Annotated in this window: 53 protein-coding genes, 1 tRNA gene and 3 pseudogenes (2 of these 57 running past the window's edge); 18 read left to right on the top strand and 39 right to left on the bottom strand. The window is 40.5% G+C overall.

The genetic code is table 11. The annotated features are described in order from the left end of the window. The 6 genes from AC2D3N_RS09625 to AC2D3N_RS09600 form a co-directional block, all read right to left on the bottom strand. A protein-coding gene (locus AC2D3N_RS09625) for a PAS domain-containing sensor histidine kinase (RefSeq protein WP_484693477.1) crosses the window boundary here: on the bottom strand, positions 1 to 822 show its 5' portion. The gene continues 1,008 nt to the left of window position 1, outside the view; the window shows 822 of its 1,830 coding nt (coding positions 1-822); it begins with the start codon at positions 820 to 822; the stop codon falls past the left edge of the window. A gap of 462 nt (positions 823 to 1,284) precedes the next feature. Beyond that, positions 1,285 to 1,818, bottom strand: coding sequence for an NADPH-dependent FMN reductase (gene ssuE, locus AC2D3N_RS09620; RefSeq protein WP_079677064.1), 534 nt, complete (start codon positions 1,816 to 1,818; stop codon positions 1,285 to 1,287). Positions 1,819 to 1,863: 45 nt separating this feature from the next. Further along, positions 1,864 to 2,649 (bottom strand): ATP-binding cassette domain-containing protein, encoded by a 786-nt coding sequence (locus AC2D3N_RS09615; RefSeq protein ID WP_079677065.1) that lies wholly within the window; start codon positions 2,647 to 2,649, stop codon positions 1,864 to 1,866. Positions 2,650 to 2,671: 22 nt separating this feature from the next. Next, positions 2,672 to 3,451 carry an aliphatic sulfonate ABC transporter permease SsuC gene (gene ssuC / locus AC2D3N_RS09610; protein ID WP_484693476.1) on the bottom strand — a complete coding sequence of 260 codons (780 nt, stop codon included), beginning with the start codon at positions 3,449 to 3,451 and terminating at the stop codon, positions 2,672 to 2,674. 3 nt (positions 3,452 to 3,454) lie between these two features. Next, on the bottom strand, positions 3,455 to 4,612 hold the full coding sequence (ssuD, locus tag AC2D3N_RS09605) for an FMNH2-dependent alkanesulfonate monooxygenase (RefSeq protein WP_484693475.1): 1,158 nt from the start codon (positions 4,610 to 4,612) through the stop codon (positions 3,455 to 3,457). An 85-nt stretch (positions 4,613 to 4,697) separates the two neighbouring features. Continuing rightward, complete coding sequence (locus AC2D3N_RS09600; protein WP_484693474.1) at positions 4,698 to 5,771, bottom strand: sulfonate ABC transporter substrate-binding protein; 1,074 nt, start codon at positions 5,769 to 5,771, stop codon at positions 4,698 to 4,700. 254 nt (positions 5,772 to 6,025) lie between these two features. On the opposite strand from AC2D3N_RS09600, the gene argS reads away from it, so the two are divergent. Continuing rightward, the gene (gene argS, locus AC2D3N_RS09595) at positions 6,026 to 7,783 is read left to right on the top strand and encodes an arginine--tRNA ligase (protein WP_484693473.1); all 1,758 of its coding nucleotides are present in this window, start codon (positions 6,026 to 6,028) and stop codon (positions 7,781 to 7,783) included. 181 nt (positions 7,784 to 7,964) lie between these two features. On the opposite strand, the gene AC2D3N_RS09590 is transcribed toward argS, so the two are convergent. From AC2D3N_RS09590 to AC2D3N_RS09575, 4 genes are all read right to left on the bottom strand, one after another. Beyond that, positions 7,965 to 9,008: a DMT family transporter gene (locus AC2D3N_RS09590; protein WP_484693472.1), complete on the bottom strand. Its 1,044-nt coding sequence runs from the start codon at positions 9,006 to 9,008 to the stop codon at positions 7,965 to 7,967. 129 nt (positions 9,009 to 9,137) lie between these two features. Continuing rightward, positions 9,138 to 9,806 (bottom strand): MarC family protein, encoded by a 669-nt coding sequence (locus tag AC2D3N_RS09585; protein ID WP_484693471.1) that lies wholly within the window; start codon positions 9,804 to 9,806, stop codon positions 9,138 to 9,140. Between the two features lie 44 nt (positions 9,807 to 9,850). Next, positions 9,851 to 10,357, bottom strand: coding sequence for a cupin domain-containing protein (locus AC2D3N_RS09580; protein ID WP_079677072.1), 507 nt, complete (start codon positions 10,355 to 10,357; stop codon positions 9,851 to 9,853). Between the two features lie 99 nt (positions 10,358 to 10,456). Next, positions 10,457 to 11,044, bottom strand: coding sequence for a phycobiliprotein lyase (locus tag AC2D3N_RS09575; protein ID WP_484693470.1), 588 nt, complete (start codon positions 11,042 to 11,044; stop codon positions 10,457 to 10,459). A gap of 223 nt (positions 11,045 to 11,267) precedes the next feature. Between AC2D3N_RS09575 and AC2D3N_RS09570 the strand changes: the two genes are divergently transcribed. Continuing rightward, positions 11,268 to 11,435 carry an NblA/ycf18 family protein gene (locus tag AC2D3N_RS09570; protein ID WP_484693469.1) on the top strand — a complete coding sequence of 56 codons (168 nt, stop codon included), beginning with the start codon at positions 11,268 to 11,270 and terminating at the stop codon, positions 11,433 to 11,435. Between the two features lie 255 nt (positions 11,436 to 11,690). Here the strand turns inward: AC2D3N_RS09570 and pstB are convergent, their stop codons facing one another. From pstB to pstS, 4 genes are all read right to left on the bottom strand, one after another. After that, positions 11,691 to 12,509, bottom strand: coding sequence for a phosphate ABC transporter ATP-binding protein PstB (gene pstB / locus AC2D3N_RS09565; protein WP_079677075.1), 819 nt, complete (start codon positions 12,507 to 12,509; stop codon positions 11,691 to 11,693). A gap of 160 nt (positions 12,510 to 12,669) precedes the next feature. Next, a complete protein-coding gene (gene pstA, locus AC2D3N_RS09560; RefSeq protein ID WP_079677076.1) occupies positions 12,670 to 13,569 on the bottom strand; it encodes a phosphate ABC transporter permease PstA in 900 nt (299 codons plus the stop codon). A 69-nt stretch (positions 13,570 to 13,638) separates the two neighbouring features. Then, entirely contained in the window at positions 13,639 to 14,595 is a 957-nt protein-coding gene (gene pstC / locus AC2D3N_RS09555; RefSeq protein ID WP_484693468.1) for a phosphate ABC transporter permease subunit PstC, read from the bottom strand. A 247-nt stretch (positions 14,596 to 14,842) separates the two neighbouring features. After that, the gene (gene pstS, locus AC2D3N_RS09550) at positions 14,843 to 16,036 is read right to left on the bottom strand and encodes a phosphate ABC transporter substrate-binding protein PstS (protein ID WP_484693467.1); all 1,194 of its coding nucleotides are present in this window, start codon (positions 16,034 to 16,036) and stop codon (positions 14,843 to 14,845) included. Positions 16,037 to 16,193: 157 nt separating this feature from the next. Between pstS and bioB the strand changes: the two genes are divergently transcribed. The 4 genes from bioB (at position 16,194) to AC2D3N_RS09530 (ending at position 20,787) form a co-directional block, all read left to right on the top strand. Then, positions 16,194 to 17,312, top strand: a complete 1,119-nt coding sequence (gene bioB / locus AC2D3N_RS09545) for a biotin synthase BioB (RefSeq protein WP_484693466.1) — start codon at positions 16,194 to 16,196, stop codon at positions 17,310 to 17,312. A gap of 19 nt (positions 17,313 to 17,331) precedes the next feature. Beyond that, positions 17,332 to 17,916: a biotin transporter BioY gene (locus AC2D3N_RS09540; protein ID WP_484693465.1), complete on the top strand. Its 585-nt coding sequence runs from the start codon at positions 17,332 to 17,334 to the stop codon at positions 17,914 to 17,916. A gap of 80 nt (positions 17,917 to 17,996) precedes the next feature. Then, entirely contained in the window at positions 17,997 to 18,467 is a 471-nt protein-coding gene (gene lspA / locus AC2D3N_RS09535; RefSeq protein ID WP_079677081.1) for a signal peptidase II, read from the top strand. A gap of 49 nt (positions 18,468 to 18,516) precedes the next feature. Next, a complete protein-coding gene (locus tag AC2D3N_RS09530; RefSeq protein WP_484693464.1) occupies positions 18,517 to 20,787 on the top strand; it encodes a transglycosylase domain-containing protein in 2,271 nt (756 codons plus the stop codon). Between the two features lie 54 nt (positions 20,788 to 20,841). On the opposite strand, the gene AC2D3N_RS09525 is transcribed toward AC2D3N_RS09530, so the two are convergent. Continuing rightward, positions 20,842 to 21,468, bottom strand: coding sequence for a Uma2 family endonuclease (locus tag AC2D3N_RS09525; RefSeq protein WP_484693463.1), 627 nt, complete (start codon positions 21,466 to 21,468; stop codon positions 20,842 to 20,844). 143 nt (positions 21,469 to 21,611) lie between these two features. Here AC2D3N_RS09525 and AC2D3N_RS09520 point away from each other — a divergent pair, with 143 nt between their 5' ends. Continuing rightward, positions 21,612 to 23,636, top strand: a complete 2,025-nt coding sequence (locus tag AC2D3N_RS09520) for a protein kinase domain-containing protein (RefSeq protein ID WP_484693462.1) — start codon at positions 21,612 to 21,614, stop codon at positions 23,634 to 23,636. Between the two features lie 107 nt (positions 23,637 to 23,743). Here the strand turns inward: AC2D3N_RS09520 and AC2D3N_RS09515 are convergent, their stop codons facing one another. The 5 genes and pseudogenes from AC2D3N_RS09515 to AC2D3N_RS09495 form a co-directional block, all read right to left on the bottom strand. After that, on the bottom strand, positions 23,744 to 24,034 hold the full coding sequence (locus tag AC2D3N_RS09515) for a nucleotidyltransferase family protein (protein WP_083620904.1): 291 nt from the start codon (positions 24,032 to 24,034) through the stop codon (positions 23,744 to 23,746). A gap of 200 nt (positions 24,035 to 24,234) precedes the next feature. Continuing rightward, the gene (locus tag AC2D3N_RS09510) at positions 24,235 to 24,582 is read right to left on the bottom strand and encodes a DUF5615 family PIN-like protein (protein ID WP_484693461.1); all 348 of its coding nucleotides are present in this window, start codon (positions 24,580 to 24,582) and stop codon (positions 24,235 to 24,237) included. Beyond that, positions 24,579 to 24,896: a DUF433 domain-containing protein gene (locus tag AC2D3N_RS09505; protein ID WP_484693460.1), complete on the bottom strand. Its 318-nt coding sequence runs from the start codon at positions 24,894 to 24,896 to the stop codon at positions 24,579 to 24,581. The genes AC2D3N_RS09510 and AC2D3N_RS09505 overlap by 4 nt, the downstream gene beginning before the upstream one ends. Before the next feature lie 194 nt (positions 24,897 to 25,090). Next, positions 25,091 to 26,074, bottom strand: a pseudogene (gene rpoD / locus AC2D3N_RS09500) (RNA polymerase sigma factor RpoD); the annotation flags it as partial. A gap of 2,853 nt (positions 26,075 to 28,927) precedes the next feature. After that, positions 28,928 to 30,124: pseudogene (locus tag AC2D3N_RS09495) on the bottom strand (WD40 repeat domain-containing protein); the annotation flags it as partial. 146 nt (positions 30,125 to 30,270) lie between these two features. Between AC2D3N_RS09495 and AC2D3N_RS09490 the strand changes: the two are divergent. After that, complete coding sequence (locus AC2D3N_RS09490) at positions 30,271 to 31,179, top strand: hypothetical protein (protein WP_484693459.1); 909 nt, start codon at positions 30,271 to 30,273, stop codon at positions 31,177 to 31,179. On the opposite strand, the gene AC2D3N_RS09485 is transcribed toward AC2D3N_RS09490, so the two are convergent. The 3 genes and pseudogenes from AC2D3N_RS09485 to AC2D3N_RS09475 all read right to left on the bottom strand — a co-directional run bounded on the left by AC2D3N_RS09485 (position 31,176) and on the right by AC2D3N_RS09475 (position 36,286). Further along, positions 31,176 to 32,369 (bottom strand): DNA-methyltransferase, encoded by a 1,194-nt coding sequence (locus AC2D3N_RS09485; protein ID WP_484693458.1) that lies wholly within the window; start codon positions 32,367 to 32,369, stop codon positions 31,176 to 31,178. The genes AC2D3N_RS09490 and AC2D3N_RS09485 overlap by 4 nt on opposite strands. Before the next feature lie 24 nt (positions 32,370 to 32,393). Continuing rightward, positions 32,394 to 33,164, bottom strand: a pseudogene (locus AC2D3N_RS09480) (ApaLI family restriction endonuclease). A gap of 257 nt (positions 33,165 to 33,421) precedes the next feature. Continuing rightward, positions 33,422 to 36,286 (bottom strand): glycerol-3-phosphate acyltransferase, encoded by a 2,865-nt coding sequence (locus AC2D3N_RS09475; protein WP_484693457.1) that lies wholly within the window; start codon positions 36,284 to 36,286, stop codon positions 33,422 to 33,424. 152 nt (positions 36,287 to 36,438) lie between these two features. Between AC2D3N_RS09475 and psb35 the strand changes: the two genes are divergently transcribed. Continuing rightward, entirely contained in the window at positions 36,439 to 36,612 is a 174-nt protein-coding gene (psb35, locus tag AC2D3N_RS09470) for a photosystem II assembly protein Psb35 (RefSeq protein WP_200816687.1), read from the top strand. A 188-nt stretch (positions 36,613 to 36,800) separates the two neighbouring features. Here psb35 and AC2D3N_RS09465 read toward each other — a convergent pair whose 3' ends face one another. The 7 genes from AC2D3N_RS09465 to AC2D3N_RS09435 form a co-directional block, all read right to left on the bottom strand. Continuing rightward, positions 36,801 to 37,559, bottom strand: a complete 759-nt coding sequence (locus tag AC2D3N_RS09465; protein WP_079677093.1) for an LmeA family phospholipid-binding protein — start codon at positions 37,557 to 37,559, stop codon at positions 36,801 to 36,803. Between the two features lie 38 nt (positions 37,560 to 37,597). Further along, positions 37,598 to 37,813, bottom strand: coding sequence for a hypothetical protein (locus AC2D3N_RS09460; RefSeq protein WP_484693456.1), 216 nt, complete (start codon positions 37,811 to 37,813; stop codon positions 37,598 to 37,600). Next, positions 37,803 to 38,090: a hypothetical protein gene (locus AC2D3N_RS09455; RefSeq protein WP_484693455.1), complete on the bottom strand. Its 288-nt coding sequence runs from the start codon at positions 38,088 to 38,090 to the stop codon at positions 37,803 to 37,805. The genes AC2D3N_RS09460 and AC2D3N_RS09455 overlap by 11 nt, the downstream gene beginning before the upstream one ends. 29 nt (positions 38,091 to 38,119) lie before the next feature. Then, on the bottom strand, positions 38,120 to 38,410 hold the full coding sequence (locus tag AC2D3N_RS09450) for a type II toxin-antitoxin system RelE/ParE family toxin (protein ID WP_484693454.1): 291 nt from the start codon (positions 38,408 to 38,410) through the stop codon (positions 38,120 to 38,122). Continuing rightward, a complete protein-coding gene (locus AC2D3N_RS09445) occupies positions 38,407 to 38,637 on the bottom strand; it encodes an addiction module protein (RefSeq protein ID WP_484693453.1) in 231 nt (76 codons plus the stop codon). The genes AC2D3N_RS09450 and AC2D3N_RS09445 overlap by 4 nt, the downstream gene beginning before the upstream one ends. Positions 38,638 to 38,708: 71 nt before the next feature. Continuing rightward, entirely contained in the window at positions 38,709 to 39,323 is a 615-nt protein-coding gene (locus tag AC2D3N_RS09440) for a pentapeptide repeat-containing protein (protein WP_484693452.1), read from the bottom strand. A 34-nt stretch (positions 39,324 to 39,357) separates the two neighbouring features. Then, positions 39,358 to 40,761, bottom strand: coding sequence for an HD domain-containing phosphohydrolase (locus tag AC2D3N_RS09435; protein WP_079677097.1), 1,404 nt, complete (start codon positions 40,759 to 40,761; stop codon positions 39,358 to 39,360). Positions 40,762 to 41,114: 353 nt separating this feature from the next. On the opposite strand from AC2D3N_RS09435, the gene AC2D3N_RS09430 reads away from it, so the two are divergent. Next, complete coding sequence (locus AC2D3N_RS09430) at positions 41,115 to 41,897, top strand: calcium-binding protein (RefSeq protein WP_079677098.1); 783 nt, start codon at positions 41,115 to 41,117, stop codon at positions 41,895 to 41,897. Between the two features lie 10 nt (positions 41,898 to 41,907). On the opposite strand, the gene AC2D3N_RS09425 is transcribed toward AC2D3N_RS09430, so the two are convergent. From AC2D3N_RS09425 to AC2D3N_RS09405, 5 genes are all read right to left on the bottom strand, one after another. After that, positions 41,908 to 42,918 carry a sensor histidine kinase gene (locus tag AC2D3N_RS09425; RefSeq protein ID WP_144017651.1) on the bottom strand — a complete coding sequence of 337 codons (1,011 nt, stop codon included), beginning with the start codon at positions 42,916 to 42,918 and terminating at the stop codon, positions 41,908 to 41,910. A 331-nt stretch (positions 42,919 to 43,249) separates the two neighbouring features. Then, positions 43,250 to 44,329, bottom strand: coding sequence for a class II fructose-bisphosphate aldolase (gene fba, locus AC2D3N_RS09420; protein ID WP_079677099.1), 1,080 nt, complete (start codon positions 44,327 to 44,329; stop codon positions 43,250 to 43,252). 201 nt (positions 44,330 to 44,530) lie between these two features. After that, a tRNA-Lys gene (locus AC2D3N_RS09415) sits at positions 44,531 to 44,602 on the bottom strand. A 70-nt stretch (positions 44,603 to 44,672) separates the two neighbouring features. Continuing rightward, positions 44,673 to 45,566 carry an aldose epimerase family protein gene (locus tag AC2D3N_RS09410; protein WP_484693451.1) on the bottom strand — a complete coding sequence of 298 codons (894 nt, stop codon included), beginning with the start codon at positions 45,564 to 45,566 and terminating at the stop codon, positions 44,673 to 44,675. Positions 45,567 to 45,633: 67 nt separating this feature from the next. Beyond that, complete coding sequence (locus AC2D3N_RS09405; protein WP_484693450.1) at positions 45,634 to 47,664, bottom strand: CapA family protein; 2,031 nt, start codon at positions 47,662 to 47,664, stop codon at positions 45,634 to 45,636. 502 nt (positions 47,665 to 48,166) lie between these two features. Between AC2D3N_RS09405 and AC2D3N_RS09400 the strand changes: the two genes are divergently transcribed. The 5 genes from AC2D3N_RS09400 (at position 48,167) to AC2D3N_RS09380 (ending at position 52,597) form a co-directional block, all read left to right on the top strand. Beyond that, the gene (locus AC2D3N_RS09400) at positions 48,167 to 49,150 is read left to right on the top strand and encodes an IS630 family transposase (RefSeq protein WP_484693745.1); all 984 of its coding nucleotides are present in this window, start codon (positions 48,167 to 48,169) and stop codon (positions 49,148 to 49,150) included. Between the two features lie 354 nt (positions 49,151 to 49,504). Continuing rightward, positions 49,505 to 49,816, top strand: coding sequence for a DUF6679 family protein (locus AC2D3N_RS09395; RefSeq protein WP_079679223.1), 312 nt, complete (start codon positions 49,505 to 49,507; stop codon positions 49,814 to 49,816). A gap of 176 nt (positions 49,817 to 49,992) precedes the next feature. Further along, positions 49,993 to 50,460 (top strand): CBS domain-containing protein, encoded by a 468-nt coding sequence (locus AC2D3N_RS09390; RefSeq protein WP_484693449.1) that lies wholly within the window; start codon positions 49,993 to 49,995, stop codon positions 50,458 to 50,460. A gap of 181 nt (positions 50,461 to 50,641) precedes the next feature. Continuing rightward, on the top strand, positions 50,642 to 51,298 hold the full coding sequence (gene nblB / locus AC2D3N_RS09385; protein ID WP_484693448.1) for a phycobilisome degradation protein NblB: 657 nt from the start codon (positions 50,642 to 50,644) through the stop codon (positions 51,296 to 51,298). A 237-nt stretch (positions 51,299 to 51,535) separates the two neighbouring features. Next, positions 51,536 to 52,597: an NAD(P)/FAD-dependent oxidoreductase gene (locus AC2D3N_RS09380; protein WP_484693447.1), complete on the top strand. Its 1,062-nt coding sequence runs from the start codon at positions 51,536 to 51,538 to the stop codon at positions 52,595 to 52,597. A 51-nt stretch (positions 52,598 to 52,648) separates the two neighbouring features. On the opposite strand, the gene AC2D3N_RS09375 is transcribed toward AC2D3N_RS09380, so the two are convergent. Together AC2D3N_RS09375 and alr are read right to left on the bottom strand one after the other, a co-directional pair. After that, the gene (locus AC2D3N_RS09375) at positions 52,649 to 53,569 is read right to left on the bottom strand and encodes a cation diffusion facilitator family transporter (protein WP_484693446.1); all 921 of its coding nucleotides are present in this window, start codon (positions 53,567 to 53,569) and stop codon (positions 52,649 to 52,651) included. 18 nt (positions 53,570 to 53,587) lie between these two features. Then, positions 53,588 to 54,793, bottom strand: a complete 1,206-nt coding sequence (gene alr, locus AC2D3N_RS09370) for an alanine racemase (protein ID WP_484693445.1) — start codon at positions 54,791 to 54,793, stop codon at positions 53,588 to 53,590. 73 nt (positions 54,794 to 54,866) lie between these two features. Here alr and AC2D3N_RS09365 point away from each other — a divergent pair, with 73 nt between their 5' ends. Continuing rightward, positions 54,867 to 55,364 (top strand): HNH endonuclease, encoded by a 498-nt coding sequence (locus AC2D3N_RS09365; RefSeq protein WP_079679230.1) that lies wholly within the window; start codon positions 54,867 to 54,869, stop codon positions 55,362 to 55,364. 210 nt (positions 55,365 to 55,574) lie between these two features. Here AC2D3N_RS09365 and AC2D3N_RS09360 read toward each other — a convergent pair whose 3' ends face one another. Next, the gene (locus AC2D3N_RS09360) at positions 55,575 to 56,093 is read right to left on the bottom strand and encodes a DUF3172 domain-containing protein (RefSeq protein ID WP_079677587.1); all 519 of its coding nucleotides are present in this window, start codon (positions 56,091 to 56,093) and stop codon (positions 55,575 to 55,577) included. A 279-nt stretch (positions 56,094 to 56,372) separates the two neighbouring features. Between AC2D3N_RS09360 and clpS the strand changes: the two genes are divergently transcribed. Together clpS and AC2D3N_RS09350 are read left to right on the top strand one after the other, a co-directional pair. After that, a complete protein-coding gene (clpS, locus tag AC2D3N_RS09355) occupies positions 56,373 to 56,654 on the top strand; it encodes an ATP-dependent Clp protease adapter ClpS (RefSeq protein ID WP_042154579.1) in 282 nt (93 codons plus the stop codon). A 26-nt stretch (positions 56,655 to 56,680) separates the two neighbouring features. After that, on the top strand, positions 56,681 to 57,550 hold the full coding sequence (locus AC2D3N_RS09350) for a CPBP family intramembrane glutamic endopeptidase (protein WP_484693444.1): 870 nt from the start codon (positions 56,681 to 56,683) through the stop codon (positions 57,548 to 57,550). 69 nt (positions 57,551 to 57,619) lie between these two features. Here AC2D3N_RS09350 and AC2D3N_RS09345 read toward each other — a convergent pair whose 3' ends face one another. Next, positions 57,620 to 57,671 carry the 3' end of a pentapeptide repeat-containing protein gene (locus AC2D3N_RS09345; RefSeq protein WP_484693443.1) on the bottom strand. 950 nt of this gene lie beyond the right edge of the window, so 52 of the gene's 1,002 nt are visible here — the last part of the coding sequence; the start codon falls outside the window, past its right edge — the gene reads right to left on this strand; it ends in the stop codon at positions 57,620 to 57,622.

Here is a 57,671-nt window from a genome sequence, read left to right as displayed (position 1 = left end):
TGAATAGCCATAGATACGGGCTAGGGCTGGATTTGCACTAATAAAACGTCCAGCAGGAGTAGATTGAAATAACCCCTCTAGGGAATTTTCAAAAATGCTGCGATATTTTGCTTCTGTTAGTGCAAGTTGTTCATAAGCCTGTTCTAATTTCTGTCGCGAGTTAAACCAAGTTCGTTGTAAATGTTCATACAGATAAACCGATAGGTTACAAATTAAACAAGTCCAGAATAAAAATAATAATAACATTAGGGAATCATAGTTAGGAGGAATAACTTCATAGCCGAGTAATTTATTGATTCCAAAGTAATATCCTAAGATAATTAATTGTGATGTTAAATGCCAAATTAAACGCACTGGAATTAATGTGGCTTGACTGACAAAGGTTAATACCCAAGCAAATAAATCAGGCTTGACATTATTATGGACGGTTTGAATAATTTGTTTACTGAGTTCCAGGGAAATTCCTAATCCTAAAAACAGCCATTTTAAATGGTAATATCCCCAGGATGTTTTTAATAATTTCAAACAAGTTAATAAACCTAAAGAGGCAAATATTTGTAAATATAAATTTTGATCAAAAAAAGGCTCTTTCCAAAAAAATAAGCGTAAAAAATTAATAAAAATAGCACTAAAATAAATACATATTCCCACAGAAAATACAAGCTGTAACCGCACCAGCAAAAAATGATGTCGCCACCGTTCATAGGACAAATGGTTAAGATTATTTTCATATTCAGGGACAACATTAACAGATCTTAAATAATTCAAAAAACGTTGAATAACCTGTAAATAGATCAGTTGATTCCTAAGTGCTTTAAACATTGATAAATTTCGGGGTTAATGCTACATTGTCCATTTAACCCTCTTTTGCCACTTTTAGGGAAAACCCCGATTTTCCGTAGGCTAAAAAGTCGTAACTGTTTTCAAATACCCCAAAATGAAAAAAAATGGCATATATATAGCAAGAGGCAATAGGGAATGGGCAATGGGCAATAGGTAAATACTTACTATAAGTAGCTTTTAGCTTTCAAGAATGTCCTAATAGATGTGGCGACTGCTATAGCAACCGCGTCTGGTGGTTGGGACAAGATTTATAGGTGTCATTCGGTACCCCACCCCCGCTTTCGCGAGGTCATACTTTCGTGAGGGCAAATTGGCAGGGGATCGGGTACCAAATCCATGTCAATTTGCCCTAAAGCTTATGGCTACTGCCATAAAATAAATTGTAGTTCCCATGTTGCGACACATCAACAGTGGAATTATCAAAAGAAATAGAAAAATGTGTTAAATAATCTTTATGGCTTGTTCTAAATCTTGAATTGATTTTTGTAAACGTTGTTGAATTTCTTCATCGAATAAAAAGCTGTTATCCTCTTGACGTTGAATTTGTTTATCAACTACATAAACCCCATTTAATAAATATTCCGCGCCTAATTCTGATAAAACCGGTTTTAGGGTATAATCAATACTTAATAAATGGGCAATTGTTCCCCCAGTTGCGATCGGTAAAATCACTTTACCCGATAGAAACTTAGGCGGTAATAAATCTAAAAAAGATTTTAATACCCCAGTATAGGCTGCTTTATAAACTGGTGTAGCAATAATTAACCCCGATGCGGCTTGAATTAATGCTTTTGCAGGTTCTAAAGCGGGACTATTATAGCGTCCAAAGATTAAATCTTCCGAAGGCAGATCCCGAACCGAAATTATATCGATTTCAAATCCATTTTCAGCCAATAAATTCAAGGCATATTCGACAATTCCATAAGTCCGAGAGGGATGGGAAGGACTACCTACAATCGCCACAATTTTTGTCATTTGAAAAACTCCTATTTGTGAATTAAAAAAGTAAATTGATTCAGTTTAGCGATATCTTTGTGAACCTGATTCTGCCAATTGGAATTGATTTTTAACAGAAGAATGACTCTTTAAAACCTGTGCTAAAATTTGTTCAACTAATCTTCCAAAAGTAGGATCACCGCGATGGCGAGGACGAGAAAGGGGAATATCTACATCCATCGTGACTTGTCCTGCTTCTAATAACAAAACTCGATCCGCTAAAACCACAGATTCTTCCACATCATGGGTAATTAATAAAGTCGTAAACTGCTTTTCTAACCACAATTGTTCAATCAAAGATTGCATTTCAATTCGAGTTAAAGCATCTAACGCCCCCAAAGGTTCATCGAGAAGCAGTAAACGGGGCTGACTGACCAACGCCCTGGCTAACGCCACCCGTTGCCGTTGTCCCCCCGATAACACCGCGATCCAGTCCTGGGATCGATCCCCTAACCCCACCTGTGCCAGCATCTCTAAGGCTTTAGGCTTCCAGTCCCCCCGCAGTCCTAAACCGACATTTTCCAATACCCGCCGCCACAGTAATAGACGGGAATCTTGGAACATGACTCTGGCGGAGGGATTTAGTTGATGTAGGGGTTCTCCATCGACCAATACCCCCCCAGAAGTGGGACGATCTAACCCCGAAATTAATCGTAATAAGGTACTTTTTCCGCAGCCACTACGCCCGACAATGGCAACAAATTCTCCGGGTTTAATATCTAAGTCTAAATGGGATAAAACAGAGGTTTGACCAAAGGATTTACTTAATCCTAAAAGTTTCAGATCTGCCCCTCTAATTTCTGTGTTCATAATGTATATTCTCCTCGTATTTCTATTGATAACTCGGATGCCATTGCAATAATTTGGCTTCTAATCCACAGGCGATCGCATCGGCTAATTTTCCGAGTAAGGCGTACATTAAAATACTTAAAACCACAACATCGGTACGCATAAATTCCCGGGCATTCATCGCCATATAACCAATGCCAGAATTAGCGGCAATGGTTTCAGCCACAATTAAGGTTAACCACATAATTCCTAATCCATAGCGCACCCCAACTAAAATTGAAGGTAAAGCCCCGGGCAGAATTACTTGCCAAAATAAACCCCAAGAGCTTAATCCATAGACTTTTCCCATTTCAATTAATCCCGCATCTACGGTTTTAATCCCGTAAAAAGTATTAATATAAAGGGGAAAAAACACCCCAAAAGAAACTAAAAAAAGTTTAGCTTCTTCCCCAATACCAAACCAAAGAATCACTAAAGGAATTAAGGCTAGGTGGGGAATATTCCTGATCATTTGTAAAGAAGTATCGAGAATTTTTTCAGCCCGGAGGGAAATACCATTCAGCAGGCCCAAACCGACCCCAATAATCCCACCAACAATAAAGCCAGCGATCGCCCGTTGGGTACTAATCAAAATATGTTTGAATAGTTCACCACTTAAGGTTAATTTAATCGCGGCTTGTACCACATCCGTCGGGGCAGGTAAAACCCGATTTGATAACCAACCTATTTGAGATAAAAATTGCCAAATCAACAAGAATCCCACGGGTACAAGCCAAGGAATAATCGGATGATTCAAAGATTTTTTTAACCCTTTTGTAGCCATAATTTAGGAAGCCGTAGGAGTGGGAATTTTTTGTGAACTAGGATGGCGATCATTAGCAATAATTTCCCCAAAAGGACTCATCATATTAGTCTCTAAAGAAGGCGCTTGATAATCCAAAGGCAGATGGGGAAATAATAATTCTGCAACCCGATAGGCTTCTTCTAAATGGGGATAACCGGAGAAAATAAAGGTTTCAATTCCCAATGCTTGATATTCCAACATCCGTTTAACCACGGTATCGGCATCCCCGACTAAAGCCGTACCCGCTCCGCCCCGGACTAACCCCACACCCGCCCACAAATTCGGGCTAATTTCCAGGGCGGTTTTTGAGCCCCCATGGAGTTCGCTCATCCGTCGTTGTCCCTCGGAGTCGGTGCGAGATAGGGCTTTTTGGGCATCTGCGATCGCCTGATCATCGACATATTCAATTAATTCATTCGCCGCATCCCAGGCTTGATTTAAGGTACGGCGGACAATCACATGGAGACGAATGCCAAACTTGAGGGTACGACCTTGAGCTTCAGCCAATTGACGCATCTGGGCAATTTTTGCCGCCACCTGGGCTGGGGGTTCTCCCCAGGTTAAATACACATCAATTTGTTTGGCTGCGACCTGCATGGCTGCCGGGGATGAACCCCCAAACCACAAAGGCGGATGGGGGTTTTGCACGGGCGGAAATAGCAATTTTGCCCCCTGAATATCCAGATATTTCCCCTTAAAATCAACGGTTTTCCCCGCCATTACCCCGCGCCAAACCTGGAGAAATTCATCGGTTAACTCATAACGATCATCATGGGACAAATACAGGCCTTCCCCCGCCATTTCCACGGGATCGCCTCCGGTGACGACATTCACCAGTAACCGCCCTCCCGATAGGCGATCAAAAGTAGCGGCCATTCTCGCTACGGTGCTAGGGGTGGTCATCCCGGGACGCAGGGCGACTAAGAATTTCATCCGTTGGGTGACGGAAATTAGGGACGACGCCGCAATCCAAGCATCTTCACAGGAGCGTCCCGTGGGTATCAGCGCCCCGGTGTAGCCCAGGTGATCAACGGCTTGGGCAATTTGTTGTAAATAGTCCAGATTAACGGCCCGTCCGCCATAGCTGGTTCCTAAATAACGTCCGTCTCCATGGGTGGGAAAAAACCAAAGAATTTGCATTTTTTTATTCCTAAAATTGTCGATTTCGAGAAACAGTAATTAAGAATTAAGACCTGTTAACTGATAAGTGATAACTGTTAACTGATTAGGACAGATTTTTAACCACCGATTGAATACTGATTTCTTTAGGAATGAGTTTTAATCGGTAAAAGGTATCGGCAATTTTTTGTTGACCAGAAATTGTTTCTGGAGTTAAGGGATCAACACCATAATTGCGTCTTTTTTCGGCTAATAACAGGGAATCAATATCAATTCCGGTTTCTTTAGATAGAAACTCTGCTACTTTTTGGGGGTTAGTTTGTGCCCATTGGCTGGTGGTTTTCAGTTCTTCTAATATGGCGGTAACAACCTGGGGATTTTGATCAACAAACTGTTGAGATGCCAAGAAAAAGCCTCGGTTTTCCACTAATCCTGTACCATCGGTTAAAATTCTTGCCCCAATAGCAGTTTCAGCAACGGCTGCATAAGGATCCCAAATCACCCAAGCATCAACGCTTCCTTGTTCAAAGGCTGCCCGAGCATCGGCTGGAGGTAGAAAAACCGGAGTAATATCGGTATATTGCAACCCGGCATTTTCTAAGGCTGCTACCAGTAAATAATGCACATTTGAACCTTTATTTAAGGCAACTTTTTTCCCTTTTAAATCCGCCACACTTTGAATAGGTGAATCCTTGGGAATTAAAATGGCTTCGGCTTTAGGCCCTAATGGTTCATAGCCAACATAAACTAAGGGAGCATTCGCTGCTTGAGCAAAAATTGGCGGGGTTTCTCCGGTATAACCAAAGTCAATTTGTCCGACATTTAAGCCTTCTAAAATTGCTGGGCCAGCCGAAAATTCCGACCATTGAACTGTTATCCCTTGGGGTTGTAAACGCTTTTCTAAAGCTCCTTGGGATTTTAAGGTGTTGAGGAGGGTGGCGGATTTTTGATAGCCAATTCTAACTACTGCACTGGAGGGTGTGGCCGTGTTAGCTGCTACAGGGGTTGGAGTTGAGGTACTGGCAGAATTTCCGCTACTGCAAGCGGCTAAAGCAAAACTTAAGCACAAACTCCCAGCGAATAAACCCATAAAACGTAGAATAGAACGGCGTTTCACGGCTTTTGAGAGAAGTTGCAGCCAAGAAGGGATGTTTAACCGTGCAGACCATTTAGTGATCAAGATTCTTACCTCTGTACAGAATTTATCATAAATTGATAGGGAAAGTGTATTATACTTTCAATTGAATTTCAATACATTTGTAAATTAATTTATTTTCAGATTGATTTAGCCACCACTGCCCGACCCCAGATGGCCACTGGAATCGGTTTAGAATCAGGCCCAACGCTGGCATATTCCCTGAATGAACTTAATTCAAGGTACAATCAAATCAAAAGCACATCTTTAAATAAAGCCTAAAACCGAAAGCGTTAATCATGACATCTACAGTAGAAATTCTCAAGATTAAATTTAATCAAGCATTAGTAGCGGCATTTGGTGAAGATTTTGCCACAATTGATCCGATGGTGGTGGCGTCAACTAATCCCAAATTTGGGGATTATCAATGTAATCTGGCAATGTCTTTAACTAAATCCTTAAAAAGTAATCCCAGAGCGATCGCCACTCAAATTATAGACAATTTAATTATTGATGAAATTTGTGAAACTCCTGAAATTGCTGGCCCTGGTTTTATTAATTTACGTTTAAAAACCGACTATTTACAAATACAGTTACAAAAAATGTTAGGGAATGAACGGTTAAACATTCCTAAAGTTAACCCTAACCAAAAAATGATTGTAGATTTTTCTAGTCCGAATATTGCCAAAGAAATGCACGTCGGACATCTGCGGTCTACCATTATTGGAGATAGTATTGCCAGGGTTTTAGAATTTCAAGGACATGAAGTTTTACGTCTCAACCATGTGGGGGACTGGGGAACTCAATTTGGAATGTTAATTACCTATTTAAGAGAAGTTTCTCCCGAGGCGTTAACTACAGCAGATGCCTTAGATTTAGGGGATTTAGTAGAGTTTTATCGTCAAGCTAAAGTTAGATTTGATCAGGATGAAACCTTTAAAGAAACCTCGCGCCAAGAAGTTGTACGGCTACAAGCCGGGGCAGAAGATAGCCGTCGGGCGTGGCAATTATTATGTGAACAATCTCGGCGGGAATTTCAGTTAATTTATGATGATTTAGGAATTAAATTAACTGAAAGAGGAGAATCTTTTTATAATCAATTTTTACCCAAAATTCTTGAAGAATTAGACAAAATTGGATTATTAGTTGAAAATCAAGGAGCAAAATGTGTCTTTTTAGAAGGGTTTACTAACAAAGAAGGAGAACCCTTACCCTTAATTGTACAGAAATCCGATGGTGGTTATAATTATGCTACAACGGATTTAGCGGCGTTAAGACATCGGATTGAAACTGAGACAGCGACTCGAATTATTTACGTTACCGACGCTGGACAAACCAATCATTTTATGCAGGTTTGGCAAGTTGCAAAACGGGCAGGTTGGATACCAGAAAATGTCGAATTAGTTCATGTTGCTTTTGGAATTGTTAAAGGAGAAGATGGCAAAAAATTAAAAACTCGTTCTGGGGAAACCGTGCGTTTAAGGGAGTTATTAGATGAAGCGGTCAGTCATGCTAAAAAGGATTTAGAAACCCGCATCAAAGCAGAAGGACGCACGGAAAACCAAGAGTTTATTGATCATGTGGCGGAAGTCGTGGGTTTGAGTGCGGTTAAATACGCAGATTTAAGCCAAAATCGCACCAGTGATTATATTTTTAGTTTTGATAAAATGTTATCATTACAAGGAAATACGGCTCCCTATATGCTTTATGCCTATGTCAGAATTCAAGGTATTAGTCGTAAGGGCAATATTGATTGGCAAAAGTTAGAAACGGATATTCAAGTGGTTTTAGAAGCAGAGGAAGAAATAGTTTTAGCGAAACATTTGTTGCAATTACAGGCTATTTTAGAGGAAGTTGCTCAAGATTTATTACCTAACCGTTTATGTCAATATTTGTTTGAATTAAGCCAAAAATTCAATCAATTTTACGAACAGTGCGCCGTTGTCAAAGCGGAAGAACCTCAACGCACTTCCCGTTTAGCATTATGTGATTTAACCGCAAAAACCTTAAAATTAGGGTTATCTCTATTAGGAATTTCTGTCTTAGAACGAATGTAATCTGAAATGCTTAAATGTTTGCTACATCCCCCTGTAGAGACGTTGCATGCAACGTCTCTACAGGGGGGGTTAGAGGGATAATCTGTAGCATCCATCTATAATTGGATTTCATATAACCTGAATACACCGAAAACACCGAAACCCAAAATCATTTGAAACTTTCGGTGTTTTTCTAGGATTTTCAGTAATTTTTGTCAGACTCTGGATAGGAAATTGAATTCACCAATACAGGTATTGTTTCTAAACTATTTTTCTCGATATTGACTGCATGGTTATGGAGAGAAAAATCCAAATAGATTTCATCACTCAAAATCAAGGGTTCAATACCAGTAATTAGGATGTTTTCTTGACTGCTAATTTCACCATCGAGTCCCGTAGAATTGGTTTGTTGTTGACTAATGAACATGGCTCCTAAAATCAGCGCACCCCCAACCCAACCCCGTGTTCCTAAAGTTTCACCGAGTAACCAAAAGGAAAATAGGGAGGCAAATACAGGTTCAAAGGTATAGATAACGGCGGTTTCAGAGGCGGAAACCCAATGTTGAGCGATCGCCGGGAGCCAAGTGGTTACGGCCGTTACCAAAGCCAGGTACAATAGGGGTAAATAATTGCTGCAAATGCCCTCCCACTGTCCCATCAGGTCGGGTATGGCCCATAAAGTCCCCAACACCGTCATCACTACAAGCTGAATGGCGGTTAGGGGTAGAGGCGCGTGGTTGCAGGTAACAGCCTCCAACAGCAGAATATAACTGGTATAGAGTAGAACATCTAACAACATCCAGAAGTCCCCAGCAGTTAGCATTCCGCCCTCCCAGGACATCACCCCCACCCCGACCAAAGCAAGTCCGGCGGCTAAAAACATTCCTCGTCGCACTCGTTGACCGAATAATTGCCCCAATAATGGGACTAAAATTACATTTAAACTGGCAATAAAAGCGGCCCGGTTTGCTGAGAGAGTTTCTAAAGCGATCGCTTGAATTGCTAAAGAGGCAAATAATATAATTCCTAATAGAAAGCCATCTCGAACTAACTTAAAATTTAAAGTCCGTAAATGTAGGGAAAAAGCGATCGCTGCTAAAGCAGATCGAATGGCAATTAATACACCGGGGGATAAATTATCAATCGTTTCTTTAACTAAGGGAAATGTTGTTCCCCAAAGCAGGGTAACAGCTACCAGTAAAATAATACCCTGGATATGTTGTACTTTTGGTTGTGAAAGAGTCATTATAGATATTTAGATTCTAAAACTATTTTAGAACAAATAGACTATTTTTGAGTAAGATTTTTGCTCTCCTACATAAATTATTACATAATTCCCTGGACGGGTTAGCTTCATCCTATAAACCAAATCGGATCAATGGGTAATAAATAAAGTTTTTACCCAGTTTTCTAATCCACTTAATATTAATTGTACTCCCAAAGCTAAAATAAATAAACCCAAAAGACGAGTAAAGGCAATAATGCCATTTTCTCCCAAAAGATTGAGTAAATGATTGGATAGGATTAAACAGCCATAAACTGTAATTCCAATTATAATAATAGCAACAATAATAGCGCCTAAATGTAATAAAGTTTCTGTCGAAAATGCTTCTCTAGCTTGGGCTGCTAATCCTAATGTGACTGTGATCGCCCCTGGCCCTGCTAATAAAGGAACAGTTAAGGGAATAAAGGAAATATCCTTATGTTCTTCTAGTTGAGTAGTTAAGGCTTCTTCTTCGGTAGCAGTTAATTTTGGTTCAGCCTTTAACGCTTCCCATCCAGCCTCAAAAATTATAATTCCGCCTGCAACTTTTACCCCGGACATCCCTAACCCAAAAAATCCCATAATACTTTCCCCAATTAATAGAAAAAATACTAAAACTACCACAAAACTAAGAGTAGTTTTAAGCGCACATTTTTGTTTTAATTCTATAGAATAGCCCGATGCTAATATTAAAAATATTGGCACAGCCCCCAAGGGATCAACAATGGGAAACAAGGAGGCAAAACTGGCTAAAACAAAAGTCAAGAAATCTGCTATCATATTTGTCATTTATTCGGCTGGAATCCGGCATTTTTTCCGGGATATTAAAGCTCAGAAGTTAGTTTTAAAATTAGATCTTCTGACTCTGGAAATCTCGACAGTAGGTGAGTCCGATTTGCTAATTCAAAGTCGGCAAAGTCAAACCCGGGTGCAACAGTACAACCGACAAAACTATAGGGACTTTCCGTATTAGGATAACCCCCAAACCACCATCCCGCCGGAACCACAAACTGTACTTGTTCTCCCGCTAAAATATTAGACCCCAGAATAATATTTTGTACTCCATAGTCTTCGTGGATTAAGATCAGAGTCATGGAACCCCCTAAATAAAAATGCCACATTTCATCGGATTGAATTCGATGTAAACAGGATTTTGTTCCCTGGGGTAATAAAAAATAAATTCCTGTACAATAGTTGCGATCGCCCTTAAATTTTTCGGATAAAACCTGCTGGGAAATTACACCCTGAGAACGATAGGTTTCTCGAAAATATCCTCCTTCTGGGTGAGGAATAAGCTGATATTTTTCAATTAATTCTTCTACACTAATCATAAATTTAATTAAATTTTAGGGTGCGTAAGTCCCAACCCACGCACCAAGGATAAATAACGATTAGGTGAGTTAGCAGTTTGCACCCACCCAACACAGAAATTACCAACCGAAAGCTGAATAGAATTGACTTTCCTCCGAGGGAGATTCCAATATGGTTTCCGCATCGGGATTAACCCGAATTTCCGTACAAAAGGTGGAGGTATTGAACCCACCAAACCGCTTAACCGCACTGGTTCGCATCCGAACATCCGAACCCATAAACCAGAAGCGTTCAATCGCACTCATGGTTTCATATTCAGTAACTAAAATTAAAGCATCGTCCTCATCCATCTCAAATTGACCCGCCACGGGCATAATTTCTGCATAACCCCGTTCTCGCAACATTTGACCTTTACGGGGATTTTCCGGGTCAGGAACAATGGCAAATACCGTTTCTCCCTTATGGTTTTCATCGTCCTTATCCCAGGCCATTTCCCCCGCCCAGGTGACATAAGCACCCCCGGCGGATAAACTGGGGTCAACATTGTGCATCTGACAAATTTCGATCACTCTGGGATCATCCGCATCTAAGCTGGTGACTTGAATATCTGAAAATCCTTTCTCAGCTTGTCTAAAGGCTAAATGGTGGGTTGTTCGTTGCGATCGCCATGTTCCAGCACTTTTCCGAAAAAATTCTATTGCATCCATCACGCTTAAAATTCCTTGACTGACTATGATTTATGGGTTTGACCTCTATCATAAGTCGATTCTGAGTCCATTTTGAATTTCTGTAACAGAGATTAGTTTCAAAATGTGCATTATGGACAGATTGTCAAGGAATTGTTACGATAATTTACATTCAGTGTGATATAGATAAACTTAGTCAGTCCGAATCCATCGTGATTTGTACAACTCAGTAGGAGGAGTGAACATGGAAACGTCTGCAAACCTCAGTCTTGAACAACAATTCAAATTACAAATTCTACGCGAACAAGTCAAAAACTTAAATTTAGAAGAAGCCCAAGACTACCTACTCGAAGTATTACGCCAAAGTATGGTTAAAGATAATCTCCTGCGTCAATGGATTAAAAACCCATAAATCAGTCATCAGTTATCAATTATCAGTTAACAGTTGAGAGTTGAGAATTAATAGTTAACAGTTAATAGTCATTATTTCCCGATGATCTATTTAGATGCGTGAGCAGCTTAGTGATTAGTGGGGAGTTTTGATTTCTTAGCCAACCACTATGAATCAATAGCCATAAACTATAAACTCCCAACTGATGACTCTCAACTGACGACTATAAACTGTTAACTCTCAACTGTTGATTGATGACTGATAACTGATAACTGATTAACCAAATCGACCACTAACATATTGTTGAGTGGATTCTTCTTTAGGGTTTTGAAAAATACTTTGGGTATCATCATACTCCACCAAATAGCCAAAACGTTTACCCCCTTCAATTGCTTTAGCATTAAAAAATGCCGTCATATCTGCAACCCGTGTTGCTTGTTGCATATTGTGGGTGACAATAATAATGGTGTACTTTTGTTTGAGTTCGTGGAGTAATTCTTCGACCGATAAAGTCGAAATCGGGTCAAGGGAAGCACAGGGTTCATCCATTAACACAACATCGGGATTAATTGCGATCGCCCGGGCAATACAAAGCCGTTGTTGTTGACCTCCAGACAGGGCAAAACCGCTTTGACCCAGTTTATCTTTAACCTCATCCCATAATACCGCTTGACGCAGGGATTTCTCGACAATTTCATCTAATTCGGCTTTATTTTTAGCTAATTTATTTACCCGTACCCCGTAGGCAATGTTATCATAAATCGACTTAGGGAAAGGGTTGGGTTTTTGAAAGACCATCCCGATGCGGCGACGAACTTCTACGGGATCAACATTAGGTGCATACAAATTTTGATTATGATAGAAAATATTCCCCTTGAGTTTGAATCCTTGAACTAAATCATTTAAACGATTAAAACAGCGCAGAATTGTACTTTTACCGCAACCAGAAGGCCCAATAAAAGCCGTAACTCTATTTTTGGGAATTTCCAAACAAACCCCCCGAACTGCCTTAAAATCACCGTAATAGATATCAATATTTTCCGTTTGGATTACCGTTTCCATCTGCGTAGAGTGACAGTCATAAACACCAGACATAAAAATTAACTCCTGAAAGTATACAATATCAAAAAAATCAACATCAAAATAGAGTATTTTATTTAGTTAATACTAAATTATGATGACCGTTAGATACAGCTAAAAGTCAGACAGAACCAACTAACCCATAGACAAGAATTCACCGGTTAAAAGCTCAGACTTAAAACTGTTTTTGCCGAGTCGCCAAACGAGCAATTATGCTAGTTAATAAAACTAAAACCACAATTACTAAGGACGCAGCCCAGGCAAATTCCTGTAAAACTTGATCAAATCCTCTAGCAAATTCAAAAACCAAATAGGCCAGGGATGGGAGAGTTTGAGAAAAAAGACCTCCGGGCCAATTATTGGTATAAACAACCGTAAATAATAGCGGTGCCGTTTCTCCAGCGGCTCGGGCGACGGCTAAGGTAACTCCGGTTAAAATTGCAGGTAAGCAGGCTGGAAGTACCACTTGCAAAACCGTTTGATAATTAGAAGCGCCCACCCCCACCGAAGCCCAGCGAATCTCCTGGGGAACAATTTGTAACGCTTCATCGGTAGTACGGATAATCGTCGGTAACATCAAAACCGAGAGGGCAATTGCCCCCGCCAGAACTGAAAACGAACCCATTTTCAAGACAATAAAACTGTAAGCAAACACCCCCGCAATAATAGAAGGAACACCACTTAAAACATTAGTGGTAAATCGAATCCAACGCACAACTTGACCATTTCCTCCAAATTCAGAGAGGAAAATAGCCGCTAAAATCCCAAAGGGAACCGCAATTAAAGTCGCAGTCGAAACCACTTGAATCGTGCCTAGAATCGCACTGGCAATGCCTCCAGAGATTTGTCCCGCAGCCGGGGGAAGTTTGGTGAATAAATCTAAATTTAAACGGGCAGACCCCTTGAGGAAAATATAATACAAAACCGCCACCAACGGGATCAAGGTAATCACAATACAAGCGGATGCAATCCCGGTCATTAACAATTCAAAAATATGCCTGGAACTTTTATTGTTGCGAATTAAACTAAAGTCATTAACTTCAGAATAATTTGGATCTTTTGTCGGATTTGACATACAGAAAAAATACTAAATTTTTCAAGATTATCAGATTTTTAAAACCGGATTAATTACTCCTGATTCAGATTATTGATATTTCGCTTTAACTTGATTAACAATCCACTCCGCCGCAATATTCACCAATAAGGTGAGGGCGAACAAAACTAATCCTGCATACATTAAAGCTGAAACCTGTAAACCCGAAGCTTCTGGGAATTGATTTGCCATCAAAGAGGCAATCGTATTCGCCGGAGCAAATATGGAAGTTTTCAGATTATTCGAGTTACCAATAATCATTGTAGCTGCCATGGTTTCTCCCATGGCCCGTCCTAATCCCAACATCACTCCTCCGACAATCCCAGAAAAAGCCGCAGGAATTAAAACCCGAAAGATAGTCACCCAGCGGGTTGCTCCCAAACCCAAAGAAGCTTGACGTAAATCAGGCGGTAAACTGGCTAAGGAATCCCTGGAAATTGCTGTGATAATCGGCAGAGTCATCACGGCTAAAACCACCCCGGCTGGAAACAATCCTGGCCCAGCCGGGGGGGTACTAAATAAAGGAATCCAGCCGAAATTTTTATACATGAACATCCCAAAGGGTCTTAAAAAAGGAATTAAAACAAAAATTCCCCAAAGACCATAAACCACACTGGGAATTGCGGCTAATAATTCGACCAGAAAGGTTAAAGCGGTGCGAATCGAAGGGGGAATAAAATCTTCACTCAAGAAAATTGCCGTTCCCACACCCAAAGGCACTGCCAATAATAGGGCGATTAACGAACTCATTAACGTCCCCGAAATCATGGGAAAGACGCCATATTGATTCGTCACAGGGTTCCAATCACTACCAAATAAAAACCCTAACCCAAACTGTTGAATAGCGGGAATTGCTTGTTGAGCAATGGGAAAACCCAGTAATAATAAGACGACAATAACCCCCCAGGCAAAAATTTGTGTTAGCCAAATAAACCCTTGATCAAGTTTTTTTTCTATTGGGGAACGAGATTGGGGAAGTCCTTGTACATTTTGACGGGGTATAGTCATATATCAAAGATTATACACGATTAATCACAATAATTGAAATTTAAGGTTACTTAATTTTAACCTTGATTACCATTGTAAAAGATGAAAATTAGCATCTTTATTTTGGGGGAAAAGAAGCAATTTAAAGTTTAACCGCAACCGGTTAAAATCTCTCAAATGCTGTCTTTTCCTTTGGTTTTTTAGTTGAGTTCCCTACAGGTTCTCTCGCAACTTACAAGTTGCAAGTTCAGCTAAAGGGATGACCCCGTTACTCCACTTTAATTGTAAAGTCTGGGCTGATTTGATCCGCTTTTGCTGCCACTTTTTTTACAACCGCCGCAGGTAAGGGAATATAACCTAGTTGGGCACTGGTTTTTTGGCCTTCAGTTAGTCCATATTGAATCATGGCTTCAACAGACTTAGCGATTTCTGGTTTATCGTACTTTTGATAAGCCATAATCCAAGAGTAGGTGACAATCGGATAGGATTGGGCACCTTCAGGATTAGTAATAAAAGCGCGTAAATTTTCGGGTAATTCTACGGATTCAAGGGTTTTTGCCGCCGATTCATCGGTAGCTTTGACAAAACTGCCCGCTTTATTTTGCAAAGAGGCTGTTTTTAAGTTAGCATTTTTGGCAAAACCATATTCAACATAACCAATCCCACCAGGAGTTTGACCGATTTGGGCTGTAACCCCCTCATTGCCCTTACCACCAATACCTACGGGCCACTGAACGGTTTTACCCTCGCCCACACTATTTTTCCAGTCCTCACTCATCGCACTTAAATTTTTAGTGAAAACTCCCGTGGTTCCGCTACCATCGGAACGATAGATGACCTGAATGGGTAAGTCAGGGAAGGTGACACCCGGATTATCTGTGGCTAGGGCTGGATCATTCCAATTAGTAATTTTACCTAAAAAGATATCAATTAGGTTTTGTTGAGATAATTTGACTTCTGCTACATCGGGGATGTTATAGGCTAAAACAATACTTCCGGCGGTCATGGGTAATAGTAGAACGCCGTTGGGAACTTTAGCAATTTCTTCATCGGTCATGGCGACATCGCTGGCACCAAATTGAACTAACCCTTGTACAAAACGTTCTACCCCAGCACCACTACCGACGGATTGATAATCAATTTGTAGATTTTTGGTGCTGCTACTAATATCACTGGCCCAGCGTTGATATAAGGGAGCCGGGAATGAAGCCCCCGCACCGATTAATGCTACGGGTTGTTCCAAACTAATTAATTGGGCTGCTGCTGTATTCGGGGTTGTGGTAGTGCCCGTTGTGTTATTAGTTGCTGTAGATGTCCCCTCAGTCCCGGTCGCCGGAGTGGGAGCCGTAGTAGTTGTGGTATTACTCCCACCACAAGCGGCTAAACTCAAACTCAGAGCTAAGGCTGAAAATCTAGCTACAAACCGACTAGAAGGATTAATCGCATTCAGACGAAACAGCATAAAAAATCAATATTTTGTTAGGGTCGATACCGTAGAGAATACCGTCTCTGTAACAAGTTAAGGTTAAGGGAAGGTTAACGGTTGCAGAAAGTACGAAACAGTCTTATGTGTGCTTTGGTGATAAAATAACTCAGTTTGGATAATTGAAAATTCCGACATGATCAATGTAGTTCCAGTACGACCCGCCCTTAATAGTTTGTCTTCGGTTAGCAATTCCCCATTGGAAGTTCCTGAAGATTGGGAAACCCAAGAAGACCTACAAGTCTGGCTGAATAAATTAGTTGAAAGGATTATATCTGGCGATCGCATTAGTCGAGAAGCAGCCTTAGCTCTAGGCCAGATTGAAGACCAAGAAAAAATTTTATTACTCTGTCAAGCCGCCGATCAAGTTCGTCAAGCCTGCTGTGGTAATACCGTTGATCTCTGTAGTATTGTTAACATTAAATCGGGTAATTGTTCAGAAAACTGTGGTTTTTGTTCTCAATCTGTTCATCATCCGGGGGAAGCATCTCCGATTTATGGATTAAAGTCTAGTGATGAAATTTTAGACCATGCTAAAGCCGCAGAAACTGCCGGAGCCGCCAGATTTTGTTTAGTTTCTCAGGGACGAGGCATTAAATATAATAGCCCGAAATCCTCGGAATTTGAACAGGTTTTAGCCACGGTTAAACGAATTATTCAAGAAACAAAAGTTAAACCCTGTTGTGCTTTAGGGGAATTAACCTTAGAACAAGCTCAGGCTTTAGCCGATGCGGGAGTTACTCGCTATAACCATAATTTAGAAGCCTCAAAAGCCTTTTATCCGCAAGTGGTAACCACCCATACCTGGGAAGATCGGGTACAAACTGTTAAAAACCTGAAAGCGGCGGGAATTCAAGCCTGTACAGGGGGGATTATTGGCATGGGAGAAACCTGGGAAGATCGGATAGATTTGGCTTTCTCCTTAGCTGAATTAGAGGTGGAGTCCGTCCCAATTAATTTATTAAACCCGCGATCGGGAACGCCTTTATCAGAACAATCTAAACTCGATCCTTATGAAGCATTAAAAGCGATCGCCATTTTTCGTTTAATTCTTCCGACTCAAATTCTCCGTTATGCTGGAGGACGGGAAGCAATCATGGGAGAACTGCAAGGAAAGGGGTTAAGATCGGGAATTAATGCCATGTTAATTGGTAATTATTTAACTACTTTGGGTCAACCTCCCGAACAGGATCAGGCGATGTTAAAATCCTTGGGACTCGAAGGGGGTGAAGCTCAAGTTCCTCTTTTTTCCTAATGGTTAATATTTCTCTATTGTGACAGCAACCTCCGAGTTTTTTTGGGCAATTATTGGTGTTTTATTAACGATTGGTGGCACTTTTTTAGAAGCGTTTGTCACCGATCCCTCTTGGATTTGGCAACAAGAAAATGTTGAAGTTCACTCTTTGGGTGTTACCTATCAAATTGGGGCGGTTTTGTTAGTTGGTTGTTTGGGAGGGAAAAATGCCGCCGCCATGTCTCAAATTGCTTATCTGGCTTTGGGATTAACTATATTACCAGTTTTTTCAGAAGGGGGGGGACTGGATTATGTAAGACAACCCACTTTTGGCTATTTATTAGGGTTTATTCCCGGGGGATGGGTCTGTGGATTTTTAGCTTTTAAAGCCTTACCTAAATTAGAATTATTAGCCTTTAGTTGTTTATGTGGATTACTTACCGTTCACAGTGTAGGGTTAATTTATTTAAGTTTAAGTCACGTTTTTAATGGCGTTGCTACCCAAGGAATTATTCTTGGAGATGCGTTTGAAAAATATTCCCTCCAACCTTTCCCTGGACAATTAGCTGTCAGTTGTGCGGTAGCTGTTTTATCTTATCTTTTAAGGGGATTACTATTTTATTAAAGTAGTTTGTTGACCGTTGATTGGTAGGGTCATGATAACCCCGCCCCATTCCCCATTCCCCATTCCCCATTCCCTGATTTATGCGATTTAAGAAAAATTCTGATTTTTGGATAGTTGCTCTGGTGAGTTTAATTGCGGATCACCTGACTAAATTGTGGGTGGTACAAAATTTTGAACTAGGAGAAACTTTACCTCTGTGGCGTGATGTGTTCCATCTAACCTATGTTACAAATACAGGAGCAGCCTTTAGTTTATTTAGTAATGGGGGTATCTTGTGGTTGCGTTGGCTATCATTATTGGTCAGTCTAGGATTAATGGCAATGGCTTGGTTTGGCCCTCGTCTCCACCGTTGGGAACAAGTGGGATATGGTTTAATATTGGGGGGTGCATTAGGGAATGGAATTGATCGGTTTATTTCCGGTCACGTCGTTGATTTCCTAGATTTTCGACTAATTAATTTTCCCGTATTCAATTTGGCAGATATTTCGATTAACATTGGAATCTGGTGTTTAATTATTGCCATGTTTACCCAATTAAAACCTGAGTCCTGAAACGAAACGGTACAATAGATACAGACCCATGCAAGTCTGAGTGCTGAAAATGTCCACCCCCTTGCCCCCTCAGAAACCCCAAACTCTCCTGAACACAATCACACAGGTTGTCCAGACACTTCACGCTAAAGTTAATTTTTCGCGGCTGATCCTCAAACCGAATGCTAAAGTCCCGGAACTGATAGTACATCAGGCTGATACTAACAAAGCAGAAGTTTATCCCCTATTAGGCGATCGCTATGTGGTGGGACGTTCTTCCCGAACCTGTGATATCGTAGTCCGAAACCCCCTAGTCAGCACAATTCATGTCAGTGTTGTCCGAGATCCCAAACGGACGGGGTTATTTTCGGGTCGTACCGGGTTTATGATTCAGGATGAAGACTCCACCAATGGCTTATATTGGGGACGACGACGGGTTAAAGAATTGCCGTTGCACCATGGGGATAGTTTAACCTTGGGGCCACCGGAACTGGCTTCTGTGGTTCGGGTCGAATATCGAAATCCGCCTCCTTGGTACCTTCAAACCCTCCGTTATGGATTTTATGGAATCTGTGGGTTGACTGCTGCGGTGGGGATAGTGGTGTTATTCCAGTGGCAGAAATTTGAAGTTGATCCCCTACCGAAAACCGTAACTGGGCCAGTAATTATTCATGCCGCCGATGGTCGCCCCCTCCGACAAGCAAATACCATCGCCCATTTAGAAGCGGATAAGTTATCGGATTTTGGCCCCTATTTACCTAAAGCCGTTGTTGCTTCTGAGGATGCTCGGTTTTATTGGCATTTGGGCATTGATCCATTAGGAACATTACGCGCATTATTAACCAATGTCCGGGATGGGGAAATTCGAGAAGGAGGCAGTACCCTTTCCCAACAGTTAGCCCGGAGTTTATATCGGGATTATGTAGGTACGGAAGATTCTGCTGGACGGAAATTTAGGGAAGCGGTTGTGGCCCTGAAATTAGAAGCGGTTTATGGTAAAAATCAGATTCTAAAAACCTATTTGAATCGGGTTTATTTAGGAATTAATTTATATGGTTTTGAGGATGCGGCTAAGTTCTATTTTAACAAATCTGCCAAGGATTTAAACCTGTCAGAAGCAGCTACTTTAGTAGGAATTTTACCCGCCCCCAATAGTTTTAATCCGATTCAAAATTATCAATTAGCAGTACAATACCGCGATCGCGTGATTAGTCGGATGTTAGAACTGGGCATGGTTAGTGAAGATGAAGCCGATCGCGCTCGCCGTTCTCGGATTGAAATTAATCCTAAAGCTCGGGAGTTTTTAGAAAGTACCATTGCTCCCTATTTTTACGATTATATTTTTGCTGAATTACAGGAATTATTAGGAGAACAATTGGCACGGGAAGGCAATTTTATTGTAGAAACAGCATTAAATCCTTCGATGCAAACGATCGCCGAATCTTCTCTCAAAAGTTCAATTCAGACCACAGGAGCAACTAATGGGTTTTCCCAAGGAGGTCTGGTAACATTAGATTCTAATACTGGGGAAATTTTAGCAATGACGGGGGGTGCAGATTATAAAGAAAGTCAGTTTAACCGTGTTACCCAAGCTCAACGTCAGCCGGGATCAACGTTTAAATTGTTTACCTATTTAGCGGCGCTCGCTCAAGGTATTCCGCCGGGTCAAATCTATTCCTGTGAACCCTTAACTTGGAAAGGACAAAGTTATCAAGGGTGTGAACGCAGTGGGGGTGATATTGATATGTATAGAGGGTTAGCGTTATCAGAAAATGTGATCGCCCTGAGAATTGCTCAAGATGTTGGATTAGACCAAGTTATTGACATGGCAAAACGCTTAGGAATTAAGTCAAAACTTGATCCAGTTCCGGGCTTAGTAATCGGTCAAAGTGAGGTGAATCTGTTAGAAATTACTGGAGCTTATAACACCGTTGCCAATGATGGTTTTCGTAATTCTCCCCATGCAATTAAACGAATTTTAGATAGTAGTGATTGTACGGATTTTAATGATATTAATACCTGTCGGGTGATTTATGCTTATGATCGAGACAATCCCAAGATCCCATCGGTTTTATCTGCTTCTGTGGCGGAAACAATGACAACTTTATTGCAAGGAGCAATTCGTCGGGGAACGGCTAAAAGTGCCTATATCGGATTAGGAGAAGCGGGTAAAACCGGAACAACAAATGATAATGTTGATTTGTGGTTTATTGGTTATCTTCCTGATTCTAAATTAACCACGGGAGTTTGGTTAGGGAATGATGATAATTCTCCTACCAATGGAAGTAGTGCAAATGCGGCTCAATTATGGCGAGATTATATGAGTCAAATTGCTAGATAATTTTTTAGAAATTAAGAGAAAGAGAGACGCGCCGTGGCTCGTCTCTACGGGGAATTATGATTGAAAGATTTGTGTTGGGGTTAAATTTAATTCGGGGAATATAGCCGATTCCATTCTATCATTTTCTCTAAATAAATTTACCATATATTCCCCATCGATCATTTGATAAACTGAAATCGTAGGTTGTTTGGGATTTCCAATATATCGCCGACCGCCTAACCCTAAATAATCAATAATCCAATATTCTTTAATTCCTAATTTTTCATATTCTGATAATTTCATTAAATAATCATCTTGCCAATTGGTACTGACCACTTCTATAACTAAAGGTAAACTTTCACCTTGAGTAATAGTTGATCGCTTTTTCCACATTGGTTCATTTTCTAGCGCATTTTTATCAATAATAGTCAGATCGGGATTAAAACCAGATTGATCAGAATCAATGGCTTTGATAATACACTGTCGAGCGACAAAATAGTTCAGTCCCAAGGATTCTATCTGAATGCCTAATTTAAGGGTAAGAAAACTAGCGACTTGTTCATGAGTTCCTGTAGGCTGCATTTCTTTAATAACTCCTTGATGTAATTCATACCGTCCGTAACCATCGGGAACCCAGTCCAAAAATTCCTCCAAGGTGATTAATTTAACTTCCGATTCTGATTCTAATACAGTTTGCATCATATCTTTTAATGGTTTTGATCAAAAATAATACACATATGACTATAGTATAACAATTCTTAGAAACCCTGTTTCTAAGATCAACCCGGTTTCTTCCGGTTATCTTAGGGTAAAATAAACTTAGGCTCGTTTGAGTTAGATCATCTATGAGTTATTGCCTAAATCCCCACTGTCCTCAACCCCAGAATACCCCAGAGGCTAAATTCTGTTTAACCTGTGGGGCGAAATTGTTATTAAGAGAACGGTATCGCGCCGTTAAAGTGATTGGTCATGGGGGGTTTGGTAAAACATTTTTAGCCGTAGATGAAGATAAACCCTCCCGTCCGGCTTGTGTGATTAAACAATTTCGCCCCCAAATGCAGGGCAATTCTCAAAAAGCTATTGAGTTATTTCATCGAGAAGCAGAACGTTTAGATGAGTTAGGAAAACACCCTCAAATTCCTGAATTATTAGCCCATTTTGAACAAGAGAATCATCAATATTTAGTCCAAGAATTTATTAATGGGCCGAATTTGGAAGAAGAACTTTTGCATCAAGGAGTATTTAATCAAGCTCAAATTTGCCAACTCTTAGATGATTTATTACCAGTTTTACAATTTATTCATCATCATCGGGTAATTCACCGAGATATTAAACCCGCGAATATTATTCTGAGAGAGGGATCTTTATCGGCACAATTGCCCTTAGTTCGTCCTGAATTTTTACAACAATTGCGGGGAGAATCTTCGCCTCAAAATGCCCCTGGGGGTTCTCAACCTCAAGGTCAGTTAGTATTAGTAGATTTTGGAGCGGCAAAGGTCGTTACTGATACTGAAGTTCCAATTATGGGAACAGTAATTGGTAGTCCCGAATATGTCGCCCCAGAACAAACCAGAGGACAGGCAATTTATAGCAGTGATATTTATAGTTTAGGGGTAACTTGTATTTATTTAATGACGCACATTTCCCCCTTTGATTTATATGATATTCATGAGGATCGGTGGATTTGGCGAGATTATTTAAAACAAAATTCTGTGAGTTCGGAATTAGGAAAAATATTAGATAAAATGTTAGCCGTATTACCCAGTCAACGTTATGATTCTGCTTTAAAAGTCCTCAAAGATCTACATCCGAGTGGCATACCTGTCGCGATCGCCCGCCATTTACAAACCCCATCCCCCCCAACTCCTCCACCACCAACCGTTAGAACTCCCATCCCCTCCCAGACCTTACCCCCCCGCACGATCCAACAACCCACACCCCCGCAACAGCAGCGTGTTCAACCCTTGCACCCGCCCTCTTGGAAGTGTGTGCATACCCTCAGTGGTCATCGCAACGCGATTACGGGAGTGGCTTTCAGTCCCGATGGCCAGACCTTGGCGAGTGGGAGTCAGGATCAAACCATTGAAATTTGGCGGCTGGACTCGGGGAAACGGTGGTATACCTTGGTGGGTCACAGTAATTGGATCACGACCATTGCTTTTAGTCCCGATAGCAAGACTTTGGCGAGTGGGAGTCGGGATCAAACCATTGAAATTTGGGATATGACCAAGGGGAAACGGTGGTATACCCTCACGGGTCATCAAGACGGGGTGGAAGCGGTGGCGTTTAGTCCCAATGGTCAATTTTTAGCCAGTGGAAGTCGAGATAAAAGTATTGAAATTTGGAATATGAATAAGGGAAAACGGGGGTTTACCTTAACAGGTCATCAGGATCGAGTTTATAGTGTGGCGTTTAGTTTGGATAGTCAAAAATTAGCGAGTGGGAGTCGAGATCAAACGGTAAAAATTTGGGATTTGAACACAGCAAAGGAAGTCCAAAGTTTAACGGGTCATGGGGACTGGGTTAGAAGTGTGGCGTTTAGTTTAAACGGTCAATTATTGGCTTCGGCGTCTAAAAATGGCATGATTAAAATATGGCAAAATCAACAGGAAAAATGGGTATTATTAAGAACATTAAGGGCAGATGATCAAGAGATATTTAATATTATTTTTAGCCCAGATAATCGGTTTTTAGTGAGTGGAGGAGGGCAGGGAATAATTGATATTTGGGATGTACAAAAAGGGATATTATTAGAAACCATTAAAGCCCATGATAGTGATGTTTTTACGGTGGCGTTTAGTGGCGATGGTCAATGGTTAGCAACGGGAAGTTATGACCGGACGGTGAAGTTGTGGAAACAATCAACTTGATAATTAGAGGTGAGCTTAAAATCTATATCAATCCCAAATAGGTCGCAATATTTTATCGTAGGGGTTGGGTCTCCCAACCCTCTTTGCGCTTGGGTTTAGAGACCTTCTCATAAGGAAATTGCCTCTTTTAATACTTGTTCACGAATGCGTTTTTTTAAACCTTTTTCTGTAACAACATCAACTGGACACCCTAATAAGTTTTGTAAGTCCATCAGGAGTCCACCTAAATCAAAAAGACTTCTTCCAGGTTCAAGCTCAACTAAAAAATCTACATCACTATTGGAATCTGCTTCATTTCTAGCCACAGATCCAAAAATTCGGATATTATAGGCTCCATATTGAGCCGCAATCCTTAAAATTTCTTGACGATAACTTTTCAGCAGGTCATCAAGGTTCATGAGTTTATTAGGGATTAATGAGTTAAAAACTGTATGGGTTATTGTATCATAAATTTGATAAATTTTCAAGTGATTACACTGTTTTAAAGATTAGCGATCGCAACCCCAATCAAATTAACACGCACCATCTTACTAAAATTGATATTAATACAAAAATGAGCGATCGCAAATACAATAATATTAAAACAATAATTTTATTGTTAAAAAGGTAAGTATTGAACTTGGTTCACTAAATCTTCTGGTTCACTTGCTTTGGCAATTATTTCTAAGTCCCGCACACATTCTCCAACGGTGACAGACTGTTGATGTGCGTAAATAACCCCACTAAACTTTACCCCCTCTTGCTGACGACGGTTAGCTATTACTAAAAAATCATCATCTTGGGTAAAGATAACACGATCGAGTTCTGTGGCGCGATCAAGTAAAATTGGATCAGGCGTGCCAGTTCGTCCATCTTCTTGTACTGTGAGAACCTCTATACCGCGCAATTTTAAACCATTTGTAATTACTCGGCGAATGTGTTCATCCATGTAAAGTGCTAGGGTCATTGAATGAGTCCCTGGGTGCGAAGTTTTTTAACTAAAGCAGATTCACCAGCTTGTTGACGTAACGTTTCAACATTCTCAAATCGTCGCTGTATATCGGCATCTAGTTCTTCTTTATTATCCCAGTAGTAAGCTAAGGTAGAATAAATTTGACTCATGCTTAAATAGGGATGTTGAAATTTAATTTCTTCGGGACTCCAACCAAAAGCAAGATGACCGGAAACTAATTCAATTACTTTCATGGTTGTTCCGGCAATGTAGGGAACATTGTTTTCATTCAGTTCTATATACTTGTGTTGTGTTGTAGTCAAGTTCATAGAGTTTGCCTCGTTACTGGATTTAATTATAGTATATTTTCGGCAATTTCTTCTGAAGTGCGATCGCGGTCAATAATTGATATTAATATAAGAATGGGCGATCGCAAATACAATTATATTAAAACAATTAATTGGTGTCTGTTGGGGTGTAGCGAGCGAGGACGCTCGCACTGCTTTAGATCCTAAAATCACAACTACCTTATATATTCTTTCAAGATACTATTACGGTTAGGATGACGTAACTTTCTGAGAGCCTTCTCCTCTATTTGACGAATCCGTTCACGGGTGACATTAAAAATCTGACCAATTTCTTCTAATGTCTTCATCCGACCATCATCTAACCCATAACGTAAACGTAAGACATCTCGTTCACGGGGACTGAGGGTATCTAATACATATTCTAAGTCTTCTCGTAATAGATTCATAGACACTTGATCTTCAGGAGTTTCGCCATCAGATTCAATAAAATCTCCTAAGCGGGAATCTTCCTCTTTCCCAATCTGTGTTTCTAAAGAAATCGGAAGTTGAGCCGACTTAGCAATAAACCGTAACTTCTCGATGGTCATTTCCATGCGAGTTGCGATTTCTACTTCCATGGGTTTGCGACCCATTTCTTGAGACAATAATTTGGTAGTTTTTTTAATCCGAGAAATGGTTTCATACAGGTGAACTGGTAGTCTAATTGTCCGAGATTGATCAGCAATAGCTCTAGTAATTGCCTGACGAATCCACCAGGTCGCATAAGTGGAAAATTTGTAGGCTTTTTCGTGATCAAATTTCTCGGCGGCTCGAATTAATCCTAAACTGCCTTCTTGAATTAAATCTTGGAAAGAAAGACCTCGATTCATGTATTGTTTGGCAATAGAAACCACCAGTCGTAAATTAGACTGTACCATCTTATCTTTTGCCCGACGGCCAAGATGCAGACGGTGGCGGAACTCTGGCAACCTCATCTCAACCGCGCTCGCCCATTCCTGCTCATTGGGTTCGCGGTCGTAATGTTCCATCAATTTCTCTCGAATTCGCTCTAGTTCGAGTAAGTCGGCAATTTTACGAGCGAGTTCAATTTCTTCATCCGCGCGTAATAATCGAATCCGGCTTATTTCTTGCAGATAGAGACGAATTGAATCTTCTGTATAGTGTTTTTTCTTGGTCTGAGCTCGACGCCGGGATCTAACCCATTTACCAGATGGCATCTGGTAATAACCATACAAATGACCATACAGTAATTTAAATTCATCCAAATCTCGGAAGATATAAGATCGAATATGCCAACGAGTGAATACTCCTATTGCCATTTTAGAATAGCTTTCAGGGTTTTCCTTGGGTTCGGGAATTGGAGTTGGAGTTGAACTTGGAGTTGAACTTGAAGTTGAACTTGGTGTTGAACTTGAAGTTGAACTTGGTGTTGAACTTGGAGTTGAACTTGGTGTTGAACTTGGTGTTGAACTTGGGGTTGAACTTGGGGTTGAACTTGGTGTCGGATTTTGAGTCGGACTTGGTGTTGGACTTGGAGTCGGACTTGATGTTGGGCGTGGTGTTGGACGTGGTGTTGGACGTGGTGTTGGACGTGGTGTTGGACTTTGAGTCACCCGAACAATTTTAATCTCAGCTAAATCGCTAATATTTTCTGGGATAGCTTCAGCATAAATTTCATAGCTTCCATCAGAGGATGCTGAAGGAACAAAATAACCGTTCTGATTAATTGTTCCCCCTGTTGCATCCCATTCAATATAATTAGGTTCGATAAAATTTTCCTGTTGATCAAATCCAGTAACTTCAAATTGAAAAGGTTGATCAGATTTAATTTCAAGTTGATCAAATCCAGTAACTTGTAATTTAAAATATTGATCAGATTTAATTTTAACTCGTTCTGGCTGAATTCTTAACCTTCTTAAAACAGGAATAACCTGGATATTAACAGAATCACTAATTTGAGCCAAATTAATACAAGATTCCCCCACCCAATTTAATAAACGAACACTTATTTTAATCGCCTGTTTGATCACCAAGGCTTGAAAAGCGATTTCAAAATTAGATAGTTCTGAAGACGAATTTTCCTCAGAAGCGGTGGAGATATTATTAGTTGTTTCAGATTGATCTTGAATCTCTGTTTCCGCAGAATTAGGCAATAATACACTCGAAATTTTCTCACTCAGAGAAAATAACCGTTCTGTCCGAGATATTAATTTTGCATAAATGCCAAAGGTTAATATTTTTGAGCGAATATCATAGGGAGATAATGGAGAAACTTTAGCCGTTACTTTATATGACCCTTTATCATTATCCTTAGCGGTAAATTTACCATTCCGATCAATTCTTCCCCCTTTTGCTTCCCAGACAATATTTCCTGTTTCAATTTCATTTCCATATTGATCAAACCCAACGACATTAAAAGTTATACTTTCATTGGGTTCAAGAAAAATATTCCGATTAGGATTAATCTGAATCCGTCTTAAAACAGGTAATATATTAACAGTTGCACTAACTTGAAGTAACCCAACTTTGGCGGTTACAGTAACTTGTTCTTGTTCATAACCTCCTTTGAAAACTCCCTCTCGGTTAATTCGACCTCCGGCGGTACATTTCCATTCAATATTATTCACCCAAAACCAATCTCCAATCTGATCTAAACCCATAACTTGAAACGTTATCGGTTCATTAGGTTCAGCAAAAATAGTCTGAGGTGAAATGATCAGATTAGTTAAAATAGAAGGAACAATAATTTCAGCCGTTGCGCTAATTGTTTTACCAGGTATTGAAGCGGTGACGGTGAATTGTCCTTTACTATTATTCCCAACAATATAATTTCCATTGTTGTTAATTTTGCCCCCGGTTGCAGTCCAATTGACATTTTTAATTGCAATAGAATTTTCTCTTTGATCTAAACCCTCAACTGTAAATTGATAGGTTTGACCAGGGTACATTTCTATCAATGATGGAGAAATAATCAAAGAGGTTAATCTTGGACGTTCAATAACTTCAACTTGGACAGATTGACTAATTGTTTCAACTTTTGCGGTAATAGTAACCGTTTTTTCAAAGCGACCCGCAACAAATATTCCATTATTAGGAAGTTGTATATTGTCAGCCGTCCAAGTGACTTGTCCGATGGAAATAGGTTGATTATATTGATCAAAACCTTTAACATTAAATTGTTGAGAGTCCCCACAATATAAAGTTTTTCCTGAAGGATTAATTGTTAACGATGTTAGTTTAGGGTTTTCAGGAATTGTAATTAAAATTTGACAATTAACAGAGTTAACTTGTGCTTCTATTTTAAAGTTAGAACCTGATATATTTCCGGCTGTAAATAGTCCGTTTTTAATCGTTCCCCCTGTAGCAGTCCAACGAACTTGTCCGAGGGAAAAAGGTTGATTATATTGATCAAAACCTTTAGCACTAAATTGTTGAGAGTCACCACAATATAAAGTTTGTCCTGAAGGATTAATTTTTAACGATGTTAGTTTAGGTTTTTCAAGAATTATTATTAAAACTTGACAACTAACTGAGTTAACTTGTGCTTGAATTTTAAAGTTAGAACCTGATATATTTCCGGCTTGAAATAGTCCGTTTTTAATTGTTCCCCCTGTAGCCGTCCAAGTGACTTGTCCGATGGGAATAGGTTGATTATATTGATCAAAACCTTGAACATTAAATTGTTGAGATTTACCACAATATAGACTTGTTTCTAAAGGATTAATTTTTAACGATGTTAGTTTAGGTTTTTCAAGAATTGTTATTAAAACTTGACAACTAACTGAGTTAACCTGTGCTTGAATTTTAAAGTTAGAACCTGATATATTTCCGGCTTGGAATATTCCGTCTTCGACCTCTCCTCCTGTAGCAGTCCAAGTTATATTTTCAATTTTAATCGGTTTATTATATTGATCGAAACCTTGAATAGTAAACTCTTGATAGTCACCACAATATAAAGTTTTTCCTGGGGAATTAATTTTTAACGATGTTAGTTTAGGAGACTCACCTTCTAAAACATTTAAAATTTCTCCTGTTTGCAAATCCCAAAGTTTGATCCAATCTCGACTCCCGCTAACAAATAATTTGCCATTAGCACTAACAGCAATAGAACTAATAAATCCAGTATGACCTGTAATTTTACGAGATTGATTGGGGTATTGATTAGGGCTTTGAATAGGGCTTTGAATATAAATACTGCCATTATTGGTTCCTACGACTTGAATATTACCATTAGAAGTAATATCAAAATCACTGATTGTTTGAAATTTTCCTGTAATAGTCTTAACACATTTTAAACTATTGACAAGTAGTTGAAATTTGGATTGATTATTACTCTTTCCAAAAAAGAAACTCAAAACATCGGTTAAAACAGGAATATTAAAATTTTCATTTTTACCTTGAGTTTTGGGATCTTTTTGCCAAATTTTAACAGTTCCATCTCGACTACCTGTAACTAAAGATTGATCATCAGAACTAATGGCGACATTTTGAATCCAATCTGAATGTTCTTCAATAGTTCTTAATAATTGTTTTTTTGTCAAATCCCATAATTTTATCGTTTTATCTGTACTTCCACTGACTAAAAATTTACTGTCTGAACTAATTGCTAAACAAGAAATCCATCCGGTATGATCATTAAAAGTATGGACAAGTTGTTTCTTTTCTAAATTCCAGACTTTAATGGTTTTATCTGCACTTCCACTAATTAAGGTTTGATTATCTGGGGTAATTTTAACCACATTAACCCAACTTGTATGACCTGTAAAAGTATGCAAATTAATTTTAGTTTTTAAACTCCATAACTTAACAGTTTTGTCAATACTACTACTGACTAAATATTGACCATTGGAACTAATTGCAACGGATAAAACCCAATGGGAATGAGCATCAAGGGTATCAACTAATTGTCCTGTCTCTAAATTCCAAATTCTGATGATTTTCCAACCGCCACCGACGATAATTTTATGTTCTGAACTAATAGCTACACAAGAAATTGTATCTTGAGGTATAATATTAGGCGATCGCAAATTAACATTTTCAGTTAAATAAGGATTATCACCATACAGCACCCAATACGCCGATTGTTTAACCTGTTCTGAAGGGTTGGTTAATGCCTGTTGCGCGAGTAAATCTAAACCTTGATCAAATTTCAGACAGTCTGAAAGGGCTGTAAGTCGTTGTTGCAGGTCTGGACTGGTGAATTTACCCCGAAGATTCTCAATAGCTGGCCGTTCAGAGGGTTCGGTCATGGTCTTAACTATTACAGGTTATCTATCCATTTTAAACTCATAACCCCATTAAATAACAAAGGTTTAATTAAGAAAAATGATCACACTTTATCAAGGGCTTTGCTTCTGCTATAGTGAGAATAATTAACTCGGCAAACCGGATCAATATGGAAATTAACCCTAATCCCCTCGAATTTCTATCTGCCAAGGTTCAAGAAACGGTTAACGATACCCAAAATTTGGCTAACCAAATAGCTGCCAATGTTCAGGACAGTGCCAAGGCCGTAACCGCATGGGTAGAATCCGCCCCCGGTTCCATGGTTGGTGCGGGGGTCGTTGTGACTCAAGAAGCCTTTAAAGTGGCCCATAATATCCGGTTTGAAAACCTACCCAGAGGGTTACAATTAAAATTCGCTAGGGCGGGTGTGCGCCAGGGAATGCGAAGTGTTCAAGAAGCCGCCAAGGTGTTTGAATCTATACCCGCCCAAATTCGCGCCCAAGGGCCAGAAGCCATTCGTAACTTCTGTCAGGATAAAGATTGGAGTCACATCAAAGCCCACGTTAATGGCGGGGGAAGCGAAGCCAATAACGGGATTTTTGAATATTTTTGGGTGAATCGTAAGCGCGGTGGGGTGGACATGACCCGCAAGGAATTAGCCGCGGCGAAGAAGGTTTTAGCGGATGCCGCCTTTAAAACAGCAGTTGTCGAAATCGTTGGGGCAACTCTTAAAGGTGCGATTGTGGCAGGAGTTATTGAGTTGGTATTTTCTATTTTAGAAAACTCTTTATTGTACGTTGAAGGCAAAATTACCAAGTCAAAGTTAGTGAAAAAAGTCGCCACCGCCACGGCAAAAGCGGCTATTGCGGGGGGTGTAATTACGGCCATTCTGTTAACACTTTGTATGATATTTCCCTCCATTGCCACGCTTTTAGGTGCCGTCGCCATACCCTTGGGGGTTGCCGGGATTGGTTTTATGGGAATTCGCGCCTGGGAAATCTTTTGTCATGCTGATCGCTTGTTTGGTATTACTGAACAAACACAACAACTTATGGGACTCACTGAAGGGACAATTTAATTGAAGTTAAACCCTTTTTGAACAGTATAAGCCGGGGCTTCTATAATCATGATGTGATCGGGAATATCTATCACGTCAAGATCAAAAAGATCATCTGATGTTTTGACTAAAATGGATTTTAAAGCCCCTTTAATTTGAGATGCTTTATGCAATAAAGCGAGTGTTTTGTGTAAACTTTCTCCCTGACGCTGTACCCGAACAGGAACGGGCTTTCCTTGATAATTCTGTTTTAAAATAGCATCAATTCCTTGATTTCTTTGAACCGGAATAATATCTAAACTAGCAATAATATTAAGTGCATCTTCATTGGCATTAAGATAGGCTTTGCGACCTTTTTGAAGGAGCAAAGATTCGGATTTAATTGGGGTTTTTAATCTATCTTTAGAAATTTGAACAGCATCGGGAGAAATATCAATTCCCCAGGCTGAACGATTTAATAATTTTGCCGCAATAATTGTTGTCCCACTTCCACAAAAAGGGTCTAATATAATATCCCCAGGATTAGAGGCTAACTCAATAATTTGTTCTAGGAGTAAAATCGGTTTTTGAGTTGGATAACCCACACGCTCTTTAGCTTTAGGGTTTAAATAGGGAATCTCCCAAACATCACTTAATGGGACTCCTTTTTTGGGATCAGCAGGAATGATTTCCCCCTGTTCATCCCTAGCATAAATGGCTTTACCATGCTCATCTCTGGTACGTTTCTGTAAGATTTGATCAATATTCGTAGACTCCGAATAATTACAATAAATGGGATTAAAGATAAATTGATTTGTCTTAGAATAAAAGAATATGGTTTGATGGGCTGGTAATAATCCTTTTCTGGAATTTGACCATCGTTTGTAACTCCAAATAATTTCTGATCTAAAATTTTCTTGTCCAAAAATATGATCTAAAATTGCTCTAATGATATAATTAGCATGGGTATCACAATGTACAAAAATTGACCCATCTTCCCTTAAAACCTTATGTAGAACAACTAACCTCTCATGAATAAATTTTGCATAGTCTTGATGACTTTCCCATAAATCATCATAGCTAAATTCAGATTGTCTATCTCTCGTTTTTAAAGAATGGTGTTTTTGGGTAAAAAAAGGAGGATCTAAATAAATCAGATTAACGAAATTTTGCTGCATTCCTTGGACTATCTCAAGACAGTCTCCTTGAATAATATTGTAAGTATTGTTCATAATTTTTCATGGGTTAATCAATTATCATTCATCTGAAGCCGTATTTTGATCCGCAATTCTTTGTAAGATTGCTTTTAAATCTACACCTGTTCTTTCAGTTACATAGTTCCATGCACTCTCTCCATAGTAATATTCACCGCCAATACCCTTATAAAGTGTCTCTAAAGTTTGTTGAATTCTGATAGCTTGTTGCCTATTGGGGTAATAAAACATAATACGAATGGGTTTATAACCTGCGGTTGATATATAGCAATCCTAAATAGGTTGTAACATTTTATTGTAGGGGTTTGGTCTCCAAACCCAGGCGAAAAGAGGGTTTGGAGACCAAACCCCTACGGAATTTTGTCACAAATTATTTAGGATTGCTATAGCTTTGATTCTAGTATGTTCTTTTGTGATATGATCTCCATCTGTTGTTGCATCTCTCCACTTAATTTCAATGGCATTATTTCCTTCTAAACAATCAATTTCAAATGTTTTCGGTCTTGAACCCAGAGTATTAGTAATTTTGACTGCTTTTGAATCAGGGTATTTTTCTAAGAAAGATAATTGAGTAGCCTTCTCTAAAAATGAACCTGCATAATTATATAAAAAACGACCTTTATTTTGATAAGTATCTATTAATCTTCCTTCTTCCTCAGTGATATGCAAAACTCTATAGATTAAAAAATGAGAAGTATCATCAGCTTCCATTTCTTTTAAACTAAAGTTAATTTGTTTCAGTAGAGCTTCGGAAGATTTTTGTGCTAAATTGTGGATTTTTTCTTCCAAACTTGAAGGCGTGAGAGATGCCATAAATTAAATAATATTTTTATAGAAAAGTATAAGTTATATAGCAATTCTAAATGATTTGTGATCAAAACCCGTAGGGGTTGGGTCTCCCAACCCTCTTTGCGCCTGGGTTGGGAGACCCAACCCCTACAATAAAATGTTACAACTTATTTAGAATTACTATATACAATTAACATTACAGTAAAGCACTCTAATTATAGCTTTAAATTGTTCATCATGTCAATATTATATTTAACACTATATTCTCTATTTTTGATTTCCTATTCTTTACTCTCCAAAATCTCAACAGTCCCCTGATAACCATCAACGCGCACCCGTTGACCATCTTTTAAATAAGTAGTCGCTCCTTGAATATTCATCACCGCCGGGATGCCATATTCCCGGGCGATAATTGCACCGTGAGAAAGTTGTCCACCGACTTCAGAAATAATCGCTTTTGCGGTTAAGAGAATCGGCGACCATCCGGCATCGGTGTAGGGAACTACGAGAATTATATCCTCAGTTTTATCGATGATATTCGTTAGACTCCGACAGATTTTAACCGTTCCTTCCACACAGCCAATACTAGCAGGAATCCCTTGTAAAATAGCGGGATTTTTAATAGTTTTTAATCGAGGTTCAGGTAATAAGTTACCATAGACTACAGGGGGAACTGTGCGATCGCTATCTTCCATGAAAATTTGCCTCCGTTGACTGACTTTAGGAATAAAATCAGGCTCAATTTGCTGTTCTATCCAATCTTTAATTTCATCCCATTCTAAATAGAAAATATCCCCCGAAGTTTCTAGGATTCCTTGATTGATTGCTTGGGATTCTATGGCTAATATTGTCCATCGTAAATGAGCTAAAAGTTTACCGTAAATTTCAGCAATTTGGCTTTTCGTTAAAGTGCGTTGATAACATTGAGCTTGTCGCCATCTTTCCCATCGGGTTAAGGTAGAAACCGTCGAATGTTCCATCCGGTAGTTGCTATTTTTAACAATTTTAAAGAGCATTTCTTTTAATATATCTGGTTGTTCTAACCAATTCGGCACAGAAATATCTGTTCCGACCTCGCTTAAATAACCATAGGTTTGTAACCAATCTTTAAATTGTTGATTTAACTGGGGATTTTCTGCTAGAATCTGATAAAAATATTGGTAGCTTATTTGGTCGGGTTCTTCCGAGGTTTCTCTGATGCGATCAGCCAGGGTTTGTAAGGCTTCCATCGAAGCAATTTCTGGGGCAGTATAGGTAGGTATCCAACTATCAGAAACTTTAAATAAAGTTCGTCGAATCGCTAACCCTATAGGGGCTAGAATATTATAATAAGTCGCTGATTTTAACAGGTTTTGAATGGTTTCAGATCGTTCTAAAAGTTGAGTTAAACTTAGGGATTTCATGGATAATTCTGCTTCTAGTTGTTGTAATATGGGTAAAAATAGCTGTTCTAAATCCTGTTGAAAATCCCGATCCAAATGTCGCTCCCGTTGAACTAATCGCCATAAACCAGGTAAGGAGGGTAAGAGTTTCCCAAGGGGGGGTTTTCCCATTTTTTGTCCTCGAACTAAAAATTCTAATCCCTGTTCAGGTAATCCCATCATTGAAAAGATTTCCCCTAATAAGGTAGCGTTAAAATAGGCGTGGGAACCGAATAATGTCGCGGTTTGATTAAAGTCTAATGGTGCTGCTTTTTCCCCTAAAACTAAAGTAAAGATTTCTCCCCAAACCCCACAGGTTAAGGGGCGATTAATTGACCAAGTTAAGGGAGGAATTACCCCGGGAATGACTTCTGCGGCGATGGTTCGCGTCCAGATAGGATGTAAATTGGTAATGGGGCGACTTTGCAAAATCCAGACTTTTGCTCCATCCCAACACCACTCAATATCCTGGGGTAAACCATGATAAAAGGTTTCTATTTCTTGAGCGAGTTTAACTAATTCTAAAATAACGGTTTTGGGTAAAATAGACGGGGGTTCTAAATCCTCAAAGGAGGTATTAATTTCTATTTCTAAATTCACCGGAGTGACTTGACCTCCGACAACGGATTCTGCCCCCCCGGGTAAGGCTTCAATAATGATTTGTGAACCGCCATCTAGGGGGTTACGGGTAAACATAACCCCAGCGACTTCACTGGCTAAATAGGGTTGAATTAATACCGCTATTCCCGTATCAGGAATTTGTTGATTTTGACGATAGGAAATGGCTTCAGAAGTCCAATAGGATTGACGACATTGAATAATTGCCTCGTGTAATTCTGAAGTGGAATAAACCGGGCCAATGGTTTGATATTGTCCTGCTGCTGAAGCGTAGTTACTATCTTCTCCCACCGCAGACGAACGGACAATTAAGGGAAAATTAACCTGGTCAATTTCTTTTTTTAAAGTAATATTTACGTCTTCTAAACGGTTAATAGCAGGTAAAATCCATCCTAAAGTAACTTCAAATCCTGCCCGTTTTAATTCACTTAATCGGGTGGCTTTTTCCCCACATTGTTGAAGATTGAGTTTATCTTCCAGATTTAAAAATTGTTGTTTCATATAATATCCGAGATCATCTTTTTGAGATAAGTTAATTAAAACTAATTGAAAGGCTATTCCTAGGGCTGCGACGAATTCCCAAGCAGATAAGGGGGAATATTCAGGGGTTTGATGCCAAAACCAGACCCAAAACGGCCCACTTAAACACCCTAAACGGGAGGCCCACAACCGGGATGAATATTTAGATAGGGGTAATAATAAATCACTGAATCGCCAGATGAATAATCCGGTAATTCCACTACTGATGGCAACAATAGGAGAATAGACTAATATTCCCCAGGTTGCATTGGTAACTCCGCCTCCTTTAGCAACAAAATATCGTCCTGCTACTAATAAAATTAAATTTACTAATTGCCAAGCGGGATCATTCGGGAATAATATCTTAGCAGCAATTACTGGAATTATTCCCCTGCCTATTTCCAGGAGAACTGCAACAATTCCTGCGGGTTTTCCTCCTTGATAAAAAGCGGCGGAAACACTAATATTACCTGTTCCTAATCTTGATAACTTTTTGCCCGATAGAAGTTGAACAACCCAATCGGTTAGGGGTAATGTTCCTAAAATAAAGCTGCCCACTAATAGTAATCCGATCATCCAAAAAGACATGAGAAATATTCTCCGGTAATTAGCAAGATCTCAAGCATCAGATCCTAGGGTTAATTGGGTTAGGATGTCGTCGATAGAATCTTTAAAGTTTTAGTTAACCAAAAATGAGATAATGGTCAGGGTATCATTATAATTAAGGAAAAATCAACATTATGGCAAGTAGTAATACTCTATGGATTCCGATTGCAGTGCTGATTGTCGGATTTGTGGCGGCGGTGAGTATTGGATCAATTGCTTGGTATAACTCTAAGCGTCCCCCGGGTTGGGAAGATAAAGAAAGACCGGATTATATTCCTAAAGTGAATCAGGAAGATGAGAATAAATAGGGGTTAAGATTAATTTAACCACAAAGACACGAAGATACAGAGAGGTTGTCAATATCCTCGGTGCTTATTGCTTTACTTTCAAGATGAAAGTCGGGAAGAACACTTGCTTTTCCCGACTTTAAACTAAAAGTAATGGTCTTGAACAATTCTCCTCCAGCAATCAAATTTAACGGTAAATTAACAACGTTTTAGCTTTTCTTTCCTTTGGGAAATTGATTGATTTGGGCTGACCCATAAAAAATCAGGGAATTGTTTTGAATTCGCAGTCTATCTACCTTTAATTGGGTTCCATCTAAAGCAAATTTGTCCAGATCTAATAAATCATTTACATGGTTTACTAAAGCTTGACTCAGGTTAATTTCCTCCTGATTTCCCTGATATTGAACATCAACAAATCGGATTTTCTGACGGTCTTCCACCTCCACCTGAGTTGTGAAATCAACTTGGACGGGTGCTTGTGAATTTCCTAGTAGAATTCCCGATTGAATTCTAAGGTTTTTCTCAGGAGTAACCGTCATCAGGGTTTTTGTAAAGGTTAAGGATTCTCCCTGATATTGCAGGCGCTGGAGTTTTTCTACCACAAAGGGGGTGTTAAAAGAGTCAGTCAAGTCTTCCTCCGTTAATACCACCCGCAAACTGGCTTGAGTCGGTTGTCGTAACTTGACTTGGCCTGTGAAAATCGCGCTGAAATCAATGGACACCGCCTGCACATAGAGTTCCATGACGGCAATGCGGAGGCCATTGTACATCAGCATCCCGTTGCCAATAAAATCGAAACCATCGACGCTTCCCTGCAAAAGCTTGGCTACAGGTTCCGCCCGAACGTTGGCTTCAATTTTTTCAGAACGCTTGAATAAAGCTGCGATCGCAGCCCCAACCGCCTTGCTGACAAGGCGATCGCCACTTTGATTCTGAAAAGAAGTGCTTCCAAACAAAGCCTGTACCATTCCTATTGCTCGTTAGCTGACTTGCCTATTATAACTTTTTATAAAGTTTTGTAACAATCAGTAATGCTTATCGCATAGATAAAGGTTGGATGAGAATTACCGATGTAAGCGCGAATCAATAGCTGATATCCTAAAACGCCTAATAGTGACGCAACCCGTTTGAGGTCTTCGACGACATCTTCAGGAATGCGAATTGTCACGCTGGTCATGGGACGATTGCGATCAAGTCGCTTTTTTAATGTTTTAACTTTCATATTCTGTTCGCTCCTGACAAGTTGCTTCTAAAGTGCTGAAGTCACCTATGATTTCCATAGGAATCAACACAGGATTACGGATCTTCAGAATTCTCTCAGATCCTCCAAGACTAAGATTTCGTTCAGCTTTAATAATCCTAAGCTGTGCCATTTTATGATGATATCGTCGAAATTTATCCTTTAACTCTATATCAATAAGAGTTGTTTGAAATTGTGCATCCTCAGCTTTCCGGAATTTGAACTCTATTCCATTGAGAACAATTGGTTGCCTTGCCATGTAAACTCCATATTAGTTTTCTACGACTATTATTTGCGGTTTTTCCAATACCCCGGCTCTCGACTGCAATGCGTCACGGCTAGAATCAAAATGTAGTCTAGCTCGATCGTATAGAGGATGCTATAGGGAAATTTGCGCGTCAAACATCGCCGAACATTTTCATCAAGTACAGCCCACCGAGTCGGAGATTCTTTAATTCGATAAACTGCATCCTCAATAACATTAATAAATGCCTGTGCTACTTCGGAATTTTGTTCTGCATAGTATTGGACGGCTTCAGCATATTCAGCCAGTGCTTCAGGATGAAATACATACTTCATTGGTCAAGCAACATCCTCACTTGAGCTAAGGCTTTATCCCCTGGAATTGCTTGCACAGCACCGCTTTGGATCTCGTTACGTCGTTTATGGGCCTCAGATGTCCAAGCTGCCTGAATCTTTGGATCGGTATCGAATTCTAAACTTTCTGCGAGTTTTTCTGCCAAAAGCGCCCTTGATGCCATAGGGAGAGATAAAAGTTCTTCTGTCAGTTGTTCAATTGACCGCATAGATCCTCCCTAACTGCTTAATTATAATCATCACAATGTAACAAATTTTAGACCCAATTAAATAGAAACCGTCAACAATTCCCTAACTCTGTTCCTTCGAGACAAGCGCCATCTAAAACCACACCTAAAAATAAGGTTTGTTCAAGAATCGCGCAGAGTAAATTAGCCCGTTCTAAATTCGTTCCTCGCAATACCGCACCGGATAAATTTGCTTCTTCTAAATCGGCTTGAGATAAATCTGCACCGGATAAATTAGTATTTCTCAAATCCGCTTGATATAAAATTCCTTGGAATAAATTCACGCCGCGTAAATCAGCACCCCTTAAATCAATGCCACTTAAATCCAAATTTCCACAGGTGGCTCCAGTTAAAAAAGCTCCAGCAAAACTCGCTTCTTTTACCTCCGCATCGAATAGAATTGCCCCCCTTAAATCAGCATTTCTCAAGTCAGCCCCTTGCAAATTTGCTCCCGATAAATCAGCCCCTCTTAAATTAGCTCGGAGTTGCGCTCCTTGTAAATTAGCCCCGGATAAATTAGCTCCCGACAAATTAGAACCCGATAAATTCACCTGTGCCAAATTAGCCCCGGATAGATCAATACCGGATAAATTCATATTAGTCAAATCTTTAATAGCTCCTTGTTTGAGGGCATTAAAATCAACCGATAGAGTGCGAGTCATGGTCATAATTAGGGATAATTGAAACAACTTAAAGTTCAGATTATTTTTGCAGTTTAGATTGAGGATTTAACTCCTCCTCTAACCACACGTTCGGCAATTGACTAGGCTTTTCAGGTAACTGCATTAAGCCGATTTCAGTTAATTTTACAACGGTTTTTAGTGATTCAACTAAAGTTGGATCAAATCTCGTGCCACTCAACTCCTGACATTTTTCTAACGCCTCTGTTAAACTTAAAGCCGGACGTTTACCTCGGGGTTGAATAAAGGCTTGAAAATAAGCCACCACCGCTAAAATTCGGGATTTAATATCAATTTCTTCTCCTTTTAAACCATTGGGTTTGCCCGTGCCGTCCCAATGTTCTAAATAGTGATACACAACCTCCCGAACTTCCGATAATTCTGGCATAGATTCTAATAATCTAGCCCCAATTAATGTCCGTTCTGACCAAAACTTTCTCGTGGCATCATCCATTTCTTCCGGTGTTTGATTAAACACCTCATCTGGTGCCGATGCTAACCCAATTCTATATAATAATCCCGCTAACCGTAACCGTCTCAAGGTCACCGTTGGCAGATCTAAAATTTGACCAATGGTTTCCGATAAAGCCGCGACTTGTAAGGAAGCACAGGGGTTATCGCGATCCCGTTCATCCACCCGTTGTGCCATTCTTAAAAATGCCTGTAATTTATTGGCACTAATATTACGGCTGACTCGTTTTGCTTGCCCTTCTAATTCCCATAATTCTCGGGTTTGACGGTTAACCGTAATTAATTCCTGTTGAGAAGATTGTAGATAACTCACAATCCGAGAAACCACGCTGGTTAAATCAGGAACTTGATGATAAGGTGTCGCTACAATTTGCTGATGTTGTGCCAATAAACTATCCGCTAATTCAGGATTATAGGGTCGAAACCGCTCAATTAAAATTTCAGCAGATTTACGAACCAACTTTTGATCAAATGTCCATAATCCATAAAATTTTCGTTCGCTATCAATCGTAGGTTTACTATGATGGGCATATTCATTTGCCATCAATTCATGGCACAATAGCATTGTCGTATAACCGGGAGCCAAAATAATTAAATTCCACTCCATCACCAAACTATCAGAACGGTCTAAATTAATTAAAGAAACATTCTCTAATTGTCCGGTGCGATGGGTCAAAAATCCACCATCCCCAACGGCACTAATCACAACATGGCGACAAGATTGAACCAGATCAAAATACCGTTCAGCCTCTTGAAGATACCATTTTCCCTCCTGAAATGTGACTAATACTAGAGGTTGTTGATCCGTTGTCGCATCACTATTTTGCAAAATGTGATCTTCGAGGGCATGACACAAGGCAACTAGGGTATTTTTGAAGTAGACACCATAACTAGAGGGCAGTTGACCATCAGGAAGGGAGGCTTTAAGCTGATTGAGCGTGGATTCTGGATTCATTTGCAAACGCGAGTCCCGACTATTCCTTAAATCTTAACTGTTATGGGCAGAATTTCAGGGTCAATCATCAAAAATTTTCATTTTCTCGTCGAGATTGCTCCGAATTCAGGGTAGGATCATTCCCCGTAAGATATTATTGCTTTTGAAACCCTCTGCATTTTTTGTTGAATTTTTCCCTGAACCTAACTAACAAGAACAAAAAGAAATCATACATGATTCATGAGTTTATCCCAAAAATTTCTCAAGCGGAATTGCCTATAGCAATCCTATTTTACTGATTTTATAGTAAAATAATTTATACTATTTAAACCCAGTGATTTCCTTTGCCTTAATGTTTTCGGGAGAGTCGATTTATGACAATGCAACCAGATTTTTCATCTCTATCTGTTCCACAACCTGTGCCAATGTCCACAGGAACTACAACTTCTTTGGTGGGGGTTAATATTATTACGATTACCCAAAAAGATGTCAATAGAAAGGGTCAATATATTGGAACAACTGGCCCAGATTATATTGAGGTCTCTCCCTTTCTCGCCCCCTTTAACTTTGCCATTTATGGTTTAGAAGAACCCGATACCCTATCGGGAGGGGCTGGAGATGATAGTTTATTTGGAGGGAAAGGAAACGATTCTTTAATTGGTTTAAATGGCAATGATATTATCCAAGGAAATTTAGGTGCAGATTATATTAATGGAGGAGATGGGAATGATTCTGTTTATGGAGGACAGGGAAATGATACCCTTTTGGGTTCGGCGGGAAATGATTATCTGGCCGGAGATAAAGGGATAAATCAGTTAACCGGAGGATTTGGGGTTGACAACTTTTCAATTCGCGCTTTTCCTCCCGAAAATACAGGATCTTCATCCAGTTTTATTCCCACTAATGCAGATATAATCACGGATTTTACCCCCGGAGAAGATGTAATTATTGTTAATGGAGTTCCTTCTTTTGCTCAGTTGCGTTTGACCTCCATTCCCCCAGAAGCCGTGCGAGGAGTATTTCCCAGTATTGAACGTACCCTCGGTGGTGGAACTTTAATTGAAGTTCAAGCCACAGGTCAAATTATTGGCTTTTTAGAAAATATTCAACCCCAACAATTATTAACATCTTCTTTTCTCTTTTTCCAGACTCCTTGAGGTTAGTTTATTAGGTTAAATCTGAATTGTAGGTTTCTCCATCACTTAAGGGTAAAAAGATTTCAACCAGAGTTCCTTGATTCTTCCCTGGACTGACTAATTGAATTCTACCTCCCATCATTTCGACTAAATTTTTGGAAATCGCTAATCCCAATCCGGTACTTCCTAGGGCATTAATTCGGGATTCATCTTCCACAACAAAGGGTTGAAATAGTTTTTCTTGGATTTGAGGTGAAATCCCAATTCCCGTATCTTTAATCGTAATCACAGCCATTTCTTCACTCTCTTGTGTTTGAGGATGATTACCGTGACGAATTTCTGTGCTAATTGAAATACTCCCCCGGTCTGTAAATTTAATCGCATTCCCAATAATATTAATGAAAATTTGTTTAAGTTTTGTCGGGTCAGCTTTGACTTTAATTCGGTGAGAATAGTCCTGTTTATAGAGTCGTAATCCTTTTTGACGAATATTAGAAAATTGTAGGTAAATAGCAGCCGTTAAACAGGCTTGTAAATCAATAGTTTTAATATCAAAAGAAATTCGACCTTCTTCAATTCGAGCTAAGTCTAAAACCTGATTAATTAACGTTAATAGATGGAGGGAAGAATCATGAGCTTGTTTTAAAAGCTCCAGTTCTTCATCTCGATCATCACATAAATCATCCAATAGGAGTTGTAAGGAACCAATAATCCCATTCATCGGTGTTCTTAACTCATGGGATGTTTGCCTAAGAAAATCATCTTTTCGATGATTCATCTCCTCCAAAACTTTATTTTTAGATTCCACCCTGTCATATTTTTCAACCGTTGTTTTCAGTTGTTTTTCCAGATCATCTTTTTCTAGTAGAAACCTTTCTTTCGTGTTTTGCAATAGCGCCTCTAAGGAAGCATTTTTCTGTTTTAAATGTTGGAGATTTTGATAATAAATTAACGCCATTAGAGAACTGAAAAAAGCCACTAACACGGAAACAATCGGTATAAATGCAGTCAATACCGAAAAACTGTGAGCAAGATAAGCCATAACTCCCAATGCTATCAAAGCTATTATAGCAATTGGCACTCTCCACTTTAGCTCCATTGATTGTCTGAGCTTTTGCCCCATATATTACACCCGTCAGTCGCTCCAAAGGTTTAATTTTAACGATGTTAAAACTTCCCTTTCTATGCTATCTTGCAAAGTTGATTTTGAAATCCCCCCTTTTTGCTAGGACGGAAATCTTAATAACTGAGTATCAAATCAGAATTAAGCCCTGAAGGGCTTACTACAAGGAAAAACCTGGCTTCTTTTTTAAGAAACCAGGCTTTCAATTCATCAACTTAGACGCTTTAAAACTAAAATCAGGGTCTATTAATTAAACCGCAACAGCCTTTTTAGTAGTAGCACTCAATTCACCTTTAGCGTACTTAGCTGCAAACTCATCTAAAGTTTGAACTTTGATCTTATCTGCATTACCCGCAGAACCGAATTGATTATAACGATCCGCACAAACTTTCTTCATATATTTGATAGAAGGTTTCAGGAAGTGACGGGGATCAAAGTTAGAAGGATCTTTAAAGGCTGCTTCCCGGAAGGCTGCGGTAATGGCTAAACGGTTGTCAGTATCAATATTTACTTTCCGAACACCGCTCTTAATTCCTTTTTGGATTTCTTCCACAGGAACCCCGTAGGTTTCAGGGATCTGACCACCGTATTTGTTGATGATTTCCAACAAATCTTCAGGAACGGAGGAGGAACCGTGCATGACTAAGTGAGTATTCGGTAAGCGACGGTGAATTTCTTCAATGCGGCTAATGGCCAGAATCTCACCAGTCGGTTTCCGGGTGAATTTGTAAGCCCCGTGACTGGTACCAATGGCGATCGCTAAAGCGTCTACTTGGGTTCTTTCCACGAACTCAACGGCTTGGTCGGGGTCAGTTAACAACTGTTCCATCGTCAATTTCCCTTCTGCACCGTGACCATCTTCTTTGTCACCTTGCATGGTTTCCAGAGAACCCAAACAACCCAGTTCTCCTTCAACGCTAACCCCAATGGAATGAGCCACTTTCACCACTTCTAAGGTGACAGCCACGTTATATTCAAAGCTGGCAGGGGTTTTACCATCGGCTTCGAGGGAACCATCCATCATCACGCTAGTGAAGCCATGACGCATGGCAGAATAGCAGGTGGCGGGAGAGTTGCCGTGATCTTGGTGCATGGCAATGGGGATGTGGGGATAGGTTTCCACCGCCGCTAAAATCAGGTGGCGCAGGAAGCTTTCACCAGCATATTGACGAGCACCGCGAGAAGCTTGCAAAATCACAGGGCTATTGGTTTCTTCAGCAGCCTGCATAATGGCTTGGATCTGCTCCATGTTATTCACATTGTATGCAGGAAGTCCATAATCATTTTCAGCCGCATGATCCAGCAAAAGCCGCATGGGTACGAGCGCCATAAAATTGCCTCCTAAGTCGTTGTTTTGTAAATTTGTTCCGAGGTCGTAACTAATTAAAACAATATTAAGACAATTTGGTAATTTCCGGTGGCTCTGATCAGAAATTTGTTATTTTTTCAGTTGTGGAATACCCGTATTGTTTCGGGAACGCACGAACTGACAGAGGGAATTCCCATCCATCCTCGATGTTTATTTGTTATATGGGTCGCCCGGGGCTCGAACCCGGAACAAATCGGTTAAAAGCCGAGTACTCTACCATTGAGTTAGCGACCCGCGCGTTTTTCCTTTTCTCACGCACAGTTTCTAATAGTAACACAACATTTCTGGGTTGACAAGGGGTTTCTTAAAAAAATGTGGCATTCAAGTGAACGAGCATCTCACAACTGGCTCCAGGCTTGAGATAGGTCAATAATTTTCCCGTATTCATGGCATTGCGGGGGGCCGTCCAAGGTTCCAAACAATAGTAATCTTTACCCTTGAGTGTCCAATACACCACACTCGAATAGGCAGAACTATAGCCAAGGATAATTTTAGACCGACGACTGTGGTCAATGGTGGTGGTGGCTAACCCGGTTAATGGATTAAACAGTCCATCGATTTCCTCCTCCAAGGGATCAAACCGTCCCGTAAACACATGGGTTTTCTGGCTACGTTGATCTCGGTACTGCATCGCCGGAATTTCAAAAGCCAACTGCTCCTTATCCCCCGCTAAAAAATAAGGATGTAACCCCGTGGAGAAGGGCATGGTCTGGGCGGGTAGACTATCCATTGTCCCGCAGAGGTTCGTATAACGTTGGAAAATCTGTAGAGAGTTACCCTTGAGGGTATAGGTAAACTCCACTTCAAAATCAAAGGGATAAACTGAACGGGTTTGGGGATTACTTTGCAAGACCAGGGTAATCGATGCCCCCTGATTTGTCGCCTGTTGTGCTACTGTCCAGGGCAAATTTCGAGCAAAACCATGTTGTTTGAGGGTATAGCGTTGACCCTGATAGGTGTAGGTATCATCGGGTAAATTCCCACAAATGGGGAATAAAATCGGGATTCCGCCCCGCACCGTTAACTCAGGGTTAGCAAACCGTTCACTGTCCAAATACAGTAAGTCCTTACCCTCGACTTGCCAACGGGTAATAATTCCGCCCCTTTCGGGCACAACTTCTAGGCTCGACTGGGTAGTCGGGTCAGACAGGACGTAGGTTTTATATTGTTGATGGGGCTTTAGTGCGATCGCAAACACAGTAATAGTTAGGAATAAATAAACTTTGGACAGGCAAACAAATTCACCAGGGGTAACCGTTAGGATCTTAGCCTATGGCTTGATCAAACTCTCGATTTTTCAAAGGAAGATCAATTTCAGCGTGAGATCCCCTTTCCATTTTCGAGACAGAAACTTCTGATTCCGTTGTTACAGATTGCTGCTTAGGAATGGCAATTTGAAACGAGATTGGGAAATCAGAACCCCGGTAACTTTGGGTGCTAGGGACGGGTGCTTGGGGAAAAGAAGGCAGGGAGATAAACGGATCTTTAATAAAAGGTTGATCAATATAGGGTTTGAGATCATCCTGGGTTGCCGTTTTAGTTTCTAATTTAGGAGGTAAGGGGGATTCGGTCTGTGATATAGATCCTGACTGCTTAATAACTGGAGACTGCATGGGTTCGGAAAACAAGGTTTTCGGCGGTTCCGATGGGACTATCTCCGTCGCCGTCGATGGAATTTCTGGCTTAGGTTCCGTCACTAGGGGCAAAGTCGGTTCTGCCGTTGGGGTTAAGGCGGCATCCACCCGTTTAATCTGTCGTTGCGGGGTGTCTAACACGACGGAGGACTGCATGGGCTGATCAAAAATTTGGGAGAGTCGCCCCACCCGCTTAATAATATCCTCGCCCTTTGGGGTTGAAATCACCTTAGCTTGATATTGGGTGACTTCCACAGGTAAAAACTCGACCTTCATTTGATGGTTAGCGTTTAGGGCAACTCTGAGCACGGCCGTTTCATAATCCGCACGACTATTCCCCCCAAAAATAAAATTCCCCAAGGAGTAAACAATCGGCCGACCTTTATAAATTTCCGCACCCTGTAAGGTATGGGGATGATGACCAATCACCACATCGGCTCCTTGATCGATCGTAAATCGGGCTAAGTCAATTTGCCAGTCCCCCGGATATTCCGCCAGTTCTACACCCCAATGGTAGTTAACCACCACCCAATCCACTTGATCTCGGATGGCTTTAATATCGGCGGCTACCTGCTGATCATAACGGGGATTGGTTCCCGCTAAAGTTTCGGTGGCTGCATGAAAGTCGGCATCATAATAGCCTAAATAGGCAATCCGTTGACCTTTAACTTCAATAATCGAGGGCCGACGGGCTTCTTTCATATCTCGACCTGCTCCCACGGTCTTAATCCCCGCTTGGTCTAAAGTTGCGATGGTTTCCATTAGCCCAGGTTCCCCATAGTCCATCGTATGATTATTGGCAAGATTGACAATATCAATTCCCCCTTCTGTTAATACCTTGACAGCTTCTGGATCGGCTTTAAAATTAAACTGTTTGTTGGGACGGCGTAGGGTAGAACGGGTGAGGGGATTTTCTAAGTTCACCATCGCCAGATCGGCATCCTGATATTCCGGGAGTTGGGCAAAGGGTAGGGAGTAGTTCGTCCCAATCACATCTTCAAAGTGGTCGGACAGGGTGACGTCTCCCCCAAATACTAAAGTCACCGTCGGATCTTGGGGATTTTTGACTTGTTCCTGTTGCACCACCGGAACCACTTCTAGGGCGGCTTGGACGGTATCAGACCGTTTGGGTGGCGGTGCGACCAGGGCTATATTTTCTTGAGCCGGATTTTTCGGTAGGGGGAATACCTCGGCTCTGACTTCGTAATAACTCACCCAACAGCCCAAGACAAAGGCAGAAACGGCCGAACCCATGAGAAACATCAGCCGCAGGGTTTTAAATTTAATCCCATCCAGATTTAACCACCGTCGGTGTCCTTGTCCTCGATAAACTCGATTGGCCGGAGTCACCAGTCGCACCGATTGTTTCCAGAGAATCTCCCCATCTCCTTGATACCTGGCGGCAATTTTTACCCCTTCTAGGTTAGGGGCGTTGAGTTTCCACAGCAGGTGACAGATAAACTTAACAATGCCCTCGGCCATGGGTTCTTGCTGGAACTCGACGAGGACGGGTAAACAGCCTTTACGGTCGGGGGGCGCGACCCTGGCCGAGATCCCCTCGGGTCTGAGATAGGTGTTAATTAAATCGCTAATTGCCCTTAAATCTCCAGTACGGGCTAATTCAAAAATAGAAGGTTGACCTAAATATTCTGCATAAACCATAAAAATACTATCTTCTCCCTTAGAAATTTTGCTTGCAGTTCAGTCTAAATAGTAAAAATAACCCTAACCGCCGACCATAGCGAGTGATTGATGATTAGATTTAACGGTTCTAACATAATGCCTCTGCATAACGCTATAGCGCTACCAATTAAGGTTAGGACAATACTAAACCTAAACCTTGTAACCTGTTCATAACCTACTGTTCCCTGTTCCCTGTTCCCTAGCGCGTAGCACTATAGAACTTTCTGGTGAAAAGTTTAACAGGTATCCTGAGCTATGGAAAAATCTTTCTGGAAAGGGAATGGGGGAACAGGTAATTACGAATTGAGAATTACGAATGGGGAATACTTCGACTTCGCTCAGTAACATTGGGATTGCTATATTTCTATTTTAGCGATTAGAAATCGCGTCTACACAGACCAAACCCACCTTCGTGGGTTCAGAAGCCTTAATTTTTCATTAGTCCACGCAGGTGAACTTCGCTTGTGTAGTAGCGAATTATATTCGCCGAAAACTTTTCTTAGTATTTTTAAACAGAATAAGTTGCTCAAGCCAATTTCCTCAAGTAAGAAATAGAGCCCAATGTATAATCCTGATTTATCAGGGGTTTTCTCCCGAGCAACTAATAACAATATTTAGAATCAGCCGAAGAACTCTATATAATTGGGTGACTCGATGGGAAAAAAGTGGATTTGTCGGTCTATATAATGAAAAAGGAAGGGGGAGAAAAGCAAAATTAAGCCCATCACAAATAGCAGAAGTAAAAGAGTGGGTAAAAGCCGAACCTAAAAATCTCAATAAAGTGGTTATAAAAATTCATAAAAACTGGGGAATTAAGGTGAGTAAAGAAACCATAAAAAGAATGATAAAAAAGTTGAATATGAGATGGAAAAGAATGAAAAGGGGATTAAGCAAAACCCCTGATGAATGGGAGTTAGAGGTGAAAACACCAGAATTATTGAAGCTGAAAGAACAAGATAAAAAAGGCGAAATTGATTTAAGATATTTAGATGAAAGTGGATTTTCGTTAACGCCTTACATTCCTTATGGTTGGCAAGAGAAAAATTCAACAATAATTCTCAAAAGTTCTCAAAGTAAAAGAATAAATGTGCTGGGATTAATGAATTGTAGAAATGAATTATTTTCGGAAATTTACCTCCAAACAATTGATAGTGAAACGGTGATTAAATTTTTAGATAAATTTAGTGATAGTCTAACTAAACCTACTGTGGTTGTTCTCGATCAATCTTCAATTCATACCAGCGATCGCTTTCTCTCCAAATTATCCGAATGGGAGCAAAAGAATTTAAAAATATTTTGGCTACCCACCTACTCACCTAAGCTAAATTTAATTGAAATCTTATGGAAATTTATTAAATATGAATGGATTGAAGTCGATGCTTATGCCAGTTGGTCAAGCTTAATTAAATATCTGAAAAAAGTGCTGGAAAATTTAGGTCAAGAATATGCAATTAATTTTGTTTAGGTACTTAGCAATCCCAAATTTGAGTCACCCATCAAAAACAAAACCATAGGAGCGATCGCGGTCGCAGAACTCAAGACCTACAGGTTACCTTCTTTCCATCACCCATAGCAAGATTGCCTATTCCCCACCCTCCAACAATCAAACAACCAACCAGTACGGGGTAATTTATTTAGGCTTTATGGAAGCTAAATTTATGTTACGGGTTAAAATGGAGTGACAACAGTTTTGACTAGACTGATCACCTTGTAATCCGGTATACTTCCAGGTGCTTGGGTATCCTGCTAAACCTTTTAAATATTTAGGTTCACAAGTAAAATTCAGATCAGCCAGCGAACTTCTCAGGAAAAGTAAAAAATGCTACATCGCAAGATTTATCAACTTTGTTGTGACGGTCGGGAAATCTCCATTTTCTTACGAGATCAGCAACGTTGGATTGAGAAAGCTCGAATTACAGACATTGAGGGAGATCTAGTCACGCTACGTTATGAAACAGATGAGGAGGATGAGGTCTGTTCTTGGGAAGAAATGATCCGCATAGATAGTATTGGATCAGTGAGTCAGAAATTAGCCTCTGTTCCCAAGTGCTATTTTGATCTACCCATTTCTGAAGACTGTCCCGAAGCGGAACAAATTCGTAATCCGACTTCCGAATCTAGTCCTGAATAGGTTGGACAATTTTTGTTCAATCCAATTTCCCAAAAATGGGGGAATAAAGCTCCGTCCTTATCTCGACAGGCTTAGTGGCTTGATGGGGCGGATTTTTGTCTTAGCTTGGGATGCGGCGGTTGCAGCTAATAACTGATATGATGGGGATTGGAAAGTTTAACAAACACGCAGAAATCATGCCCAAGACTGTTGCTGAGGTGATGACCCCGAATCCCATCCTGGTTAAGCCAGAGATGCCACTCAGAGAAGCGCTGCAACTGATGGTGGAAAGACATATTGGTTGTTTACCTGTGGTAAATGAATCCGGTCATTTGGTGGGTTTTATCTCGGGAACGGATTTGATGTGGCAAGAAAGTGGTGTGACTCCACCTACTTATATTACGTTCCTTGATAGTATTATCTACCTGGAAAACTTTTCCCGGTATGAACAGGAATTGCATAAGGCATTAGGCCAAACCGTCGGGGAAGTGATGACTCCTGCCCCGATTATTACGATTACCCCCCATAAATCTTTATCCGATGCCGCCCGGTTATTGAATGAAAAGCGCATTCATCGTTTACCCGTGGTGGATGATTCCGGTCAAGTGATTGGGATTCTTACCTGTGGCGATATTATGCGGGTGATGGCAACGGCGCAGGGTTAAAATTCACTCGGATTTCGTTAATAAAAACAAGGCTGGTCGGGACAGGAGGTTTCGACTCTGGCTTGATGTTGGTTTTTGCCAAGTTTTTAAGAAAATATTGATCTATTCATATCAAAAAATATGATATTATCCTGATCATTTCAAAATGATTTAGAGCCTTCATTTCAAAACCTTAATTTTTATGACAATTACCCCTGAATCTGTTCAGCAGTTGTTAAGTTCTGACGATTTTGGCGATCGCTTACGCGGTGTCAATCAACTCCGAGAACTGCCTCCGGCGATCGCTTTTGAGTTAATTCAAGTCCCGATTAAAGATAGTAATAGTCGGGTACGATATGCTGCGGTGAGTCAGATGGCAACTTTGGGAGAGCAGAATTTAGAAACCTCCTATCAAATCCTACACCATCACCTATTAAATGATCCTGAAATTGATGTGCAAGCAGCGGCGGCGGATGCGTTAGGGGCTTTAAAACTTAAGGATGCCTTTGATGATTTACAAAACCTCTATAATACTACGCCAGAATGGTTAGTTAAACTGAGTATTGTGGCGGCGGTGGGAGTCATCGAAGAACCTCGAGCTTTTGACTTATTAGAAATAGCCCTTCAAGATGATAATACTTTAATTCAAACCGTTGCTATTAGTGCATTAGGAGAATTAGGTGACCGACGGGCAGTTCCTTTATTAGTTCCCTATATCACCAATTCAGACTGGCAAATTCGTTATCGGGTCGCTCAAGCGTTGAGTCGTTTAGGGGGGAGGGAAGTTGAAACTCTGTTAAAACAATTAGCAGAGGATGAAGTCGAGATTGTTGCTAAAGAAGCTCGGGCTCAGTTATAACTTTAGGGGATAAAATACCCCCACAAATCTAGTGAAATAAGAATAACCACAAAGAAATTAAGAGGCTAATAAATGGAGGAGGGAAGGCATCAAGGGATTATTTCCTCCTTCACAAACTTTCCGGGTTAAACCTAGAAGTGAGGGGGAAGTATTTGTTTTTAGCTTTTCCCTTCTACTATGGAATATAGGGTAATAGATATAAGTTCTAAAGAGAGATATAAGGAATTAACAATACCCATGAATTCAATAATATTTGATGTCGCGGTCATTGGTGCGGGAGTTTCGGGTTTAACCTGCGCTCAACAATTACAAAAAGCCGGATATAAAGTTATTGTTTTAGATAAATCAAGGGGTGTGGGAGGACGGATGGCGACCCGACGAGTATCAGGAACTCGTGCAGATCATGGGGTGCGTTATTTGGAACCGAAAGGGGAACTATTACAAGAGTTAATTCAACAATTAATCACCTGTGAACCCTTAGAAAATCAATTAAAACTTTGGACAAATACTCTCTATGAGTTTAAACAAAATCAACTCCAACCTCCAGCTATTTCTCAACCATATTATATCATGCCTTCTGGAATGAGTACCGTGGGAAAACTTATGGCGGAGGGCTTAAATATTCAGGTAAATAGTCGAGTTGAATCTGTGACAATTACAACAGAAAATACTTGGCAATGTCATATAGAATTAACCGATAAAAACAATCCAGAATTACCTGAAATAGTAACGGCAAAATCTCTGGTTATTACCATTCCTGCCCCCCAAGCATTGATGTTATTAGAATCCTCTAATATTGAGTTTAAATCTATTTTTTTAAATAAGATAAAATCCGTTGATTATGAGCCTTGTATTACGGTAATAGCAGGTTATTCTCAAGAACATAATCCAGATATTCCAGATTGGAAAGCGGTAACTTTCTTGGATGATAAAATATTAGCTTGGGTGGGAATAGATAGCAGTAAACGCTTGCATCCTACCCAGCCTGTTTTTGTTATTCAAAGTAATAGTAATTTTGCTCAACAATATTTAGAAGAAACTGATTTAAACGCCGTCGGAAAAAAATTAATTGACCAAGCTGCAAATACCTTATTACCATGGTTAGATACTCCTGAATGGATGCAAATTCATCGCTGGCGTTATGCTTTTTGTCGAACACCTTTAAGCGTTTCTTGCTTAACCAATACAACTCCATTACCCTTAGTTTGTGCGGGGGACTGGTGTGGCGGAAATCAAATTGAAGGGGCGTTAAAATCGGGAATAGATGCTGCAAATTGGTTACAAAATCAAAGTATTTAGAGGGAATGGGGAATAGGGAAGGGGGAATAGGCTGGGCTGTAAGCGTTGGTCTTAAACAAGATGGTCAGGTTCTAGGGGACAAGGATACTGCTCATCCCCGGTTTCCACTTGTAGGGTAGGATGGTCGATATCAAAGTGATGATGCAATTCCTCACTGATATGGGCTAAAAAGCCATCTCCTGGACAGCCTTCGGGCATCACCAAATGGGCAGTCAGGGCTGTTTCTGTGGTACTCATGCCCCAAATATGAAGATCATGGACTTGTGCCACCCCAGGTAACTCTTGCAGAAAAGTCCGTACTGCCAGGGGTTCGATGTGCTTGGGAACCCGATCTAAAATTAATCCTAGGGCATCCCGCAGTAGATTCCAAGTCCCTGCCACAATCACGACCACAATCACTAAACTAATAGCAGGATCAAACCATAGCCACCCCGTGAGTAAAATGGCTATGCCCGCCAACACCACCCCCACGGAAACCAGGGCATCGGCCGCCATGTGCAGAAACGCACCCCGAATATTAATGTCTTTCTTGCCCCCGGAGAAAAACAACAGGGCGGTCAGGGTATTGATCACGACTCCCACCCCAGCGACCCAAATTAGGGTCATACCCGGCACGGGAGTGGGTTCTTGGAGTCGGCGCAGGGCTTCCCAGGTAATGCCTCCCATCGCCAGCAGCAGCAGAATTCCATTGAGTAGGGCGGCCAAAATTGATGATCGCCGCCAACCATAGGTATAGGTTTGATTGGGCGGACGCTGCCCCAGGTAACTAGCACCCCAGGCCAGTAACAGCCCCAGAACATCACTCAGGTTGTGTCCGGCATCGGCCAGTAGTGCCAGGGATTGGGTCATTAATCCAAAGGCAACCTCTATCAACACAAAGCCAATATTTAAACCAATACCGATTTGAAACGCCCGGGTATAAGTTTTTGGAGCATGACTGTGGGAATGATCATGGGAGTGATGATGAACCACAAAAGATATCCTAAATGACTATTTATTCATAATATTAACACGGGGAAGTCGATGTTTGAATCCACAAAGAATTTCCCATGAAATTGTACCAATGGTATTCGCCCAATCATCGGCAGAAATCGAATATTCTCCATCTTTACCTAATAATGTAACGACTTCCCCGACTTGTAAATTGGGAATTTCACTCACATCTAACATAATTTGATCCATGGTAATTGTGCCGATTTGATTAACCCATTGACCCCGAATTAAAACTTTAATTTTATTAGAAAGATTGCGAGGAATTCCGTCGGCATAACCAATTCCAATCACGGCAATTTTGGTTTGTTTTTTGGCAATAAATTGATAGCCATAACTGACTCCTGTTCCGGCTTCGATGGTTTTAACTTGTGTGACCCGGGCTTTAATTTGCATCGCGGGTTTTAAAGTAACTACAGATGCTAAATGAGTTGCAGGATAAAGACCATAAAGACTTAATCCAATTCGCACCATATCATAATGTAAATGACTATCGGCTAAGGTCGCCGCCGAGTTGGCAATATGTAATAAAGGGAATTTCAGATCGGAATCCGATTGCCAATGATCTCGTATTTCATTAATTACATTTTCATAGCGATAATGTTGTTGGCGCATCACCGTGGGATCGGGACTATCGGCCGTGGCAAAGTGGGAATAAATTCCAGCTAATTCTAAATTAGGTAATCGTTGAACTAATTTAAAAAATTCTAACCCTTGTTGCCAAGGAGTTCCTAACCGTGACATTCCGGTATCAATCTTAATTTGAACGGCTAAAGATTGATCTAATTGATTTAAAGTTTCTGAGAATAATAGTGCCTGTTGAGGTGTGCATAAAGTGGGTTGAAGTTGCCAATGGGCGATCGCTTGCACTTCTTCGGCCGTATGGATCGCCCCCAAGAGTAATATCGGTTGCTTAATACCCGCTTCCCGCAATTCTATCCCTTCTGGAAGGGTAGCAACGGCTAACCACTGTGCCCCCGCCTGACCAACGGTTTTCGCCACCGAAACCGCCCCATGTCCGTAGGCGTCGGCTTTGACCACCGCCATTAATTTGGTTTGGGGGGATAATAACCGTTTAAGCTGACGGATATTTTCGGCGATCGCATCCAAATCCACTTCCACCCACGCCCGTTGACGAATCCCAACTTCTATCTCCGAATTGAGCAAAGTCGTGTTTTTAATAGAAATAGATTTTCCACTCACCATATTTTTGTCGTTTAACCCCTGAAGGCGTTAAGCTGTGTTAATATCGGTCAAATCTTATCGCAAAATCCAGCCAATGGGTAGTGTTTTGGTATTGAACGCCTCCTATGAGCCACTCAATATTACGACTTGGCGACGGGCGGTTGTCTTATTACTCAAAGAAAAAGCCGAGCAGGTTGAGCATAATGGAAAATTCCTTCTCCCCGATTTTCCACTGCCCACCGTGATTAGACTGCGCCACTATGTTCGGGTTCCCTATAAAGACATTCCCCTCACCCGAAGGAATATATTGCACCGAGATAGCCACTCTTGTCAATACTGTGGTCACGGCGGCGAGGATTTAACCCTAGATCACATTATTCCCCGATCTCGTGGGGGCGGGGATACCTGGGAAAACTTGGTTTCCGCCTGTGTTTGCTGTAATGTCAGAAAGGGCAGTCGCACCCCCAAAGAGGCGGGAATGACTTTGCGTACCCCACCGCGTAAACCCCATAGCAGCCTCTATTTTGAGGTAACTCGGCACGTTAAAAGCGGTATGAATAAAGAGTGGCAAAAGTATGTAATTGGTCTTTGATTTTGTATTCAGTTGAATGGGGAGCAGAGGGGGAGGGGGAGCAGGGGAGGCAGGGGAAGCAGGGGAAGCAGCAGGGGGAGCAGGGGAAGCGGGGGGAGCAGGGGGAGCAGGGGGAGCGGGGGGAGCGGGGGAGGTAAACTCTTACTATTCCCCATTCCCCATTCGTAATTCGTAATTCGTAATTCGTAATTCCCTGTTCCCTTAAGCAATTTAAAATCGCTCTGTTTCTGACCTTGTGGGCGGTTGAATGCTTCCAGGTTGGTTAATAAACAGGTTAGCTGCACCGTCGTTTTGATAAATACAGTTAATGGTGGGATTAGTTTCTAATTCTCCCGTAAATCCAAAGGTATTCATGCGTTGTCTACAATCTCGCTCTTGTTCATTATTGAGCAGATTCCGTTGTTTTAAAATCGCCCAGTTACTGGTACGCAGAACACATCCGGGTTGGAGTTTGGGCTGTGTGACATAGACATTGAAGGGGTTTAGGGTGACAAAGACACGCAGATCCGTGACCATTGCACTGGCACCAAATTTAATACAGGTTTCGGTATTCGGTGCATTTTGGTCAATAAATTGGCTAGAGGCTACGTTAGATGGGTTTAAGGTGGTGGTGGAACTAATCGCAATTCCAATCCCAATTCCTAAAATCAGTACCCCGCCAATTACTGCTAAAGCCGTGTAATTAAATAGCGAAGATTTAGCAGGTGCCATTTTGGTTCTACGTCTCATAAAAACTCAACAGGGTTGAAACACTCAAACTAGAGTAGAGTATATTCCTTCTGATATGTTATCGCGTTTAGCCGTTGGTTGTGGGTTGTTGGTTATCGTTGTTGGTTGTTAGCCAGCGAGGACGCTCGCACTAGCTCCGTAAGCGTCAACGGTCAAGCGTCAAGACTCAGCAACCTTGTCGCGATCGCAATGATTCATTAAACTATTATGTACAGTCTAATAATTCATAAATTCTGTTCACCCTCAACCCTTTGATTTTTTCAAAAAGGAGAAAAAGCCGTGTCTGTTGAGACAGTACAAAAGAGTGCCACCGTTAGAAAAATTGCTCCCCGTTATCGGGTTTTACTACATAACGATGATTATAATTCCATGGAGTATGTTGTCCAAGTGTTGATGACAACGGTTCCTAGTTTGACTCAACCCCAAGCTGTAAGTATTATGATGGAGGCTCATACTAATAATCTGGCTTTGGTGATTACTTGTGCTCAAGAACACGCAGAATTTTACTGCGAAACCTTGAAAAATCATGGACTCATTAGCACTATTGAACCGGATGAATAAACCGTCTCAACTATAGGATAATGGGTTTGAAATACGATCTTGAATTTTTAAAAGAATATCCAGCTTTTCTGAGAATTGTTATTTTTCTCCTGGTTTTGGTGTTGCTTTGGCTTCCCCTGGCGGCACCTTTTTATTTGTTTGTGAGCGATCGCAATTTTGTTAGTATTATTACCTTGATTTTATTGTATGTCGAGTTTATTATTTTAATTCACTTCTGGGCAAAAATAATTTATCGTGAATCTCACCCTCTAACTCGCTATGGTTTAGTCTTTAATCCTAAAAATTATCAAAATTATCTCAAAGGATTATTATTGGGATTATTCAGTTTAATAGGATTATTTATAATCGAATCTCTATTCGGTTGGGTAATATGGCAACCTGCAAACCCTAATTTTTTAAGAATTATTTTAGAAGGGTTTTTAGTTGCCCTGGGAATTGGTTTTGCGGAAGAATTATTTTTTAGGGGATGGTTACTCGATGAACTCAAACGGGATTATCACCCGAAAATTGCTTTGGGAATTAATAGTATAATTTTTGCGGGGTTACATTTTATTAAACCTTTAGCAGAAATTCAAAGAACTGCTTTACAATTTCCTGGGTTAGTGTTATTGGGATTAATATTAGTTGTCTCCAAACTAGCCTGGTTTCCGGCTTCTTCTAATACTTTACGGTTAAGTCCCTCCGGTTGGTTGGGTTTACCCATGGGGTTACATGGGGGTTTGGTTTGGGGTTATTATATAATTAATATTGGGCAGTTAATTAATTATTCTGGAACCGTTTCTGAGGCAATCACTGGAATTGATAAAAACCCCTTAGCGGGGGTGATGGGGTTGTTTTGTTTAAGTGCAATTGGAATTTTTATCTGGCAAAAATCGTTATTTAGAAAATTAAAGTAATTCTCATATTTGTTGGGCTTTAGTTCCAAGAGGGGAGGGCTAAAGCCCAACAACACCCAACAACAAAGGTTAATAAACCTGACCATCGGGCATGGTTGCACCGTATAAGATGGCGTTTTGT

The organism is Planktothrix sp. PLAVEN19ND, assembly GCF_057220675.1.
The sequence above is the reverse complement of the archived record's forward strand: the minus strand, read 5'-3'. Positions and strand labels throughout refer to the sequence as shown.

What these genes read in the sequence shown, in the direction of transcription:
- ssuE (WP_079677064.1), bottom strand. Translation starts at nt 1,818, where the DNA reads ATGACAAAAATTGTGGCGATTGTAGGTAGTCCTTCCCATCCCTCTCGG.
- AC2D3N_RS09615 (WP_079677065.1), bottom strand. Translation starts at nt 2,649, where the DNA reads ATGAACACAGAAATTAGAGGGGCAGATCTGAAACTTTTAGGATTAAGT.
- ssuC (WP_484693476.1), bottom strand. Translation starts at nt 3,451, where the DNA reads ATGGCTACAAAAGGGTTAAAAAAATCTTTGAATCATCCGATTATTCCT.
- ssuD (WP_484693475.1), bottom strand. Translation starts at nt 4,612, where the DNA reads ATGCAAATTCTTTGGTTTTTTCCCACCCATGGAGACGGACGTTATTTA.
- argS (WP_484693473.1), top strand. Translation starts at nt 6,026, where the DNA reads ATGACATCTACAGTAGAAATTCTCAAGATTAAATTTAATCAAGCATTA.
- AC2D3N_RS09590 (WP_484693472.1), bottom strand. Translation starts at nt 9,008, where the DNA reads ATGACTCTTTCACAACCAAAAGTACAACATATCCAGGGTATTATTTTA.
- AC2D3N_RS09585 (WP_484693471.1), bottom strand. Translation starts at nt 9,806, where the DNA reads ATGATAGCAGATTTCTTGACTTTTGTTTTAGCCAGTTTTGCCTCCTTG.
- AC2D3N_RS09580 (WP_079677072.1), bottom strand. Translation starts at nt 10,357, where the DNA reads ATGATTAGTGTAGAAGAATTAATTGAAAAATATCAGCTTATTCCTCAC.
- AC2D3N_RS09575 (WP_484693470.1), bottom strand. Translation starts at nt 11,044, where the DNA reads ATGGATGCAATAGAATTTTTTCGGAAAAGTGCTGGAACATGGCGATCG.
- AC2D3N_RS09570 (WP_484693469.1), top strand. Translation starts at nt 11,268, where the DNA reads ATGGAAACGTCTGCAAACCTCAGTCTTGAACAACAATTCAAATTACAA.
- pstB (WP_079677075.1), bottom strand. Translation starts at nt 12,509, where the DNA reads ATGTCTGGTGTTTATGACTGTCACTCTACGCAGATGGAAACGGTAATC.
- pstA (WP_079677076.1), bottom strand. Translation starts at nt 13,569, where the DNA reads ATGTCAAATCCGACAAAAGATCCAAATTATTCTGAAGTTAATGACTTT.
- pstC (WP_484693468.1), bottom strand. Translation starts at nt 14,595, where the DNA reads ATGACTATACCCCGTCAAAATGTACAAGGACTTCCCCAATCTCGTTCC.
- pstS (WP_484693467.1), bottom strand. Translation starts at nt 16,036, where the DNA reads ATGCTGTTTCGTCTGAATGCGATTAATCCTTCTAGTCGGTTTGTAGCT.
- bioB (WP_484693466.1), top strand. Translation starts at nt 16,194, where the DNA reads ATGATCAATGTAGTTCCAGTACGACCCGCCCTTAATAGTTTGTCTTCG.
- lspA (WP_079677081.1), top strand. Translation starts at nt 17,997, where the DNA reads ATGCGATTTAAGAAAAATTCTGATTTTTGGATAGTTGCTCTGGTGAGT.
- AC2D3N_RS09530 (WP_484693464.1), top strand. Translation starts at nt 18,517, where the DNA reads ATGTCCACCCCCTTGCCCCCTCAGAAACCCCAAACTCTCCTGAACACA.
- AC2D3N_RS09525 (WP_484693463.1), bottom strand. Translation starts at nt 21,468, where the DNA reads ATGATGCAAACTGTATTAGAATCAGAATCGGAAGTTAAATTAATCACC.
- AC2D3N_RS09520 (WP_484693462.1), top strand. Translation starts at nt 21,612, where the DNA reads ATGAGTTATTGCCTAAATCCCCACTGTCCTCAACCCCAGAATACCCCA.
- AC2D3N_RS09515 (WP_083620904.1), bottom strand. Translation starts at nt 24,034, where the DNA reads ATGAACCTTGATGACCTGCTGAAAAGTTATCGTCAAGAAATTTTAAGG.
- AC2D3N_RS09510 (WP_484693461.1), bottom strand. Translation starts at nt 24,582, where the DNA reads ATGACCCTAGCACTTTACATGGATGAACACATTCGCCGAGTAATTACA.
- AC2D3N_RS09505 (WP_484693460.1), bottom strand. Translation starts at nt 24,896, where the DNA reads ATGAACTTGACTACAACACAACACAAGTATATAGAACTGAATGAAAAC.
- AC2D3N_RS09490 (WP_484693459.1), top strand. Translation starts at nt 30,271, where the DNA reads ATGGAAATTAACCCTAATCCCCTCGAATTTCTATCTGCCAAGGTTCAA.
- AC2D3N_RS09485 (WP_484693458.1), bottom strand. Translation starts at nt 32,369, where the DNA reads ATGAACAATACTTACAATATTATTCAAGGAGACTGTCTTGAGATAGTC.
- AC2D3N_RS09475 (WP_484693457.1), bottom strand. Translation starts at nt 36,286, where the DNA reads ATGTCTTTTTGGATGATCGGATTACTATTAGTGGGCAGCTTTATTTTA.
- psb35 (WP_200816687.1), top strand. Translation starts at nt 36,439, where the DNA reads ATGGCAAGTAGTAATACTCTATGGATTCCGATTGCAGTGCTGATTGTC.
- AC2D3N_RS09465 (WP_079677093.1), bottom strand. Translation starts at nt 37,559, where the DNA reads ATGGTACAGGCTTTGTTTGGAAGCACTTCTTTTCAGAATCAAAGTGGC.
- AC2D3N_RS09460 (WP_484693456.1), bottom strand. Translation starts at nt 37,813, where the DNA reads ATGAAAGTTAAAACATTAAAAAAGCGACTTGATCGCAATCGTCCCATG.
- AC2D3N_RS09455 (WP_484693455.1), bottom strand. Translation starts at nt 38,090, where the DNA reads ATGGCAAGGCAACCAATTGTTCTCAATGGAATAGAGTTCAAATTCCGG.
- AC2D3N_RS09450 (WP_484693454.1), bottom strand. Translation starts at nt 38,410, where the DNA reads ATGAAGTATGTATTTCATCCTGAAGCACTGGCTGAATATGCTGAAGCC.
- AC2D3N_RS09445 (WP_484693453.1), bottom strand. Translation starts at nt 38,637, where the DNA reads ATGCGGTCAATTGAACAACTGACAGAAGAACTTTTATCTCTCCCTATG.
- AC2D3N_RS09440 (WP_484693452.1), bottom strand. Translation starts at nt 39,323, where the DNA reads ATGACCATGACTCGCACTCTATCGGTTGATTTTAATGCCCTCAAACAA.
- AC2D3N_RS09435 (WP_079677097.1), bottom strand. Translation starts at nt 40,761, where the DNA reads ATGAATCCAGAATCCACGCTCAATCAGCTTAAAGCCTCCCTTCCTGAT.
- AC2D3N_RS09430 (WP_079677098.1), top strand. Translation starts at nt 41,115, where the DNA reads ATGACAATGCAACCAGATTTTTCATCTCTATCTGTTCCACAACCTGTG.
- AC2D3N_RS09425 (WP_144017651.1), bottom strand. Translation starts at nt 42,918, where the DNA reads ATGGCTTATCTTGCTCACAGTTTTTCGGTATTGACTGCATTTATACCG.
- fba (WP_079677099.1), bottom strand. Translation starts at nt 44,329, where the DNA reads ATGGCGCTCGTACCCATGCGGCTTTTGCTGGATCATGCGGCTGAAAAT.
- AC2D3N_RS09405 (WP_484693450.1), bottom strand. Translation starts at nt 47,664, where the DNA reads ATGGTTTATGCAGAATATTTAGGTCAACCTTCTATTTTTGAATTAGCC.
- AC2D3N_RS09395 (WP_079679223.1), top strand. Translation starts at nt 49,505, where the DNA reads ATGCTACATCGCAAGATTTATCAACTTTGTTGTGACGGTCGGGAAATC.
- AC2D3N_RS09390 (WP_484693449.1), top strand. Translation starts at nt 49,993, where the DNA reads ATGCCCAAGACTGTTGCTGAGGTGATGACCCCGAATCCCATCCTGGTT.
- nblB (WP_484693448.1), top strand. Translation starts at nt 50,642, where the DNA reads ATGACAATTACCCCTGAATCTGTTCAGCAGTTGTTAAGTTCTGACGAT.
- AC2D3N_RS09380 (WP_484693447.1), top strand. Translation starts at nt 51,536, where the DNA reads ATGAATTCAATAATATTTGATGTCGCGGTCATTGGTGCGGGAGTTTCG.
- alr (WP_484693445.1), bottom strand. Translation starts at nt 54,793, where the DNA reads ATGGTGAGTGGAAAATCTATTTCTATTAAAAACACGACTTTGCTCAAT.
- AC2D3N_RS09365 (WP_079679230.1), top strand. Translation starts at nt 54,867, where the DNA reads ATGGGTAGTGTTTTGGTATTGAACGCCTCCTATGAGCCACTCAATATT.
- AC2D3N_RS09360 (WP_079677587.1), bottom strand. Translation starts at nt 56,093, where the DNA reads ATGAGACGTAGAACCAAAATGGCACCTGCTAAATCTTCGCTATTTAAT.